Here is a 57671-nt window from a genome sequence, read left to right as displayed (position 1 = left end):
TCAACAAGGCGATCTATGCCCACATTGTGGTTTGATTATTGTGATGCCTACGGTTCTACAAGGCGAATGCCTAGGGTGTGGGGAAGAGATAAATCAAGACCCAGCAGACGAATACGACGAAGAAGAGTAGCTTTACCTACACTTAGATTAAACAAGGCTAGGATGGCCAAATTACTCCCTTTCAAAGGACGGAAAAAATGCAGAAAGTAATATTTAGAAATTGTGATGAAAGCTCACCTTATTGGAGTGTGTTAGAAGGCTTATTTCAAAGTGAATGGGCTGATTTTAATTTTAAAGACACCTATAAAGAAAACATACAACTCCCTCCTGTTATAACAGCACTTCGAGATAATGTGGTCATTGGTGGCTTGGCGTACTCCCACTTTCAGGAACCTCATCAAGTGAATGATGTGGTTTGGATTAATGCGGTTTATGTTGATGAGAAATGGCGTGGTCAAGGTATTGCCAGTGAATTGATTAAGCGAGCACTCGCACAAATGCCAGACTATTATCAATCTCAACCCGAGACTGACTCAACTTCTAAGTTGTACGCCTACACTAATACTGCACCGTTATATCTTTCACTCGACTGGTCAATTGTTGATATAGAATCGGACCCCGCGCACCATGTAGTAAGCGTCTTATTTTAGAATCTTTATAGCACAGCAGCTACTTGTCATGTGAGTAGTAGCAAAAGGTTAAAAAGGCTTTGTGCGATTCTAAGTACCAGTATTCGCAGCTTATTTCCTTCAATGCGCTATTTCTCAGATTAACGCTTTCACTTATCCCAAACTCCATTGCATTTTGGGTTATTTGCTTCAATTTCGCATCTTTAAAATTCAAATCTCGCGTAGAGAACTTAACGAGTGCTTTGTATATCGACTCTTTAGCTGAAAAGAGCAGTGTGATGGCTTGCTCTTTGGTTAACCCTGCACTCATTGCTAAATCGACTTCTTGTCCCTCTACAATCATGCTTCCAATTTCGTTGCAAACATCACTCGAAATGATCTTTTGCACATCGATACCAAGATTCTCTCGATCTGAATGATAGGAGGGGGTAACTGCAACGCATGCCAAGCTTTCGCAGTGCGAAATGGATCCAATAGTGCCAACAGGGAATTGAGGGCTACGGTCGATGTTCGGCTCAAGAGTGCAATGTTCGAAGCCTAATTCCTCTAGCTTGCTCGCCACTAAATAGCGACCAACAAAATACTCAGCTTTTCTCTTGTTAATGGAGAGGATGATAGCTTCAGGGCAATAAATATTGGTTTGTTCAAACATACTGTCGCAAAAGCGCGTGTAGTCGAACTGTGTTAGCTGGATGTCGACACCGTCGCTTCGCGCCGTTGTATTGTTCACCCCGGTGTTGGCGTATCCAAAAGGCCATAGCGCTGTTTCAGTATCAAGGGCTAGTTCATTGCTCATAAAGCCAAAATTTCCAGGAAGCGGACGAAAGGGGTTGTTCATCATTGAGTTTACCATTTTGCAACAAGGTGAATAATTGACTCTAAGCTTTATATTCTAAAGTTAAGCTTCTAACCCTTTAAATTATAGGGGAAAAGCTAGTATGGCATATAGTTTAATCTAAATGAAAATCGTTTGCATTTGAATTTTTGCAAGTGTATAAAAGCGTGTCTGTTAATGATTTTATGAATATGTTCATATTTCATTAATTTTTTAGTGAATGGTGTGTTTTAAGGTTGAAGATATGCTCGAAGCAAAAGGGCTCGGTTTTAGCGTCGGGGATAAACAGCTACTCAAGGCGTTCAATGTATCGTTTGAGCAAGGAAAAATTTACGCTTTGGTTGGGCACAATGGTTCGGGGAAATCGACGTTATTGAAGTTGTTGGCAAAGCAACAGAACGCCACATCTGGCGACATCATTCTAAAAGACAAATCGATCGCTAAGTGGTCGGATAAAGATTTCGCCAAGCAGATCGCATACTTACCACAACATTTACCAGCCACTGACAGCTTGTCTGGACAAGACTTAGTCAGCTTTGGTCGTTATCCATGGCATGGCTTATTAGGGCGCCTTTCGAGTAAAGACAAACAGTACGTTCAAGAGGCGATGCAACTAACTAATACGGCTAAGTACGCCGATCGTTTGGTTGACACTTTATCTGGTGGTGAACGCCAGCGTGTTTGGCTAGCTATGTTGTTAGCACAGCGAACCAAGTATCTATTACTTGATGAGCCATTGTCTGCACTCGATATCGGCCACCAGATTGAGATGCTGACCTTGATTAAACGCCTGAGTAGCACTTTGAATATTGGCGTGATCATCGTAATACACGACATCAACATGGCAGCACGTTTCTGCAACCATATCATTGCCTTACATAGTGGGGAGTTACTGATTGAAGGTGAGGTTGACGAGGTATTTAGAGAGCCGGTATTACAAGATATCTACGGCGTTCCGATGCACATTACCCAGCATGCAGCAGGCTACCCTGTCGCGATGCCAGGTGATTTGGAGCCAGCATGATGTGTCCGTTTAGCTCTCGTACATTCAACAATCACTGCTTATTAAGTTACGTCGGTCTGCGGAGATCAAGCCGCATTAAGACGGTGACACTTTTATCTATCTTGATGACGTTATCTCCCTTTTCAATGGCCGAGCAAGAATCGCTTAATGCCAATAATCACCATGCACCGCGGATGGTTTCGATTGATTGGACCCATACTGAAACGCTATTAGCGCTTGGTGTTACGCCTGTTGCTGTCGCGCAAATTCCAGACTATAACTCTTGGGTTAAATCGCCAGAAATCCCTCATGCTATTGCTGATGTTGGGCTAAGAACCCAACCAAATCTTGAGCGTATTCATGAGCTCAAGCCAGACAAAATATTACTCTCTCCGATGTTTTCAACATTGGAGCCCCAACTAAGCAAAATCGCACCTGTTACCACTATTGGTTTGTACCGAAGTGGAGATGTGGATTGGTCAGCGCTAGAGCGAGTGACTCGTCTATTGGCCCAGGTCACTGAGGTCAGTCAACAAGCTGAGATCCTAATCGAAAAAGCCAATCGCGAAATGGACCGCTTGGCTTCCTCATTGCCACAAGACGTACCTGCGTTATTAATGGTTCAGTTCATGGATACCAACCACGTTCGCGTTTTTGGTGACAACAGTTTGTATAAAGCGTCGATAAATAAGATTGGCCTTCAAGCGGCTTGGAAAGGGCAGACTAATGGGTGGGGCTATAGCTTAGTCGGTGTCGATCAACTGATTGGTGTTGAAGGGCAGATTGTAATTATTTCTCCTATGCCAGCGGGCACAAAAGCGCACCTTAAAAAGAATCAGTTTTGGCAATATATAGTGAAAGAGTCGGGTTATCCGGCACTGCAGATTCCTGCGGTATGGAGCTTTGGGTCTATCCCTTCAGCCACTCGCTTTGCAAGGTTCATTGTTTCTGAGCTGAATGACGGGAAGGTGTTATGAGAGTTCTCTCGTTCGGAGTCTTGACTCTGTTGATGGTTTCTACATTGATGCTCATTGGGTTGCATTTATCCGTACCTCAGTTCGGGTTAGATCGAATATCGAGTCTGTGGGTGGCCGATTTTGCTTCACCTGAGTCGGTTAAGTTGCATTTGGCTTGGTGGCCTAGGTTATTTACCACTTTATTGTCAGGAGCAGCTCTGGCAGTTGCTGGTGTGTTGATGCAACAAGTGCTCAGAAACCCATTAGCTTCGCCATCGACCTTAGGTGTTGCAAGCGGTTCAAGCTTTGCGTTGATGCTCGCAACACTTTATGCTCCTTGGCTTTTAGAGTGGTCATACTCCTTCGTGGCACTTATCGGTGGCGTTGCAACCATTGGCTTGGTGTTTGCGCTATCGTGGCGGCGTGCCTTGTCTCCAACTGTAGTGATTGTTTCTGGTTTAGTTGTCAATCTCTATTTTGGCGCAGTAAGCACAGTCCTTCTGATGATGAACCAGGACAAACTCAATGGTTTGATGATCTGGGGCGCAGGTTCCTTGGTCCAAACTGGGTGGGAGGATGTTCAATATCTTGCACCGCGTTTGGTTATCGCAACACTTATAGCGTTTCTGTTCGTAAAGCCTTTAAGTTTGCTCCAGTTATCAGAGCAGGGTGCTAAAAGCTTAGGTGTGTCACTGGCGAAGTTGAGAGTCGTCTGCTTAGGGCTGGCAGTATTGCTGACTGCTTGGGTTGTGAGCGCGGTTGGTGTGATTGGTTTTGTTGGCTTGGCGGCTCCGGCTTTGACACGTTTAATGGGCATTCACCGCTTAGTACCTAAATTGCTGGTGTCGATGGTGTTAGGCGGTTTGCTATTAAGCCTAACCGATCTCCTGATTCAACAACTGCCAGGCATTATGTCGATGTTTATTCCGACAGGGGCAGCGACAGCGGCTTTGGGCGCGCCGCTTCTGTTGTGGTTACTGCCGAAACTGTCGATGAAAAGCCAGTCACAAACACAAACAGTATTGACGCGTCATAATGAAATTGCTTCTCGCCTGAATAAAAGCTCTGTGTTGTTGGCGACAGTGTTGATTGTTCTTTCGCTCATCGTGTTCAGTCTGTTTTCAGTTCAGAGTGAAGGTTGGCGTTGGTTGTTTCAAACGCGCGATTGGGCATTGCTTGAGTTGCGTTTACCTCGATTAATTGCGGCTGCACTAGCTGGAGGAATGTTAGCGGTCGCAGGAACTATTGTTCAGCGTTTGAGTGGCAACCCAATGGCGAGCCCAGAAGTGATTGGTATAAGCTCTGGTACAGCTCTTGGTTTGATCATTACCATTTTTTCCGGTCTAGGAAGTAGCGTTGTTGGTCTTTACACCGGTGGTTTTATTGGTGCGGCCTGTACGTTAGGCATCATAGTTGTACTCAATCAAAAGTCGGGCTTTCAACCTGAAAGAGTGTTGCTTACCGGCGTCGCGATAACGGCTCTGATGAATGCAGTACAAAGCTTCGTGTTGGCAGGGGGCGATCCGAGAAGCTATCAAGTGTTGGCGTGGTTAGCTGGCTCTACTTATTACGTGACTGAAGTAACGTTAATGCCATTGCTTTTGTCTTCGGTTGTATTTATTTCGCTCGGTTTTGTGTGCGCTCGTTGGTTAGATGTTTTACCACTAGGGCAGGCTAGTGCGCAGTCACTTGGTGTGAACGTGTCTCGATCTCGAATCCTATTGTTGGTGCTGGTGGCATGTTTAACCGTGAGTGCGACATTGGTGGTTGGCCCGTTGAGCTTCGTTGGTTTAATGGCACCGCACATGGCGAGATTGTTTGGTTATAGCCGTGCTAAAGAGCACCTCATTTGTTCATCGTTGATCGGTATGGCACTGATGTTGTTTTCTGATTGGCTCGGTAGACAATGGCTTTATCCGCAAGAAATCCCAGCAGGGCTGGTGGCTTCTATCATCGGTGGCATGTACCTGATGTGGGGCTTAAGAAGGCTTTAGCAGCGCCATTAGAGCCGTGTCGCAATAGGCTCTATGGTTCAGTGTTTGCATGATTCAACGTAAACGAGGTTATCTTTCAATGTTGTTGATAATGATAATCACAATAATAATTAATTAACTGGTGTGTATGAAATGGGATTGATCCTACTGCTAGCGGAAAAACAGAAAAAATCACTGTGTCTGGTGATCTTGTTGAGTATCGCGAGTGCATTTCTGAGTGTGGGCGTTATCGCGTTTATCCAACACAAACTACTGGAAAACAGTGGTGTGCTTTCTGATACCTTGATTCAGTTTTCGTTGTTGCTGATTGGCCTTTTAGTTACGGCGACCGTCGCACAAGTGGCACTCCATAAGCTTGGACACCAATTCGTGTACAACAAGCGGTGTGAGTTGGTTTCTCAACTGTTAAATACCGATATTGAGCAAGTGGAGAAGGTAGGGAGTGCCGGCGTCCTAGCTTCGCTTAACACCGATATTCGAAATATCACGATCGCATTTGTCCATTTGCCTGAATTGATTTATGGCTTGGTGCTTACCTTTGTTGCTCTCACTTATTTAGCTTTCTTATCTATGCCCTTGTTTGGTATCAGCGTTTTAATGCTCTCTTTAACCGGTGTCATAGGTTACATGCTCGTGACGCGTATCACCAAACACGTTAAACAGGTCCGTGAGTACGACGATAAGTTGTATCACGACTATCAGTCTTTGATTGATGGTCGAAAAGAGCTGTCGTTGAACCCGTTCAGAGCCAAACGTTATTTCGACGAAACCTTTTCGATTAATGCTGAAGGCTATCGAAAGGAAGTGACGCAGGCCGATATCTTAAATGGTTTTGCGGCAAACATTGCGAACACGGTAGTGCTAGCTTTGATTGGCTTAAATTTTTACCTCGCAATTGGGCTAGGTTGGGCGACAGTCGAAGTCGCGTCGACCTTCGCTTTAGTCGTGCTGTTTATGAGAACTCCATTAATGTCGGCGGTCGGTTCAATTCCAACGCTAATCACCGCAAATATTTCAATGCGAAAGCTGTCGTCTTTGGATTTGAGTCCTAATCGAACGCTCAATCCTAAATCTGCACAAACGAAAGTCTTTAAGTCTTTGTCGTTGGTCGAAGCGAGCTATCGATACCGTTCAGATTCAGATGGTGACTCATTCGGAGTCGGTCCAATTAACTTCAAAATCGAACGTGGCGAACACATCTTCGTTATTGGTGGCAATGGTAGTGGTAAATCAACTTTTGCTCGCTTGCTGACCGGTCTTTACCGACCCCATGCCGGGCAAGTGTATGTTGATGGCAATGAGGTAACACAGCAGCATTGGCAGGATTACAGACAGCAATTCTCTGCTGTGTTCAGTGATTTTCATCTGTTTCATCAAATTGTCGATGGAGAAGGTCAAGACATTGATAGCAAGGACATAGACGAGTGGATGGTTAGGTTAGAAATGGCTCATAAAGTCGACCACAAGCAGGGCACCTTGAGTGATGTTCGTTACTCACAAGGGCAACGAAAGCGCCTAGCACTCATGATGTCTGTTCTAGAGAAACGCGGCTGTATTTTGCTTGATGAGTGGGCCGCTGATCAGGACCCACGTTTTAGAAAGCTCTTTTACCGCAAGTTGCTGCCTCTATTAAAAGAACGTGGCGTAACGGTTATCGCCATTACTCATGATGATGCTTATTTTGATGTCGCAGACCGTATTTTCAAAATGGATAGCGGCAATCTTATTGAGTTGAGTAAAGGGAATTTGGCTCAAGCACACCAAGCACTAGAAAGTGTTGTGGCTTGAGTATTTAAGAACCGGTTTAGGTTCAGAAAACACAATAAATAAAGTTAGTTGAGGAAAACATGAGTATTGATAGCCCAAATACAGAATTCACCGTTGTTATTAACGTGCAAGAACAATACAGCATTTGGCCAACGTACCACTTAGTACCAAATGGTTGGACTGAAGTAGGCGTAAAGGGCAATAAAGAACACTGCCTTGAACATATCCGCGAAGTCTGGACCGATATGCGTCCGAAAAGTCTGCGTGACGCGATAGATGCTCTAGAAAACTAAACCCGTTTAACCTTTAGTCAGTACCTGTACTTTTCGCCTGTAGCGGGCGAATTGTGGATTTCTGCAACCAAATTTCATGTTTAGGTAATAAAATGTCAGTGGATGATGAACAAATTTTGGACTCCGTAAGCCCTTGGAGCCCGCTCTCATACTCTCAACAACGTTTGTGGTTATTTCAACAATTGCAACCAATGAGTTTGGCTTACAACCTGGGGGGCTTACTTTGGTTTGAAGGTGAAGAGATTACCCTCGATAAGCTTCAGCACTCACTTAACGAAATGGTATCGGCGTTTCCTTCGTTACGCAGCCAGTTTGCAGAAGTTGAAGGTAAGGCCGTTCAGCGTGTCCTGCCGCTTCGTCGTATTGAATTTGATACAGTCGATCTGCGCAATGACACCAACTCGATTAAGATCATCAATCAAGATGCTCGTAGACGTTGGCAGCAGCCTTTCAATTTAATGGAAGGTCAGTTAGCACGATGCTGTATTTATCAAGTCACTGAGCATCGTTTTGGCGTGCTACTTTCGACTCACCATATTGTGACTGATGCTTGGTCATTCCAGCTCACGATTAAGATGCTAGTTAACTCGGTGGCAGGCAAAGCGTATCAAACTAGAGATGCTCAAAGTTACGTCGATTATGCCACAGAGCAAGTCAGTGAAGAAAAGTCAGAACGCTATTCAAAACAGAAGTCATTCTGGCAACAGCTTCAGTTCCTTAATGAAGAATCCGTTTCGATATCAAACCTAAACGCGCAATCGCAAGATACCTATGGGGCTAGACATGAGCTTGTTGAATTGCCAAGTGACATAGACGAATCAATAAAGCAGTTAGGTAAAGAATTAGGTGTAACCAAGTTTGAGATCTTTGCGTCTGCGATGATGCTCACGTTGCGCCAGTACTCGTCTAATGTGCATCCATCGATTTGTGTCCCTGCGTTAAACCGTAATGCAAAAAACCGTAGAACTGTCGGGTTTTATGTGAATAGTACGGTGATGGGTTATCGAATTGATGCAGAAATGACGCTGTCTCAGTTAGTCAGCCAAACACGTGACTCAATGAAAGCATCTCTCGCGTTTGAAAGTACACCGTTAGAAGCGCTCGTCGGCGATTTACCGTTACCCACAACGGCTCTGAATTTTAGAAACCACGGTGACAAACTATCAATTAACACCAATGGAGTGTCTGCACAATTTGAAGAGTTTCCAGTATTGGAAACCCCGTTTGAGTTAGTGTTGGATGTGATCAACAAGAGCAGTGCGCCACTTAGGTTTGTTTACGGGAAAGAGAAGTTCACTCGCCCTTTTATTACTAAATTTATCGAGAGCTATAAGGTGAATCTTGAGGCTATCGTGCAGTCACCATATACAGCTGTGGCGTCAGTGAATGCGATTTCTAGCAAGGATATGCGTTTAATCGACCAGTATGGTTCGGGCGAGCATGAATGGCATTACCGACCGTTTACAGATTTGGTTACTGAACAGGCGAAGAGTAGTCCAGACAGCATCGCGTTGAAACACCAAGACGAATCGATGAGCTATTTAGAGTTGGAAACTCGCTCTAATCAGTTGGCTCACTCCATTTTGTCTAAGCGCGTAACGTCACAATCACCTATTGGTGTGATGATGGAACGTGGTGTCGATATGATCGTGTCGATGATTGCCGTGCTCAAATCAGGTTCGCCATTCTTACCACTAGACCCTGATTATCCAACAGAAAGATTGAGTTTCATGCTTGAAGATAGTGGGGCTGAACTGTTATTAACGCATCCTAAATCTCAAGACCGATGTTCTGACATTCTTGAATCTAGTGACGGTGTCACTCCGTTCTGTGTTGAGAGGGCAGCGCTTGCAGACTTTCCATCTGATAACTCTTTTACACAACCGTTGGCTGAAGAACTGGCCTACATAATCTATACCTCTGGTTCAACGGGAAAACCCAAAGGGGTCACCATTTCGCATGAAGGTTTGAGTATGCATGTTCAAACCATTGGCCAGCGATATGGAATGACGGCACAAGATATTGAATTACATTTCGCTTCAATCAGCTTTGATGGTGCCGTTGAGCGCTGGACTGTTCCATTGGCATTCGGTTCACGCTTAGTTATTCGCGACCAAGAGTTGTGGACCGCAGAACAGACATGCGAAGCGTTACAGAAAGAAAAAATCACCATTGCTTGTTTTCCACCTAGCTACATTGGCCCATTGCTTGATTGGGTCGAACAAACCAAACCATCACTCTCTCTACGTTCTATCACCTTAGGCGGTGAAGCCTTTACTCGCGAGACTTTTGACCGTATTCAGGCAGTGTTGGCCCCCCCTAGAATCATTAATGGTTACGGGCCAACAGAAACGGTGATTACACCGATGATCTGGGAAGCGTATACCAATGACACTATGAATAGTGCTTATGCACCAATTGGAACTCGAGTTGGTGATAGGAAATTGTACGTATTGGATTCTGAGTTAAGTCCAGTACCTCTGGGTAGCAGCGGTGAGTTATATATAGGTTCTGAAGTCGGTTTAGCGCAAGGCTATTTGAGACAACCTAATCTAACCGCAGAGCGTTTTCTGCCTGATCCATTCTTAGCTAACGGCGAAAGAATGTACCGAACGGGTGACTTAGTTCGGTGGCGTGATGATGGCGTTATGGAGTATCTAGGTCGTGTCGATCAACAGGTTAAGATCCGTGGTTTCCGCGTTGAGCTAGGAGAAATTGAATCTCAGTTACAAACCCTGTCCGGCGCTGAATTCTGTTCTGTGGTCGCTCACGAATCGCAAACAGGTAAAAAACTTGTTGGTTATGTGCAGTTAAGGGACACATCATCACTCGATGATAAAAATATTCAAGAAACGCGTTGGCTAGATGAGTTAGCAAAGGCGCTTCCAGATTACATGGTACCTGTTTGCATTATTGTGCAAGATGAAATGCCACTGACGCCAGCCGGGAAAGTAGATAGAAAGCAGTTGCTTGCCCCTGACTGGTCAGAAAATCTGAGTAACCAAGGAACGCTTGAAACCAAACGTCAGCAAATACTTGCCACGGTATGGTGTGAATTGTTGAAGTTAGAGGGCGTTGGGGCTGATAGTCACTTTTTCGCTCTAGGTGGCGATTCGATTATGGCTCTTCAACTTGTAGGGAAGCTTCGCCAACAAGGTTTCATGCTATCGCCTAAACAAGTTTTCGATTTTCCAAAGCTTCAAGACATGGCGGAGCTCTTAGAAGAGAGTCAACGGGTTCTAGCCGATCAAAGTAAGCTACAAGGTCGTGTTGCATTGTTACCTATCCAGCAACGGTTTATTGAACAATTTGAGTTGAGTCGATGTAATCAATATATTCAGTTTACATGGCGTCACGCTCTTAATATTGAGCGTTTAAGTCATGCGTTAAACCAACTTGCTGATCATCATGATGCGCTTAGACTTAATTTCTCAAACTCGTTGAGCCATAACGCTTCGTTTGGAGTCAATGCTGAGTATCAAGAAGAGGCTCGGTTTGCGATTCACCCATTCGATGACGAAATAAACATCGAGCAGGTGCAATCAAGCATCGACCTTGAAAAGGCTATTACCGGCGCGGTTGGTATACGCAATTTGAAAGGCTCAACAGAAGGCAGTGAAGTTCTTATAGCGATTCATCACTTGGTGGTTGATGCGTTGTCATGGCCAATGATTATTGAAGACCTTAGTAAGCTTTATGAAGCGTTACCAGAAAACGATGAAGCTACCAATACGCTTTCACCAAAGACCCACAATCAAGGGAATTGGGTAAATAACTTAAATACTCTGCTAATAACCGAGCAACGACAAGCTTATTGGCTCGACCAAATGCAAGCACCTATCTATTCTACAGAGCGTGCTCTGCCAATCTCGACACAGTGGTTGACGCCACTGTCTAAAATAGAGTCGTTGACCAAAGCTGGGCAGAGCTTTGCCCGACTCACACAAGAACAAGTGGTCTTTATTGTCTGTGCGTTAACAGTCAGCACGCAGAACCAAGGTCAGGCGCTAACCATTCATCGTGAGTCTCATGGTCGTTTTACTGACAATATAGGCTTAGATCTAAGTCGTACCATCGGTTGGTACACCTCTCTTTATCCACAAGCTATACCAGAACTCGGAACGTTAATGGAGTGGGTCAAGTCTCTAAAAGATAGCTTCGATAGCGACCACGTAGGCGGTATCACTTTCCACGCGGGAGTGGCGCAAAACTTATGGCCACATGTTGGCAACATGGATGTATTGTTCAACTACCTTGGCAATGCTACACAGCAAATAAATGGAAAAGTCGATATAACGGGCTCGGGGCTATGGCGAGATAAATCCAACGTTGCAGACGCTGCTGTTGTTATCAATGCTTCCGTTGTTAATGATCATTTGCAGTGGGATGTCGAGTTCGACAGTGGTTGCTTCAATGAAACTGAAATTGAGGTGTTACACGCGGCACTTAACAACTCTATTGAACGCTTACACGATCTGTTTATTGAAGTGGATCCTATCTTAACGAAAACCGATGCGCCTTTGGTGGAGTTGACCCAATCTCAGTTGAATCAATTGTGTCAAGGGATAAAGCAACCAGAGTCGCTACCAAATACGATCCTACCATTATCTACCTTGCAGCAGGGGCTGTATTTCCACGCAAAACTCTCAGATAGTGACAGTACCTATGTAAACCAAATTACGTTGCCGTTAAATCACGTTGAACTGCCGAGAATGATTGAAGCTTGGCAAGGCGTAATGCAACGACATCAAATGTTGCGTTCGACATTGTTCTCGTTGGATGGCAACGCGTATTTAGCTGAATGGCAACAACTGGAGCTGAATTACGCTGTGTTAGATGTGCGTCTACGCAGCCAATTCGATATAGCTGAATATAAACAACAAATCATTGAACAAGGCTTCCAGCTTGAGCAGCGTTTAGAACGCTCGCAGGTCACCCCCTTATGGCGTGTTGACTTCGTGCAAACGGAAGAGCATCAAATTCAATGCGTATTTACGATTCATCATATTTTAATGGATGGATGGAGCACTGGGGTGCTGCTCAGTGACCTGTTTGCTATTTATCAAAGAGGCACGATTACACCGGTTAAAGGTCAGTTTTCAGATTACCTCGCTTGGGCGCGTGAACAAGACCACCAGCAGTCGAACGCATACTGGCAACGTTACTTGCAAAATATGGAATCTCCAACGCGTTTGGTGGAGTCTTTCGGCAGTTCGGATTCTCTGGAGTCTAAATATAATCGATTCAATGATGACTACTCACAAGAGACTGTCGGTGAATGGTTGCCAAAACTCAGCGCAGCGGGTGTGACGTTGAATACCTTGACGCAAGCGGCGTGGTTGCTGACATTACACCGATTCACGGGGCAACAGACACCTGTGTTTGGTAATACCGTAGCGGGGCGACCAACGGATCTAACCCACAGTGATTCTATGGTTGGCTTATTTATTAATACGCTGCCAATCGCACACCAAGTCGACCTTTCCAAATCAGTTTCGCAATGGTTGTTGGATATTCAAAACTCATCAAGTGAACAGCGTGAGTTCAGCTATTCATCTCTGTCTGATATCCAAGCGCAAACAGGTTGGACTGGCGATAACTTATTTGACACCTTGGTCGTATTTGAAAATTACCCACTGGACGAGGCGCTTCTTAAAAGTAATCGCGAAGGGGAACTGAGCATCGGGGAACCTGAAAGCTACGAGTTTACCCACTACCCACTGACGTTGGCGATTCTGCCGAGCGAATCACTTCGTATCGTTTTTGCCTACGATGAAAGCAAATTCTCTCAACAGCAAATTGAAACGCTGTGTGCGACAAATCGACAATACTTAAATAAGTTGGTTGAACACCTATCGAAAGAGTTAGGTTCTATCCCTGTGTTAGCGAAAGGTCAGCTTAATGAATTGGCGAAGTTCGACCGTGTACCAGAACCTTGGACGTTTGAACCTTTTACCGATTTAGTTTCTAAGCAGATGTTATTGCGTCCTGATAATGTGGCATTGGTTTCTAATGTTGAGCATGAACTTGGTGCTCATAAAGCGTCGCTAACGTTTAAGCAGTTGGTTGAACAAAGTGATGCCGTCGCTGCTCGATTGATTAGCGAAGGTATAACACGTGACGATATCGTCGGCGTGTTATTTGAACGTGATTGCAACATGTTGGTTACGATGATGGGGGTAATGAAAGCAGGAGGGGCATTCTTACCTTTGGATCCGGCTTATCCGCAAGAGCGTCTTGAGTTCATGGTTAAAGATAGTCGAGCACGGATACTGGTGCACGATGCACTTAGCGGGGTCCTAGCAAATGAGATTTGTAATCAAGCCAAGACTGTAAGCTTCAACACGTTGGATCTCAACGCCAAGTTAATCGATAAGCCTGCTATTTTATCTGACCAGCTGGCGTATATGATTTACACATCTGGTTCTACAGGTAAGCCCAAAGGCGTGTGTGTATCACAGCAAGGTTTGAGCATGCATGTTCAGACTATTGGTCAACGTTACGGAATGACGCCTGACGACGTCGAGCTTCATTTTGCTTCGATCAGCTTTGATGGTGCGATAGAGCGCTGGACTGTGCCGTTGGCATTTGGTTCTCGCCTCGTGATTCGAGACCAATCGCTATGGAGTGCTCAACAAACGTGTGATGTATTGGCACGGGAGCGAGTGACCATCGCATGTTTCCCTCCGAGTTACGTGCTCCCATTGCTAGAGTGGATTGAAGGAACTCAACCAGAGTTACCGGTTCGTTCATGGACATTAGGAGGTGAAGCCTTTACTCGAGATACTTATTTCAAACTGCAACAAGTATTGAAACCGCAAAGAATAATCAATGGTTACGGCCCGACCGAAACCGTTGTAACGCCAATGATTTGGGAAGCGTATCTCGATACCGGCTTAGACAGTGCGTATGCCCCGATAGGTAAAGCTGTCGGCTGTAGAACATTGTATGTATTGGATAGCGCGCTGAATAGGTTACCAGCAGGCGTTGCGGGTGAACTCTATGTTGGCGAAGAGGTAGGGTTAGCGAGAGGTTACTTTGAGCGACCTGACCTAACTTCAGAGCGTTTCTTACCAGATCCATTCGCGAGTAACGGGGAGCGAATGTATCGAACTGGCGATGTTGTGAAATGGCGCTCAGATGGTGTGATGGAGTACCTCGGGCGTAGTGATGAACAAGTTAAGATTCGTGGCTTCCGTGTAGAGCTTGGTGAAATTGAATCTAGACTTCAGAAGTTAACTGACTCAGAACTGTGTGCGGTTGTCGCTTGTGATAGCCCGAGTGGCAAACAGCTTGTCGCGTATCTACAGAGTGATAGTTCACTATCAATGTCAGATATGCGAAGTGATCTAGCAAAAGATCTTCCAGAATACATGGTCCCAAGCCAATTCATAAAGTTAGATAAAATACCACTTACGCCTGCGAGTAAAGTTGATAAGAAACGTTTACCCGCTCCGGATAGGTTAGCAACTAATAAAAGTGACTACATCGAACCAGTTGGCAAGATAGAGCAAGCGTTAGCTAAGCAATGGTGTGCGCTGTTTGAAAAAGACCAAATAGGCAGAGAGGACGATTTCTTTGCTTTAGGTGGTCAATCACTATTAGCGACTCAGTTAGTTGGCAGATTAAAGCAGCAAGACTGCATCAGGTTATCGCTACAAGCGGTGTTCGATACGCCTGTACTTAAAGATCTTGCGTCTCAATGTATCTCTGAACTTTCTTCGTCGTCGGCTCATGGAACGCAAGACCTCGCTGTTTTCGCTCGAGCTCCTCGATTACCGAATATGCCTACGTCAGCGGTACAGCAGCGGCTATGGTTTGTTCAACAACTACTACCAACCAGTGCTGCTTATCACATGCCACTGGGCTTGAAGTTTACTGGGCGTGTTAACGTTGCGGTACTTAAACAAGCTATTAATACCTTGGTTTCTCGCCACGAAATATTGAGAACCAATTTTGCGCAGGTCGACGGAGAATTGATGCAACAGGTGCGTCCTGAGCGTTACATTGAACTTGGCATCCATGAAGCTGCTGTTAATGATCAAGATCGCTTGTCTCATTACAAAGATTTAATAGCCAAACCGTTCAACTTCGCTGATGGGGCGCTTATTCGATTTGATTGGATGCCGCAAACTTCTGACCTCGATGAGTTTTGTAAGCTAGGCGAGCAAGACGAGAAGGCTGAATTGCTTATTGTAGTGCACCATATTATCTCTGATGGTATCTCTATGCAGTTGCTCCTAAAGGAGTTGTCGGGCTGTTATCAATCGCTAGTTGATCTAACTTATAAAGGAAGCGAAACGCCAAGCGAGCTCCAATATATCGATTACGCACAGTGGCAAAAACAGTGGCTTGAATCAGAAGATGCAAGTAGGCAAAAAGGCTGGTGGTTAGATGCGTTGAAATACGATATTGAACCATTAGTGCTACACAGCGATGTACCAAGAGAGCAAACCGAAACGAGCGGCAACCGTCTTCATTTTGAACTGTCTCGCGAGCAGATTGCGAGTATCAGCCAACTGGCAAAATCGCACAGCACTACGCCATTCAATGTGATGCTGACATTGTGGCATTTGTTGATGCACAAGTATTCTGGCCAAGAGCAAATACGCGTCGGTGTGCCAGTCGCAGGGCGGACTCAACCAGAAACACAAGTGATGCAGGGTTGTTTTATCAATAGCTTGGTGATCCCCGCACAATTTAGCGAATCACAAACGTTTTCTGATTTGCTAATGCAAGTGAAGTCCTTCAGCGAAAAAGCATTGGAAAGACAAGACTTCCCATTTGAAATGTTGGTCGAGTCATTGGGTATTAAAGGTAATTTACAGTATCACCCCGTGTTCCAAACCAGTTTCAACTTCCAACGTTTTGATGAGAACGCGATTTTCGATTGGAATGATATTGATGTCGAGCCCTTTGACCCCGGCGTAGTGAATGCTCAGCTCGAAATTGGGCTGGATATTCAGCAAATGTCGGAACATAAATGGCTTGGATTCATAAGCTATGCCTCACCTATATTTACCACAGACTTTGCTCAGGCACTTCTTGATCATTGGCAACTTCTTCTCGAGAAGGTTTCGCGAGATAATCGTTGCTCAATCAACCAGCTTCACTTAATAGACAACACCGCGAAGCAACAATGCATTGCGTTTAACAACACTGAACTTGATTGGGGCAGTTTAGTGACGCCGTCACAAAGAATTCAACAACAAGCTCAGACTGCACCTGACTCGATAGCGCTATCAATGCAAGATCAAGCCCTGACTTATCAAGAGTTTGACCTGCGTGTAAATCAAATGGCGAATTGGCTACGTGGAAAAGGAGTGAACTCTGAAACACGTGTCGGTTTAGGTCTTGAACGTTCATTCGATTTAGTGATTGGATTGCATGCTATCACTCGTGCTGGTGGCGCATACGTGCCATTAGATCCGAGTTATCCAGAGGATCGACTGCAGTATATTTTGCGATCAGCTAATATCGACTTGTTATTGACTGACTCCAATTCAATGCACTTGTGGCCAGAGACTGAGGGTTGTGAGTATATTGATTTGACTAAGCTTGATGTGTCCAACCAACCATTCCAAGCACCTCACGTCGATTGGCAGCCTGATCAGGCGTTGTATGTGATATTTACTTCTGGATCTACAGGTTTGCCGAAAGGCGTGGTGAATACTCAAGTTGCGTTGCAAAACCGTTTGAATTGGATGCAACAAGAATATGCGCTGAACGAGTCCGATTGTGTACTCCAGAAAACGCCTTTTAGTTTTGATGTCTCGGTATGGGAGTTCTTCTGGCCATTAATGACAGGAGCTCGCCTTGCTATTGCTCCTCCTGAAGCACACCGCCAGCCTCGTCTACTTTCTGAGGTTGTCCAAAAAGAGAAAGTGACAACCATTCACTTTGTTCCTTCGATGCTGAATGCCTTTTCAATAGAAACGACGATATCTGAATGTACTTCGCTAAGACGCATTATCTGTAGTGGTGAGGCGCTTCCTGCGGATCTTGTAGAACAAGTACTGAGTCATGCGCCTGTTGATCTACATAACCTCTACGGGCCAACAGAGGCTGCGATCGACGTAACGTACTGGCCTTGTGAATTACCTGTATCGAAACGAATCCCAATCGGCTATGCAATCAGCAATACGCAACTACATGTTCTGGATGATAACTGGAACCCAGTGCCTGTTGGTGTACCTGGCGAGTTGTATTTAGCTGGTGTCGGTTTAGCGCGTGAGTATTTGTCACGACCTGACCTGACTGCAGACCGTTTCGTGCCTAACCCGTTCGGAGGTCCGGGCTCTCGCATGTATCGGACGGGCGACCAAGTCGTTCAATATGCAGACGGACGTTTAGAGTATCTCGGTCGCTTGGATAACCAAGTGAAAATCCGTGGCTTGAGGATTGAACTAGAAGAAATTGAGAATGTGATTAACCAGCTCGATTGGGTTGAAGAGTCGGCGGTTGTTGCGTTTAAACATCAAACGGGTGACCAACTCATTGGTTATGTCGCCGACCCTATGTGGAATGAGCTCAAGCAAGACAACGAACTCAAGTTAGAAATAGTAAAACAACATCTGTCGGAACAACTGCCCGATTATATGGTGCCAACTATATTGCTAGGTTTGAGTGAAATGCCGCTTTCTCCAAACGGTAAACGAGACAGAAAGGCACTGCCTGCGCCTGAGTGGCAATCAATTGAGTATCGCGCTCCGGAAACGGAGTTGGAACGTTGGTTCGCTGCAAATTGGGCCGAAGTTTTAGAAATATCCCAAGTAGGCTTGGACGACAACTTCTTTGCCTTAGGTGGCCACTCTTTATTGGCGACTCGCGTAGTCGCAAAAGCGCACCAAGAGTTGGGGCTAGAAGTGGCTCTAAAAGATTTTTTCGAAGCCAAGAGCCTACAAGCTTTATCAGACAGCTTACAAGCTCAATATCAAACACAAAACCAACATGAACAAGACGAATTCGATGCCATGGCAGCATTGATGGACGAATTGGAGCTGCTATGAGTGATTTAAACGAGTTAAACCAACCAACATCTGCAGTCCAAGCAGAGGCGACTGCGAAATCGAATGTTGTTAGCAAGAAGAACGATACCGAGAAACAAAGTGCGAACAGTGCAGGAAAAATTGATAAGCATGCGTTAGCAAAACGGTTTCTTCAATTAGGTAAGCCGGAGCAGGTCAAGTTCATCGAGCTACTGAGTAATAAAGGATTAGATTTTGAAAAGCTACCGATTGTGTCCGTCGGTTCTGAACAGAAAGTGGGGCTCTCTCCAGCGCAGCAGCGACTGTGGGATATTTATTGTTTAGATAAAGGAAACAGTGCCTACCATATGTCAGGTACGTTCGATGTTAAAGGCAAGTTAGACACAACACAGCTAGGTAACCTAGTAAATAAAGTATTGGATCGGCATGAGATATTAAGAACGCGTTTTGTTCATGAGTCCGACAGTGCCGTAGTTCAGTTTGTCGACCGATCGGCAGTCATGTTTCCGGTGATTGTAGATGCTCAAGGTTGGAGTCAACAGCAAATTCAAGATACACAGCGAGATTTTATAGGAAACACATTTGATCTCGAAACTGAACTGCCGATTCGGATGCTATGCTTGAAGCTCAGCAATGGTTCATGGAAGTTGCAGCTCGTAATGCATCATATCGTATCAGATGGATGGTCGATTGGCGTGTTCGTGAGTGAGCTTGTTTCACTCTATCAGCAAGGTGATTTGCCGAAATTACCGATTCAGTATCGTGATTACTCCCAGTGGCAAACGGCTTTGCTTGACGCTGGTAAAGGTGCTCACCACATTGATTATTGGAAGCGAGAACTAAAAGATTCTAACTCGGAGCTATTATTCCCTTGGTGTTGCGAAATCGCACCAAATCAAAGGCGTGCTGCCGATTCGATCAGCTATGAGCTGAGTAAAACTCAATCTAACAAGATCAACCAAGTGGCTCGCCAATTATCGGTAACGAATTCGAGTTTGTGGTTAGGCGTTTGGCAAGCGGCTTTAGCCACGGTGACACATCGCTCTGACATATCAGTCGGCGTCCCTATGGCAAATAGAACCCGACACGAAGTGTCGAACCTGATTGGCTTCTTTGTTAATACCATGGTGATTCAACAAACTATTTCACCTAAATGTTCGATCGCGAAAGCAATTGCAGGTGCTCATGACAAAGTACTCGAAGCACAAGAACATCAACTGCTGCCATATGATCAGCTTGTCACAGCATTGTCCGATGAGCATAAGTTGATAGAAAGAAAGGCTGGGCAGACGCCCTTGTTTCAAGTGTTGTTTAATCATCAAAACACTTTGTCTGGGGATATCCACTTAGATAACGAACTGATTTTGTCTGCTCAAGACCAAAAGGGAGAGTTCGCACTATTCGACGTTGCATTAGATGTACGTGAAAGCCAGAGCAAAACACGTGTCGTATTAACTTATTCGAAAGACCGAATAGACGAAGACAAGATGGCCGAATTGAATGCAGTTCTTGAAAACCTAATACGAGACTTAGACGTTAATTTAGGTTGTAGCCTGGCTCAGATGAAGCATTTATCACCGCATGATGAAGCTGTCCTTAAAAATCTATCGCAACCAGAAGGCAATTGGCATTTTCAGTCAATTATCGAGTTACTGGAAAATCAAGCACGAGTAAGGCCCGATGCGATTGCCTTAAAGCATCAAGATCAACAGCTTACTTTTGCAGGGTTAGCGCATTCATCATCCGATCTTGCATCCAAACTCAAAGCTCAAGGTGTAAGACGTGACCAAGCGGTTGGTGTGCTCTTTGAGAGAGGGGTACAGATGATCGTCGCAATGGTAGCGGTCATGAAAGCGGGTGGGGCGTTCTTGCCGTTAGATCCTGATTATCCAACCGAGCGCTTGGCTTACATGATACAGGACTCTCAAGCTCGCTTTGTGGTTACACAGCATAGGTTGGGATCTCGTTGGCATATCATTCAATCAACATTTAAGGCTTCATTATCACAACCGAATCCTCTGTTTTATGGGGTAGGGGAGAGTGTTGATGAGTGTGAGCTACGATCTTCAAACGGAGAGTTGTTGCTTGTGAGATCAAAAAAGCAACAACGTGAAGAGGAACAAACAACAGCAGCAAAACTTCATCCTGAACAATTGGCCTATATTATCTATACATCGGGTTCGACAGGGAAACCAAAAGGAGTCGCGGTTAATCATGTTGGATTATCGATGCATGTTCAAACCATTGGTCATCAGTATGGCATGACGCCAGAGGACATAGAGCTGCATTTCGCATCGATTAGCTTTGATGGCGCCGTTGAACGTTGGACGGTACCTTTGGCATTTGGCAGTAAGTTGGTTATTCGAGATCAGGAATTATGGAGCGCTGAACAAACTTGCGATGTGCTCAGCAAAGAAAAAGTCACGATTGCGTGCTTCCCGCCGAGCTATGTTGGCCCATTATTGGATTGGATTGATTATCAAAAGCCTCCCCTCAGTGTCAGATCTTGGACACTAGGAGGTGAAGCATTTACCGCAGAAACCTATCAGCGTTTGCAAAAGGTTGTTAACCCGCCACGCATAATTAATGGTTATGGACCGACAGAAACCGTTGTTACCCCAATGATTTGGCGAGCATATCCACAAGATAAATTAACCAGTGCGTACGCTCCGATTGGGCAACCTGTCGGTGAGCGTCGCTTATACGTCTTAGATGCGCAATTGAATAAAGTCGCGTTTGGCAAAGTCGGCGAATTGTACATTGGCGCCGAGGTCGGGTTGGCTAGAGGCTATCTCGATCAACCAGACCTAACGTCCGAACGTTTTCTACCAGACCCGTTTCGCGAACATGTAGGTGAGCGAATGTATCGTACAGGGGACTTGGTGCGGTGGAACGATGATGGAGTGATGGAATACATAGGTCGGGTAGATCAGCAGATCAAGATTCGAGGCTTTCGTGTCGAGTTGGGAGAAATAGAAAGTCGACTTCAATCTATATCAAAAGTTGAACACTGTGTCGTCGCACTTCAAGAGGTTGGGGCACAGAAGCAATTGTTTGGTTACCTCCAAAGCAGTGAGCCTGAACGATTCGATCTTGATGACATTCTCGACCAATTATCCACAGTGCTGCCAGATTACATGGTACCAAGCCAATTATTAGTATTGGAAAAGCTTCCGCTCACCCCTGCAGGAAAAGTTGATAGAGCGTCTCTCCCTTTTCTTGGAAGTAAATTCGAATCTGAAGCAACGTTTGTTACACCTGAAACGGAACAAGAAGCCTTGTTGGTGGACACATGGCAGCAACTTCTTGGTGCTGAGCAGGTGAGTTGCTCCGATAACTTTTTCGCATTGGGCGGTGATTCCATCCTTTGTTTGCAAATGGTCAGCAAAGTCCGTGTTACGGGTTACAACTTAACACCACAACAAGTGTTTGAAGCCAAGACATTACGTGATTTGGCGAGTGTGCTTAGCATTCATAAAACAGCCAAAGAGCGTGAGCTTAGTGATTTACCTTTTGAATTAATGCCGATACAGGCGCATTTCTTTGCCCAAGAGTTTCCAGAGCCAAATCATTGGAACCAACATATTTGCGTTGAGCTAAAACAAGATATGGAAATTGGTTACTTAGAGTCGGCTATTCAAGCCTTGGTGAAACAGCATCCAAGCCTCAGGCTGTCATTCAGCCAGGAATCAGGTAAATGGAAGCAGCAATTTCAACTTTACCAAAAACGTCAATATCTTTGGGTCAGTAACGTCGATTCTGAACAGGCTTTTTCAACGTTCACGCAAGAAATCCAACAAAGCATGGATATTAGTTCTGGACGCTTGATTCAAGCGGGCATTGCCAAATTTTCCGACGCGCCTAACCGCTTGATGATCGCAATCCACCACTTGGCTGTAGATGGTGTGTCTTGGAGAATTCTATTAGATGATCTATGGAAAGCTTATCAGCAGTTAGTCGCGGGCCAAGATATCGACTTGATGCCGAACTCAAGTTCGTTAGATGAAGCGGTCAATGCTGTTGAGAGGTGGTCATCGAGCGAAAAAGGTAAATCGATGCAGGAGGTTTGGCATTTTGTGTCGGAAATAACCGATGACTTGGGGAGTAATGAACTAGGCCTCAAGTTGCCTCTTTACCGAGATAAGCAAAGTCAAAAAACCGAGTTATCTAATTATCTCACTCAAGCATTATTGCGAATCTCAGGCTCGGAGCTGGGTGCTAATATCCAAAGCGCTTTGATAACTGCGCTTGTATCAGCCTTAGCAAGTGAAGAGCATCCGAATGTACCTATCTATCTTGAGGGGCATGGACGCGAACCATCTGTTTTTGCAAATACCGACCTATCGCGAATGGTTGGGTGGACGACTAGCTTGTATCCAATTATTGGGCAATATCATCCAGACATTATTAGTATGGTTGATAAAACACATGATGCTCTCGAACGTATTAAGGAAGATGGTGGTATTGGTTACGGGCTGAGGTACCTAGAACAACGAGAACAAGGAACACTGGAGGAGCAAAGCATGGTCGCTACCTTTAACTATCTTGGTCAGTATTCTAGTAACGGATTCGCGCAGTGGTGTTCACCGATAGAAGAAGGTAGCTCACCTCAATCCGAATTAAACCAGATGTTGACCCCACTTGTTGTCAACGCCCAAATTGTATCAGGCAAGTTGAGCCTTGCGTGGGAGTATGCGACTACGCATTACTCGCACCAAAAGATAGAAGAAATCGCTACACGATATGTAGAGTGTTTAACTGAGTTTGTGTCTGTGATGCGAATCGTTAAAGAGAAACCAACGGTCAAGCCGGACAAACGACTTATCGAAAAACTTAACACTACATCTAATGAGCATGAGCCCGTTTTTTGTATTCATCCGGTTACTGGGCGTGTTACTGGTTATCAACGCTTGGCGCAATCATTGGAAGGGAAGCGATCAGTTTATGGGATAAAGTCGAAGAGCTTTGTTTTAGATAATGCTTTTGATACCTCACTAACCGATATGGCAGACACCTATTTTCAAACAATCAAGCAGTTACAACCACGTGGTCCATATCGCTTAGTTGGTTGGTCACTCGGTGGTGCACTTACTCAAGAAATCGCGAGTCGCCTCGAGAAAAATGGAGACGAAATTAGGTTTGCCGGCTTGCTAGATTGTTATGTCCCAGGTACAGAAATAGCGAGTGATCAGTGGGATTCCCCATCATCAAAAGCGAAATTATTAGAGCATATTTCCTTGTTGCTAGGGACGGTTACCGTACAGCAAGGGGCACGATGTATAGACTTACTCGATTCAGTATCTCCACCAATGTGGCCAGAGGTATTTAATACATGGCTAGCGGAAAATCACTTTGATCCACATATGGCAGATAACGCGAAACAAATGCTCTACAGCTGGTCTGTAGAACAACATATGCGTTCTTTATGCCGTGGATATCAATTACCAAGCATAAAAACCAAGTTGCATTGTTGGTGGGCAGGGCAACCAAATGGTCGCTCCGACCTGTTATCCAAAGGGTTGAATAAGCTCAACGCGCAGAGATATTCCGTCATTGTGGACACGGATCATTTAGGTATTGTTCAGAACAACACAGTAATCAAAGACTTATACAGACATTTGTATTGTGAATAATTTTATAAATATCCATTACTAAGATGTTTTATTTTGAAAATTACGTGGTACACTTTGCCTTATAATTAATCGCAATGATAACTATTATCGTTATCGTTATTGTTTGTGTTTTTATTGCAATTGGTTCATAGCCGTATTGAAGGAGAAATATATGAATCGGCACTTTATGCGCACCCCAACAGCACTTGCGGTCGCTTTAGTTATATCGTCAGGAATGGTTCAGGCCAACGAAGATGAAACCGTTGTTGTTCTTGGGCAGCAGCTTGAAGACAGCTCAGTAGGTCCAGATTTTAGCTACGTAGGATTAAGTAGTCGCACGGCAACAAAAACCGACGTTGCGATAGGTGAAACACCTCGTGCTATTTCCATTGTGACGCGTGAGCAAATGGACGACAGAGCGTCGATCAGTATTGCCGATGCATTGCAATACACACCGAGTATCCAAGCAAATTACTTCGGTGAAGATAACAAGCAAGATTGGTTTGTGATTCGTGGCTTTAAGCAAGCAAACAGCGGCTTGTATCAAGACGGAACGCGTTTGTACTCATCAGGCTTTTACAGCTGGCAAATCGACCCATTTGGGTTGGAGCGAGTAGAAATTTTACGTGGTCCTGGTTCTGCATTGTACGGCCAAACTCCTCCAGGTGGCGTCATAAATGTCGTGAGCAAGCGCCCTCAATTTGACGGTGGTTCTGGTCAGTTTGCTATTGAATACGGCACTGACGATCGTAAGCAAATTAGCTTAGATGTGAACTCTGAAGTTAACGAAAAAATGGCATTCCGCCTACAAGCGCTTGGTCGAAAAAATGGCAGCCGTGTTGATGGAGTAGAAGCTGAACGTATTTTCATCGCCCCTTCTCTGGCTTATAAATTCACAGACGACACCAAATTAACATTGTTAACCAGTTACCAAAAAGATGATTCCGACCCGTATCTGCAATTTTTGCCAATGGAAGGAACGTTAACATCGAATCCAAACGGGAAAATCAGTGATAGCACTGCGGTAGGCAATACCGATTGGGAAACGTTCGAGCGTGAACAACTGTCAGTAGGCTATGAATTTGAACATCATTTCAATGACAGTACTTACTTCATGCAGAATACGCGTTACAGCAAGATGGACATTAACCTCCGTCAAATGTATTCGCTTGGCTATGCGACAGATTATGGTTTAGGTGTTTATGACCCAACAAACAGCAAGGTTCTACGCGGGGCTTCCACAGAGGAAGGCACGTCTGACGCGTTTAATATAGACAACCGCGTTGTACACACCTTTAAAACTGGCGTTGTAGAACATACTTTGCTAGCTGGTATCGATTATCAAAGTATCGATATTGACAGTAAAGATTATGCTTCAGACCCATTTGTTGCCGATGGTAATAGCTCGATTATTGTTCCAGCTGGAGGGACTTTCGTTTCGATCGCAAACCCATTGTTTGATGTTTTCAACCCGTCCTATAGTAACAATGTCACTTTGCTGGATTCTAACTTTAGTGTTGTTGATGAATCTGACCGCCAAACCACTAAAACTAAAAACAATCAACTAGGCCTGTATTTACAAGACCAAATGATGATTGCGGACAAGTGGGCAGTGCAAATAGGTGTTCGTTACGACGATTCCCAAAATAAGACACATAACACGACAACGGGCGCAAAAACTAAGGTCGACAACGAAGAGTGGACAACTAACTTCGGTGTTGCTTATTTGATGGATAGCGGCTTTACACCTTATGCGAGCTACGCTCAGTCGTTTGACCCAATAATTCAACTTGACGCCAATGGTGACCCTGCGAAGCCAGAACGTGGCGAACAGTACGAACTTGGCTTGAAATACCAACCGCGTAGCTTTGACGGTTACTTCAACATTGCTGCGTTTGAAGTATCGAAAGAAAACTTAGCGCGTCAGGTCGCTGGCCAACTAACGCAAATTGGTGAGGTTCGTAACCGTGGTTTAGAGCTAGAAGCTGTTGCAAACGTGACTGAAGCATTAACCTTGATTGGTAACGTTTCATTCATTGATTCTGAAATAACAGCAGATTCGACAAGCAGTAATGTAGGCAACACGCCATCACAAATTGCTGACCAACTCGCTTCAGCTTGGGCAAATTACCGCTTCCTAAATGGTCCATTAGATGGCTTAACGATTGGTGCGGGTGCTCGTTACGTTGGTGATTCATATGCCGATAATACCGAAACAAACGTTGTTCCTTCATATACATTGTTTGACGCTACGTTAAGCTACCGTATTGAAGATTATAAGTTCCAAGTTGCAGCGAAAAACCTAGCAGATAAAGAGTACGTTGCTACATGTGATTACTACTGTTTCTACGGTGACCGTCGTAACGTGATTGCGAGCGTAACCTATGACTGGTAGCCACCAGCCTGCGAACACTCTGCCCGATGGGCAGAGTGTTTCTTTAACTGAAGGGCTAGATAGATATAGTGTTGAAGTGAGTAGCGGTTCTCTCGAAGTAGTACGAGAAACGGATCATTTTTGGCGACTTACAGAGATGACGGCTACCGAACAAGAAGCTCTCTCAGCGTTTGCGCTTTTGTTTTCCGCTAACTCAGATATTCGAACTATTGAACTCGGACAATTTAAAAGCGAAGTGTTGGATTCTTTGTCCTTTGAAACTGCCGAAGGCTTAAAAGTGCTATGGCGTGAAGCCGTTATGCAAACTCCGGAGTTATGGCTTAAGAATCGAAATCACGCCCTTTACCCACATAAGCAAGTTCTTGACGCTGCAGGGTATCATCCGGCAAGGCCAAAGCCTTTGTATGGGGAGCTATATCGTCGCTACATTCCAGAGCTAAACGCTGTACTTATATTAGAAGGGTTAGACGTTGATAAACATCTAACGTTGTTCAATAAATGGCAGAACACAAAGCGTGTTGCCAATTTCTGGGAACAGACTGGTTCGTTAGAAGAGCACAAGTTTTATTTAGAAGAATCCTGCAAAAACCATAAAAATCAACTGCTAATTGTATGTTTAGACAACCAGCCTTTTGCTTATATCGAAGTGTATTGGACAAAAGAAGATCGTATCGCGCCTTACTATGCAGCTGGCGACTACGATCGTGGGATACATATGTTGGTAGGCGAAGAGTCTCACCGCGGAGCACATAAAGTTGCTGCTTGGTTGCCTTCTGTTTGTCACTTCATCTATCTATCGGATCCTCGCACAGAAAAGATTGTTAGCGAGCCAAGAGCCGATAACAACAAAATGATTGGGTATCTACAAAAATACGGCTTTGCCAAAGTTAAAGAATTTGAATTTCCGCATAAGCGTGCGGCTTTAATGTGTCAGTTAAAAGACAGCTTTTTCAGTAACGAGTTCTAATCGAGAGCAGTTTGTACTGAAACAAGGAGTCGGAATAGGGCGCTTGTTTGCGCCTGCAAAATTTTCATGAGGTTATACATGACGAAACAAATTAAGGAATATGATGTTCTCGGAGTGGGCTTTGGTCCTGCTAATTTATCGATAGCTATTGCTTTGGAAGAGCAAGCTAAAGATAAAGGCTTAAGTTATTGCTTCTTGGAGCAAAAGCCTCATTTTGAATGGCACGGTGGTATGTTGTTAGATGGAACAAGAATGCAAATATCTTGTTTGAAAGATCTGGTGACATTACGAAATCCAACCAGTCCTTATTCATTCGTTAATTATTTGCACACCAAAGATAGGCTTAATGCGTTTATTAACTTAGGTAGTATGAACCCTTCTCGTGTTGAGTTTAACGACTATCTGACTTGGGTTGCTAATCAATTTTCAGAACGTGTAAATTACGGGCAGCGAGTCATTGATATTGAAGCGATTGATGAAAATGGTCAAAGCTCAAAAGTAAAAGTTACCTCTACCGATATACACGGCAACCAGACGGTTCGAATCGCTAAGAACCTTATTGTCGGTATGGGCGGGATGCCGAAACTTCCAAAACTGTTTGAAGGCCATGATAACGAACAAATCATCCACTCCTCGAAGTACAAAGCGTGGCGTGAAACCTTTAAGCCAAACTCAGAGCCAAAAATCGCGATCGTGGGTGCTGGGCAAAGTGCTGCTGAAATATTCGTTGATCTCACCAATCGTTATGCTGATGGTGAAGTTCACATGGTTAACCGCCGCTTTGCATTGCACCCGGCTGATGACAGTCCGTTTGTAAACGAGGTGTTTGATCCTGAGTTTACCGATCACATGTATGAAAGCACGCAAGAGCAGCGTGACCACATCCTTTCTCGATTTAGCGCGACTAACTATTCAGTTGTGGATACAGAAGAACTTAACGCCATTTACGAGCTGCTTTATTTGCAAAAAGTAACGGGTGAGGGTAACCATCAACATCTACGTTGTCATGACATCCAAGAAGTTGCTATGAAAGATGACAAAGTAGCGTTGCGTCTGAATGACACGATAAACAAAACACAGTTATGGAAGGAATACGATGCGATCATTCTTGCTACGGGCTATCGTTACGATGAGTTCAACCAAATGCTCAGCTCGATTGAACCCTTGATTGATAGTAAATCGGTAGCGCGTTCATACCAATTAGACATGAAGCCAAGTTGTGAAGTTAAGATCTTCCTGCAGGGGTGTTGTGAATCTTCTCATGGCCTGAGTGATACGCTTCTTTCTGTGTTGGCTGTTCGTTCTCAAGAGATCGTAGATGCGCTTCTCGAAAACTCACAGAACGAGCTAGAAAAAGCTTAGATTCTGTATGTGAACAATGTTGTGGTATTTGCTCGCAGCATATTTGTTTATCACGTGTTTCGAAGTACATATAGCCAAAACGCAAACGCCAAAATTATATTGGCGTTTTTTGTTCTTAAATATTAATTCAATCCATAGAGTCGCCAGTTGTGTGCTATACCATTTATCGGCCTAGCTGCCTAGGTTCGAGAATTATGGCTTGCCGCAAATTTGTTAATGTATCGATGAAATTTGTGTTGATATCGCCTTTAAATCAAACAACTAGCTGTTGATTAAAACGATCACTACGATTTATTGCAGCAGTTGTTGAGCACAAAGCCTATATTGACTAGAATGACGCACTTTTTTTATTTACGTACATACAGGTAATGAACATGAGCGATACTAATTCAAGACCAGCTTTACCAGATCATCTTGCAGGTAACCCACGCAGCCCACACCACGTTGCTGAGTGTTTCGAATACCCAATCGGCATTCGTCTAAATGGTAAAGAGCGTACTGATGTTGAAGAATACTGCATCAGCGAAGGTTGGGTTAAGATCCCTTCACCTAAAGCGCTAGATCGCTTTGGTCAACCAATGCTTATTACTCTAAAAGGCACTGTAGAAGCTTTTTACATCGAAGAATAATTGTTGGAGTAACTCGCTAATCCTTGGTGTCACTTGCCAATACTGAGTTACCAAGCGTTATTACTAGAAAAGGCCTAGAAAAATCTAGGCCTTTTTTGTTTTTCTGTGTTTACCATTATTCCAAAACCTTCGCTTACCATGCGATACCTGCACCAATTGAAAACTCCAAGTCTTCACCTTCTGCTTTGTCGAAACCGGCCGTTACCACAAAACCACTGTCCATAATGTAGGTTGCATCTAAGCCGCCAACTTGTTTGGTTGAACTGTCTGAGAACTTGTTCCTATCAAATGTGACATCAGTATGGGTGCGTTTAATGCCGTAGCCCGGTGTTATGTAAAGGTTTTCGGTTATACCAATAGGGACGTGAAACTGGTATTCATTGTCGCGTTGTTTGTATTCATAAGAAGAGGTGTCATCATTGTATGCAGAGCGTGTAAATTCAAAGCCATACCCCAGAGAACAACACCACGGTATTTGATGTAAGAAGCAGACCAATCACGCCAACCACGTTCAGCAGATAGACCAAATGTAATCGCGGTTTCATCTTGATTTTGCTCATAAGCGTGAACATTGGTAATAGATAACAACAATAAAGCGGTTAGAGCCAATAGAGGAAGGTTTTTGATGGTCATTTGATCACTCGCTTATGTTTACAGAATATTGGCGATCTCGGTATAAACCTAGACAACCATTAAATTGGTCACGTAATTCGAATCATCCTTGAAAGATTGAAGCATTTTACTGAAAGAGCTACGTAGAAATATTGGTAGGAAAAGAAGGGCACTCAAACGTACTGTTTGAATGCCCGGCAGTTCTGTTTTATTAAGAATGATTACTTCAGCGTACGAAGCTTATTTGCCTGTATCTTTGCTCGAACTTTGGTAACGGCTGCTTGCGAAGGTAAGTTATCTTTTACCTTGCTCTTTATCTCTGCTACTGGGATGAAGTTCCATTGGCCGTTGTGATACTTCACCACAAATGTTTCTCTGCTCATCTCCTCACGGAATACCCAAACACCGTCATCGAGACGTTTAAAGTCACCAACTACATTTCCACTTGTATCTCGCACAGTCCAGAAGGTGTAATCATTGTCGGCATAAGTGATGGAATCTTTTCTGCCTGAGATCATTTTGTCTCCAGAGCTAATCGTGACATAGTTATCACGAATGATGATTTCACCAACACGCTTGTCATCCACATAGATGCTATAGAGGGTTTCTTCTTCACTAGAGCGCTCTTTTACTGCCCCGATGTTCGCCTCATCAGTATCCGTATTAAAAAATGGAATATCACCCAACTCAGGGATATGTACGAAACCCAAATCAGCTTGTGCAATTTTGTCTTTTAGACCGGGTGCATCTACACCATATTCAGGGTCTACGTTCTCATAACCGCCATCGTTATCGGTATCATCTTGCCCGAAACCGGGATCGATATTTTCAAAACCGTAGTCACCATCAAATTCAGGTTGTGTCGGTTCAGATGTACCACCTGATGAACAGCCAGCTAAAACAGTAGCAAGTACAAGAGCGATAAGTGATTTGTTCATGATATTTCCTATCGTTTAATTAATTAGTAAGAAGCTGATGACTGCACACCATACCCAAAATATTGGGCGAACAAATAAAGTTGTTTTGGGCATTGCTGCATCACTTGAGGTTGTACGATACGTAATCACCAGCGTTCAATAAATAAACGGAAGCATAGGTTTGACATCACGATTGGTTATGTATTTAAGATTCAAAAGAAAGCCATAGAATATAAGTGCGATTGTAGGTTGGTGGGATGGTGGAGTTTCTACACCTTGATTTGTTTTTAATGAATAACTTGTTCGATATTTGCTCATTCGAACAAAATGTACCCACTTAATGTTTCCTGAAGTTAGATATACAAAAACGAAAATATGAAGCGCAGTCTAATTAAATGAAACTAATATGCTGTATTTAAAGTTATTTATTGTTAATAGATAGCTATATCACAGAAAATAATCCTGAAGCACATACAATTCCCCTGATTTCGAATGAGCGTTTAATTTTTTCGTTCGAGCATTTTCAATTTCTATCGCCCAATAATTATGAGGTTCCTATGTTTGGAATATTCAAACCTATGGCGCATATCGATCGTTTATCGTCAGATAAGATTGATAGCACCTACACACGTTTACGATGGCAGCTTTTTCTCGGCATCTTTGTTGGTTATGCAGGGTACTACTTAGTACGCAAAAACTTCAGTTTGGCGATGCCATACCTTATTGAACAAGGGTATAGCCGAGGCGAACTAGGGGTTGCTTTAGCCGCAGTATCCATCGCTTACGGTTTATCTAAGTTTTTAATGGGGAGCGTGTCGGACCGTTCTAACCCTCGTTATTTCCTCAGTGGCGGCTTGTTGATGTCGGCATTGGTGATGTTCTGCTTTGGTTTTATGCCATGGGCGACAGGTAGTATTACTGCGATGTTTATCCTGTTGTTTCTAAATGGTTGGTTTCAAGGTATGGGTTGGCCGGCCTGTGGGCGAACCATGGTTCACTGGTGGTCACGAAAAGAACGCGGCGAGATAGTCTCCGTATGGAACGTGGCACACAATGTCGGTGGCGGCTTGATCGGCCCAATGTTCCTATTGGGGCTTTGGGCTTTTAATGACGACTGGCGAACCGCTTTTTATGTTCCTGCATTTTTTGCCACTCTCGTTGCTATTTTTGTTTGGTTCACTGTAAGAGATACACCTCAGTCTTGTGGCTTACCACCAATTGAAGAACACAAAGACGATTACCCAGACGACTACGATAAATCCCATGAGAAAGAAATGACGGCGAAAGAGATTTTCTTTAAGTACGTTTTCTCTAACAAGTTGTTGTGGTCAATCGCGATTGCTAATGCGTTTGTTTACCTTATTCGTTATGGTGTACTTGATTGGGCTCCGGTCTACTTGAAAGAAGCAAAAGACTTCTCAGTAGATAAATCTTCTTGGGCTTACTTCTTGTATGAGTGGGCGGGTATACCTGGCACGCTACTGTGTGGTTGGATTTCAGATAAATTGTTTAAAGGCCGACGCGCACCTGCAGGTATCTTGTTCATGGTTTTGGTTACTATCGCTGTATTAGTTTATTGGCTAAACCCAGCAGGTAACCCAACAATTGACATGTTGGCGCTGATTGCAATTGGTTTCCTTATCTATGGTCCGGTAATGCTCATCGGCTTATACGCACTAGAGCTTGCTCCTAAAAAAGCTGCAGGTACAGCGGCAGGCTTAACAGGTCTGTTTGGTTACTTAGGTGGTGCGGTTGCTGCAAACGCAGTGCTTGGGTTTATGGTTGACCATTACGGTTGGGATGGTGGTTTCATTATTTTGGTGGGCGCTTGTATTGCATCATTAATTTGTTTGCTTTATGCCTTCATGGGTGAGCGAGCACATCATAAACAAAAAAATCTTGAAAAAGAGAAAGAAGCGTTAGCTTAACGGCTCTTTAACCTAATAAAACAACGTCAATAAATCAAAGAGGCAGGATATTCCTGCCTCTTTTCTATCAAAGGAATGGAAATAATGAAAACAACGTCAATGTGTATGACTCTTTTGGCATTGAGCTTATCAGCAAACGCATTTGCTGAACCTTTAGTGATTGCGCATCGCGGTGCATCAGGTTATTTACCTGAACATACGTTGCCTGCCAAAGCACTTGCCTATGCAATGAAACCTGACTATATCGAACAAGACGTGGTGATGACCAAAGACGATCAATTGGTGGTGTTACATGATCACTATTTAGATAGAGTCACCGATGTTGCTGACCGCTTTCCAACACGAGCACGCGCTGATGGCCGCTACTATGCCATTGATTTTACGCTTGCCGAGATCAAATCATTAAAAGTGACTGAAGGCTTTAACCTCGATGAACAAGGCAACAGAGTGGCAGGGTACCCAACACGTTTCCCTATGTGGCAGTCTGATTTCCGGGTCGCTACTTTTGCAGAAGAAATCGAATTGATCCAAGGCTTAAACAAGACGCTCGGTTATGACGTAGGCATTTATCCTGAAATCAAAGCACCTTGGTTCCACCGTCATGAAGGGAAAGATATCTCTAAAGCCGTGCTTGCTACGTTGAATCAATATGGTTATTTATCGCAAGACGACAAGGTCTATTTGCAGTGTTTTGACGCCAACGAATTGCAACGAATTAATGATGAGTTAATGCCAGCCATGGAAATGGATCTCAAACTTGTTCAGTTGATGGCTTACACCGATTGGAACGAAACCATGACTTACAAGGGCGACAAAGCCACACCATACAGTTACGACTGGATGTTTGAGAAAGGCGGCATGGAAAAAGTCGCTACCTACGCTGACGGCATTGGCCCTTGGAAACCTATGTTGGTAGACGATGCATCGACCAAAGATAACATCATTATTAAACCATTGATGAAGTCAGCAAAAGACGCGGGCTTAGACGTTCACCCGTATACGTTCCGTGCCGATCCAGGAAGAATCCCAGCCTATGCTGATAACTTTGATGGTATGTTGGATGTCTTTTACAACCAAGTTAAAGTCGATGGCGTGTTTACCGACTTCCCAGACAAAGCGGTAGAGTTCCTTAACCGTTAATTCCCTTCCAGTTACGAAGCACTAATAACGAGATACGAAGAGCTAAAAGTAAAACTTAAAAATGCTTTTAGTTCTTCCTTGTGAGCCTCGTTCTCACTGTAATTACCATTTTGAAATTCCTAGGTTTACACCAATCTCTCCCCTTGATAGCTTACCAACATTACAGTCTGTTATTTCTCACTGACTGAACCTTATATTCAAACTGGAAAAATCATGGAAGAAAGAAGCAAAGATTATCTCGATAGTTACCTCAATACATTGCCAACCGAAGTGGCTTCTCAATATACGTCTTTTAGTTCCGACTATTACTGCGCTGATGAATACAACGCCAATCTCTGCGCTCAGTTGATTCTCAAAGGCGAAAAACAGGCGTCTTGCAGCCTTGAATATTGGTACAGCCATGAAGGGGAAGCGATGCCTGTCGTAGGGCATTTGCAAGTCGTCACTGATTGGGATGGCAAGCCAGTTTGTATTGTAGAGATTACTTCAGTCTCACAGTGCAAATACAACGAAGTCACTGCTGAATTTGCTGCCGCGGAAGGTGAGGGTGATAAAACACTCGAATGGTGGAGAGAAGCGCACTGGAACTTCTTCTCGCGTGAATGTGAAGAGCTCAAAATATCGCCAGCTGAAGACATGTTACTCGTATTAGAGCGCTTCAAAGTGGTTTATCAATAAAGGGTATTTTGTTGATTCACAATACGTGAAATTTTGTGTTTAGGAGATCGTGCTCAATAAACAGCAACAAGGTTGACCACAATGAGCTTAACTGTTCGAGAAGTTCTTATAAGCTCGCTTGAGGGCTAGATAATTCATCGCATGCAGGAGGCAAGATGAACAATATTACAAAGCAAATCGATCTAACAAAAATCGTGTTATTCGACTGGGGCAATACGCTGATGGTCGATTTCCCAGATGTACAAGGGAAGATGTGTGACTGGGAGAGAGTTAAAGTGGTCGAGTGTGCTCGGGAAATACTTTGTGAACTATCTAAAACCCACCAGCTTTATGTTGCGACTAACGCATTAGACTCAAGCGAGCAAGACATTTACCCAGCACTTGAAGCGGGTTTGCAAGCGGTGTGGTTGAACACTAGTCGAGTTGATTTTAAGTCAGAGCCCCCCCGTATCGTGCAAATTAAAAACCTAAGCGAACTGTTGGAGAAGCGCGATTAACTCTCTGAAATTCAGCCTAGATAAAGCACTTGTCTGTTTTGACGTCAATCTCCCATCTCTTTGTTGTTTAATCCTTTAAGCTAACTCTAGTTTCCACTATGAGGGCTAGATTATGAGTATCGAACGTCACGGAATATCGGTTGGAATTGAACGTGTTAACGGTGAAACCATTGTTGTGTTTAAAGCGAAAGGAAAACTCACACACAATGATTACCAAGCAATGATACCAATTCTAAATACAACATTAGAAGAACTCGATTCATCTGAACTTAAGATGCTGGTCGATATATCATCTTTAACAGGTTGGGAGTTGCGGGCTGCTTGGGACGATTTCAAATTGGGATTAGAGCTCAATTCGAAGATAGACAAAATTGCTATTTACGGCGATAAAAGTTGGCAAGAAATGGCATCAAAAGTCGGCAGTTGGTTTGTGTCGGGTGAGATTAAGTCATTTGAAGATCACGACTCTGCACTTAAGTGGCTAGTCGATTGATCCTATTCGCAGACAGTTATAGATCAATCTGTAAACAACACTAATGACAGTTGACGCTCATTGTCTCGAAAGCTGTCATTTTTCATTTTGGCTATGATAATTCCTATTCGACTCCATAGAGTATATTCATTCCAGCGTGTAACATACCCAGGCTTTGTTTGGTCGAGAGTAATAGTGTGACCAGATTCAGTAAAACGATAACTAAAACAAAAATAAGGTCTAACGACATGCATAAGGTAATTGATAAGCTGGCTTGGATATTCATCAAAGACGGCAAGTTGTTGATGGTGAGATCAAAAGGCAAAGAACTGTTCTACCTACCGGGTGGTAAGCGTGAAGTTGGCGAAAGTGACGAACAAGCACTAGTTCGCGAAATCAAAGAAGAGATCTCTGTCGATTTAGTGTCAGACTCCATTAAATACGTTGAGACCTTTACAGGCCAAGCTGATGGCAAAGCGGAAGGCGTATCAGTGCAATTGACTTGTTATCTTGCTGATTATACTGGCGAACTGTCTCCAGATGCCGAAATCGAAGAGCTTAAGTTTGTTGATGGCAACGACAGAGCGGTATGTTCATTGGCGGCACTGGTTGCGCTTGATTGGTTAGAAGCGAACCAGTATTTGGCTTAAGGTTTTAGCTGATATTAGCTCATGCTGAAGATTGATCTTCAAAAGATCATCGCTTACGAATAGCTTGAAGGGCGGCTGTCTTTCATCAACAGGTCGAGTTTCCTTTGAGCTTTCTTCGCGTCTTGTAAATCCACCACCTCAATCATTTCACACTCATCTCGTACCATCTCATTAATCAGGCTTGGATAGTGTCTGCAATCTTCTGGTCGGTCTAAGTAAATGCTGCATGTGTACTTGGCTTTAGCCTTGGTGTCTTTCGTCGGAACTAGCTCTAGAAAAGGGCAGCGAGTTAAACGTTCGCCTGATTCAGGGTCGAACCAGATCTCGCTTCCTCGAACATATTCAAAGATGTCTGGATTGAACAACTCCCACAAATCAATCTCTTCTTGCGTTGCGGCAAGGTCACCATCTCCGTATTTGATACAGCATTTCCCGCATTGATTACAATTTTTCATTAGTGACTTCATTGGTTGGTGAGCTTTTGTCATTTTACCACTGATAGGCGTGGCACGTTGCCTTAGTTGTTCATGCTTATACCGTTAAGGGGCGCGAACTTGGAATAGCGACACTTAAAATTAATTTATCTATGCACGACCACTCCAATCAAAGCTGTAAACAGTGATACAATTTGTGCCTCTCACGTTATTCAAGCAAAGGCATCAAAATGAGAACGGTATACACCACCGAAGGCAACATCAACGCAAAGAAACAAAAAGACGCTTACCCAAAGCTCGCTTTATGTGACAAGTGCATAGGTGATTATGTGGTTATCGAGCAAGGTGAACGAACTTATAAGCCTTGTGCTAAATGTGGTGCCGACGATTAATGCGCCTTGATAAATACCTATGTAAAAGCACTGACCTAACCAAGCCTGAAGCGATTGAACGCATCCGTAATAGCGAGGTGAATGTAAACAGTGAGACTGTCATCGATGAATCGACTCAGGTTCACGAAAGCAACACCATCTTGTTAAACAGCACGCCGCTTCATTTACGTGAATTTCGTTACCTCTTAATGCACAAGCCTGCGGGTACTATTTGCTCCAATATCGACGAAGTCTATCCCTCGCTGTTCAACTACATCGAGATAGGCAAAGTATCAGAATTGCACATAGCAGGGCGCTTAGATGCTGACACCACAGGCTTAGTTTTGATTACCGATGATGGGCGATGGTCATTCAATATTACGCTGCCAACCAAGTCATGTAAGAAGGTATACCGCGTGACATTGTCACGAGATATCAAAGATGATGTCGCTGATAAGTTCAAAGCGGGCATTCAATTGCAAGGCGAACAAAAACCGACGCGTCCGGCAGAGCTTGAAGTGATTACCAGTAAAGAAGTGCTGTTGACTATTACAGAAGGTAAGTTTCATCAAGTAAAACGAATGTTTGCTGCGGTAGGGAATCGAGTTGTTGGTCTTCACCGTGAACAGATTGGTGATGTTCGTTTAGATGTTGAAGTAGGTCAGTGGCGTTATCTAACCAAAGCCGAAGTCGACTCATTTCAGCAGGGCTCGGAATAAATGTTTTAATCTCTTAAAGCGAGTTAGCATCAGAATATCAATACTATAAGGATGTAGGGTGTAGGATGGAAAACCTCAAAGTCTCAGAAATTAAGTCTTTCGTACCCGCGAAAGACTTAATTTATCTAAGCGTTTTTACCAGTCAATCGGCTTTGAAGTTATGTCTGAATTTCACGATATTTCATATCTACGACACGGCAGTTGTGCCTTCCTTCTGCAAAACTTTTATGAACCTGCGCATTGTCACAATTACATGATGCACTTGCTGGTTGAAGACGTAAAAAGTTGGTATCAACACATCCAAAACTCTAATGTAGCGTCGGAATTTGAAGTTACCGTTTCCGAGGTTGTTGAGCAGCCTTGGGGAATGCTTGAGTTTTGTATCACTGACCCAAGTAGTGTCCCATTTATTTGTTTATAACGACAGTATCAACGCTCAACAGTTTTCATTTAATAGTTCTAGTAACAGCAACGTTTAACATTATGAATATATTTAACTGATTCAATATGCGTGGCATTTTTGGCCCAATTCAGTGTTCGTTCATGGCCTAATGAGTTAGGCTAGGTCACAACGTTACCCATATATTACACGGGTGAATTAGGGACTTTCAGTTAAGGAGATCAAATGTACCAGGGAAGTTGTTTGTGCGGTTCAATACAGTTGTCACTAAAAGGTAGTGTCTCCAACATTATTCATTGCCATTGCTCTCTCTGTCGCAAAGCGAGCGGCAGTGCTTACGCCACTAATGGTTTTATCGAAGCTGAAAACCTAATTCTCACTGATGCAGACAACACTCTCACTTATTACGAAAGTAGTGAGGGTAAGCGTAAGTACTTTTGTAATACATGTGGCAGTCCAATTTATAGTTCAAATGACCAATCACCAAAAAGACTTCGTCTTCGATTAGGCATATTAGACACCGATATTTCAGAGCGTCCTATTTCACATAATTTTGTTACTTCAAAAGCCAATTGGGAAGATTTAGACGCGCAGCTTCCACGTAGTGAAAAGCACGAAGTTGGGAGAACCTAGTGTAAATTTAACCCTAATTAATTTTCAATTGTAAAAAGAAATGCTGTATCAAAAATCTAGCTATGTTTGGTGGTTAGAGAAGGCAAAGTTCTCGTCCAAAAACGTTATAGACGTGGTCAAGGTATAGGCCATTCCTCTTGATGATTTTATGCCGCTGATACTGATTTTATTAGTAACCATTTAAGCCAGTACTTGTATCTGTTGACTAAAGGTAGTCTTGTTTCATATGATGATAAATATAATATAACTTTATTATATTTATCAAGAGCATGGAGTTCGCCTTTGAATGGTGCTATTGGATTGGACTTCGGGTTTTTGTTTGTGATGCTATTCGCGACTTCGTTATATAAACTCGACCATGTTTTTTATCACCTGCTTTTGGGCCATCAAGTTTAACGTTATTTTTCACCCTAATTCCGAGCGCGTTCGAGTTTAAAGGACACAAGTAATGAAGACGTTTTTAGCGACATTTCTCGCCATGTTTTGTTTGGTGTCTGTTTATGTGAAAGCGAATGATCGCTTATTAAAACAGGCGTATGAAAATAATCAAAGTGATATTCAAGTTCGCGGATCAGGCACGGTTTATCGAATCCTGCCTGATGATAATAAAGGCTCTCGACATCAAAAATTCATTCTACGTCTCGCCAGTAAACAGACCTTATTGGTTGCTCATAATATCGATTTGGCACCACGTATACCAAATCTAAAACGTGGAGACAGAGTCGAATTTTACGGAGAGTATGAATGGAACAATAAAGGTGGGGTGATGCATTGGACCCATCGAGACCCTCGTAACAATCATGCTCATGGTTGGTTAAAACACCAAGGTGAAGTGTACGAATAAGGGTTACCTCACTAATGATGGTAAGTGATTCTCGAGTCGCTAGTTACTATTTCAGATGTAATGAGGCGTCCTGGTTTATTGGTTATCAAGATAAGGATTATTTATGCAGAAAATGGAGTTTGTAAGAGTCCTACTGGTAGAAAAGGGCGTGAAACCTCAATTAACGAATCCATACTTTTACCTATGGTGGAAGTTACTTCGTATTGAAGCGAAGCCTCGGGTATTTGAAAGCCCGTTTAAGTTGTTTTTTCTTCAAGCTATATTTGGCTCTGTTTTTTGGGGTGGATTTATGTGGTTGTTATTTTGGCAGTTTGAAGGTTTCACAACATTCCAAGTGTATTGCTCTTTGTTCTTCGGTTTATTTACCGGGTTATGCTCTGCTCTTGAGGTGGCTAGAGCACGACGGAAGTATGGGCTCAGCACACTAGAACGGTGGCTTGAACAGAATAAACTCACAGAGAACTAACAATACACTGAGGTATAAAATTTTGAAGAAGTTAATAGCGTTTATTGCCTGTTCCAATCTTGTCACGTTTGGATCGATTTATGTGCTTGAGTGGCAGTTTGGTTATCTCTCTATTCACTTTTTAAGTGACTACGCATTTTATACGATGCTGGTTCTCCTTGGGTTAGGAACGTTGTTTTCATTTACTGGACATACCGTTGGATATAGTGATCCAAGTAATGTGGCAGGAGTGACTGCGAGTAGTCTGATCGATAATGATTCAGCCAAAACGACGGTAGTGAATAAGTTGGAAAACACGAACTTAGGAAGCCGTTTCTTGATCGCCAGCTTAGTACCTCTGGTTTTTTGTGTGTTTGCATAACTTTATTGTTCCGCTGCTTATTAACGGGTGTTGAGCTGATAATATCGCTAGGCTCATTCTGTATTTTTTAAATGAATCCAATTGACATGTTACTTCCAATATATGAAAGTGACTGTATGAAAACTAGTCAAAAGCACGTTAATTACCGAATTATCATCATTCCATAGAATGGTGGGATTCGATACGCTCTAGACTAATCAACCCACCCGTAAAGGTGGGTTTTGTGTATCTATCTTTCGGGGAAATAGACTCTTGGAGAAGTTTACATGAAAAAAGTAGCCGTTTTTGGTAAGCCAGGCAGTGGAAAATCGACAGTAAGCAAAGTACTTGCTTCTGTTACCAATTTGCCACTTCATCAATTAGATTCCTTGGTATACAAACCAAGTGGTGAATTAGTCGATAAAGAAGTATTTAAAGACATTCACGATAAGATAATCAATTCAGAAACTTGGATCATGGATGGGTTAGGGCCGATCAGTTTGTTCTATCAACGTTTAGAAGAGGCCGACACGCTTGTGTATATCGACCTGCCGTATTCAGTCAGTTATTGGTTCGTCACCAAGCGTTTACTAAAAGGGTTATTCGTCAAACCAGAAGGTTGGCCTGATGGAAACTCTATTTTTAAAGGCACATTACAAAGCTACAAAATACTAAAATTGTGTCCAAAATTTTGGAACGATGACTTTATGTTAAAGCTACTTGGAAAGTCGCCTGAGAAAGAAGTTCATGTAATCAAAACTGTTGCGGAGTTAAATGATTTTGTATTGAAGTGCATGATGAAGGAACATCGATGAGAGCGCCGTTTCAAGTATCTAGTGAACCTCGGCCATCGAATGAGCATACAGAACTTCGTTGGTTCTGTTACCAAGAGGCTTGCCAGCTCTTAAAGTATGATTCTAATCGCATCGCCTTATGGGAAGCTTATGAAAGGATTAAAAACGAAGTCAACTAAGTAATTATCGGTTTTGAGTCCGAATCAGCACATTTTTGCTATGCATCACTATTCGTTCTTAATTATTTATAAGATGTTAGGGGTAGGATTCATAAGTTGATAATATAAAATCTACACTATATTGTTGATTGACTTATATAAATGCTTGATAACAAATACATTAAACACCCGTACAACTGCGAGAAGTGCAACGCTTTGACGCCTCACCTCCCAATAACCAAACCTGACGATTCTGCATCAGAAATGAAGCAATTTAAGTTTGGCATGTTGATCGAGTTCTTGATGACGACACTGTTTAAATCAGACTCTCATTCTAGCAGTTTCTTTGTTGAAGAAGAGCAACAATACGAATGTGAAAAATGCAACACAACATCGTGGCATTAATGTGTCGATGAGGCTTGTGGTTTTTATGATTGAAGGGTTTAGACGGGGCTGAGTGATGAACAAGAAAGGTGAGCCTCTGGGCAAATTGAGTATTGAAACGTGTCTATACTGGTATTGGTTGTGCTACTTACCTTAAAGTGGCGTTAGAAATGATGTGTTTAACTAGGCTAACTCTCAGAGGTAACAATGAAAAAATTACTATCACTAGGCGCCGTTTTACTTGCGGCATCATTTTCAGTCGCCGCTTCTGACGGTTTGATTAAGTACCAAAGTAATTACTCGGTAAAAGAAACCGCTGACCGTTTTGAAAGTATCGCTAAAAGCAAAGGCTTAACGTTGTTCGCAAGAATCGACCATCAGAAAAACGCGAGCAGTGTTGATCTTGAATTGAGACCAACCGAAGTTATTATTTTTGGAAACCCTAAGGTTGGTACGCCATTGATGCAGTGCCAGCAAGATGTGGCGATTGATTTACCACAGAAAGTGCTTGTAACCGAAGATTCGAATAAGAAAGTCTGGTTGTCTTACAACGATCCTAATTACTTGATGGAACGTCATGCTATTAACGGCTGTGATGAGGTGATTAAGAAAATATCAGGTGTGCTGAGTAAATTATCGGAAGCGACAATCGCTAAGTAATGATGATTTCGAGCCTGAAACCTTGTTTAACGCCATTCAGTTAAACTGCTTAGACAAGAAGTGAACGATGAAGCCCACCCAATATGGTGGGTTTCTTATAGAGTGTAGGTTTTACTTTGCACGTCATCAGGAATAACGAAATAGGGACATCATGACATTACGAGTAGTACCTGAACTTTATTGTTTAGATATAGAGGTGAGTAAGTCATTCTTTGTGGAAGTGTTGGGTTTTTCGGTTAAATACGAACGTCCAGAAGAAGCCTTTGCTTATCTGACTCTGGATGGTGTCGATGTCATGCTCGAAGGGCTTAATGGCGATAGTCGTAAGTGGATTACAGATAAGCTAGAAGTACCGTTTGGGCGAGGGGTAAACTTTCAATGGGATGTGTCGGACATCGATACCTTGTATCAACAAGTTAGTGACCAGTCTAAAGCGTCTATTTACTTAACATTAGAGTCTAAATCGTACTCATGCGATGACCGTGTCGCGATTCAAAAGCAATTCATTGTTCAAACGCCAGATGGCTACTTATTTCGATTTTGTCAGGACCGCCATTGAATTGATGCCTTTGGCATAGATCTTCGGCCAACATTCACAATGCGATTAAAACAACATAAGTAAACGATTAAACGAATACTCCGACATGTACGGGAGTGAAGAAACCAGAGCATTTTGCTGTAATTGCAAAGTACTGACTCGTCATAAATACACCATGTTTAGTAACCAAGTTCAAAAAGCACCTCAAGAAGCAAAGAAACCTGGATTGCTTGGACTGATTTTATCGTCGTTAGCCTCAAGTGGTGGAACTGGTGACTACAAATGCACAAAGTGTGGTACTAATTTACGTACTCCCGATAACCTTGATTAACGTCTTTTGATGGCTAGTTTCTTGGTTACTCAGTTTAGAGTTCTAGACAAATGTTGTGCCAAAGTCGAACAATAAACAAAGTGTTTATTATAAAAAGGACATAAAAAAACAGGCAGATCTTGTGATCTACCCGTCTTTTAATCGCTAATCTCAATCATAGTCTTGGTTATTGAAATTCAGAACGCTTAAGCACAGCACTTCTTGTATTTCTTGCCGCTACCACATGAACATGGATCGTTACGATTAGGTGTTTTTTCAAACGTCATCGTTTTTGGCTTGTTTAATAGCGTATCTAGTTCAAGCGTGTTTTCTTCTTTGTTTGCATCTACTGTAATGTTTACAAAGATAGCGCTGTTTGCTGCTAGAGCTTCAACTTCTGCTTTACGAGCTTCAGTTTGAACCATTACTGCGATTGGTGACTCTTCAGTACCCGCTTTAACATCGCGGTTTACGTTGTAGCCAGCAAGAACGTGATTTTGTCTTGTCTCGATACGGCCTTTGAAAAATAGTTTCGACATTGGGTACTCATTACAAATTGGGATGACGCTATTCCAACGGGAGAGCGTTATAGAGCGGGGGATTATACTGATATATTGAAATTGATAAAGCAGTGATGTGAATGTTCTTTTAGCGGTCAGAGCGGAAGTGCGTGTAATCATCATATTGAGATACTTCGCTACATTGAGCTAATTAAGGAAGAGCAATGAAACCAAAACAAGTGGTACTTGGTTTTTGGGACGCAATGAGGACCAATGATTTTGCAAAGGCGAGTGAATGGTTGGCAGACGATTTTCAAGGACATTGGCCTCAGTCGTCTGAGTTGACGACTGGTCGAAGCAACTTTACAGCAATCAATTCTGAATACCCAGCTAACGGAGTTTGGGAGTTCGAGCTCAACTCGATTGTCTGTGAAGGTGATACGGTGGTGACGGATGTCTCGGTCACTGACAGCGTATTGAAAGATCGCGTGATTACTTTTCACACGGTTGTCGATGGCTTGATTCAAAAGCAAACGGAGTTTTGGCCAGATCCATTTGAAGCGCCAGCGTGGCGATCACAGTGGGTTCAGATTGTGACGAACAATCAGGCTATATCGAACAATCAGCTTGCATCGAATAATAAAGTTGCGTTGAATAATAAAGGCGCGTCGAATAAGTAAGCATTAGGAGATTTCATTGAACAAGGTAGTAATAGTAACGGGCGGGAGCCGAGGCATTGGCGCAGCGACGTCGAAACTGTTGGCCAGTAAAGGCTATGCGGTATGTGTTAACTTTATTCACAACGAAACAAGAGCCGAAGATCTGGTTAATGAAATTCGTGAACAGGGTGGAACTGCTATCAGCGTACGTGCGGATGTGTCTGTTGAATCAGACGTCAAATCCTTGTTTGAGATCGCTCGTAATAAACTAGGCCCTGTAACTCATTTGGTTAATAACGCCGGGATTTTATTTACCCAATCAGCATTGGTTGATATCGAATTAGACCGCTTTGAAAAGGTCATGAAGTCGAATGTATCGAGCTGCTTTTTATGTAGTAAAGCCTTTATCAAACAAGCTGGAGACGCAGGTTCGATTGTGAATGTATCCTCTGCAGCATCTCGAACCGGTGCACCATTTGAATATGTCGATTATGCTGCTTCGAAAGGTGCGATGGATTCATTGACCAAAGGTCTGTCGCTTGAGCTAGCGTCCCGTAATATCCGAGTTAATGGTGTAAGGCCGGGGTGTATTTATACCGAAATGCATGCAGACGGTGGAGAACCTGATCGCGTTGACCGATTAGCGGCACAATTGCCATTACAACGTGGTGGTACGCCAGAAGAAGTTGCGAACTCAATAGCGTGGTTATTATCAGACGAAGCTTCCTATGTGACAGGTTCGTTTATAGATATTGCAGGTGGGCGATAGAGGCCAGCGTCCATAACATTCAGAGAACTCAGTTAACCATCAACAGGCCATTAAAAGTACCAAACTAAAAGAATGAAACTAAGAGTACAAACATGAAAAACTATTTTGAAAGTCCGTTTGTTGGTAAATCACTGAAAGAGCAAGTGACCAACCCGAATATCATCGTCGGTGAGCACAGTTACTATTCAGGCTATTACCATAATCACAGTTTTGATGACTGTGCACGTTACTTGTTGCCTGATAGAACTGATATCGACAAGCTAATTATTGGTCGTTACTGTTCAATTGGCTCTGGTGCTGTATTTATGATGGCGGGCAACCAAGGCCACCAAAATCAATGGGTGAGTACCTTCCCATTCTTCTATCAAGACGATGAAAAGTTCGAACGTGCGGTTGATGGTTTTGAACGTTCTGGCGACACCGTGATAGGTAATGACGTTTGGATTGGCACAGAAGCTATGATCATGAGTGGCATTAAAGTCGGTGACGGTGCCATTATCGCAAGTAGAGCTGTTGTTACGAAAGACGTAGCACCTTATTCCATTGTCGGTTCAAACCCAGCACGTCATATTCGCTATCGTTTCAATGAGACTGAAATGGCTCATTTGTTAGAAATGAAATGGTGGGAATGGAGCGAAGAACAAATCAAAGGCGCAATGTCGCTAATGTGTTCTTCAGACATTGGTGGTTTGTACCATTATTGGAAAGGATTCTTGAAGCCTTAAATTGTCGTTCACAGATGAAAGGTGAATGGTGAGAACGAGATTAAATTTAACAAATTACTCAATAATCTGATGATGGCAATGCGATTGTGATACGAGTAACTTATTGATTGTAAAGATATTGAATAGTATGGCATGTCGCATTAGCGTGGTGGATGAATTGGAAGGGTATTATGATTAGTTGCAACGATTACGATTATATTGAGATTGTGTGTATGCACCGATACCCAATCAAATTAACGCTGAAATCTGGCGAGCAGATTGAATGTGTCGGATTAGATACTCAACGCAATGATAGGCGTGAAGAGTGCATTAAGGTCAGTATTCAAGGTGTAGAACAACTTGTCGTACTCACAGACCTTTCCACACTAGAAGTTTGTGTCGACAACCCTCATTTTCAGCAGATTTCATTCAAAACGTCATAGGCTTTCAAATGAATAACACCATAGAACAATGCTATTGCACCGCATGCCGAGAAGATACACAGCACGTTGTGGTGTTGGTCAGAAAGACGAGTGCGTTTGCAGAGAAACCTAACCAAAAGCGAAGCGAGTTTTGGGCAGGCATGATAAAAGGTTGGTTTCTTGGCCCATTTATCGCATCTATGGACGAATTTTCTCGTCATATAGTGTGTGAGAAGTGTGGTCACAAAGAGATTGAAGATTAGGTATCGATTCAATATGCTCAAACCATCGTTGGCTTAGGAATAAAACGAATGAAAGTAGAAACGATTGAAGCCGTAAAGGCGTATGGGTTTTCAGTAAGAACCACTAATCAGGATGAGGTTGACCCAACTAAAGCGAAGATAGGTCAATTGTGGCAGGGCTTTTTTGATCAGGCTTTTCCCAAACTGACGCCGGATTCAAAAGTGTACGGTGTCTACACTAATTACGAGTCTGATTTTACGGGGGAGTTTGATGTTATCGCGTGTGCTAATGCGTTAACGGATCAAGACTTAAATAATCTTATTGAAACCAAGATTGAAGCAGGCAAATATCTGACGTTTTCTGCTGAAGGTGAACTTCCTCAAGCGGTCATCGATCTATGGGGAGAAGTGTGGACGTATTTCAATTCACCTGATTGTTCACATGTTCGAACTTACACGACAGATTTTGAATGTTACAAAGGCGAAACTGAAGTCGAGATTTCGATAGCGATTCAGTGATCAGTTTAAAATAAACAAAAGGCTTAACTTAGACTCTAACATCCGGTTAAAGGATTGCAGTATCCAGTTAAGAGACAGTAGTTACCGGTAAAGAGCCAGCTAAGCCTTTGAATATCTGTTCATTACAAAGAAGGTACAGTGTCACGTAATTATCTTAATACTTACGCTTTATCTAACCCTGAATTCCCCTAGAGCACCCCAAATCCCCTTAAGTCACCCAAAAACACAATCTTGCTTGGTTTCATTCCACAAAGGGTATTGCTTCATGACTTGGGTGTAGAGCTTACTTTCCAAGTGCGCTCTTAACCAACGTCCTACGTTTTTGTATTCAGATTGTACAAACCACTTCTTTTCGACCCGCACAAACTGGCTGACAAAAGGCATTACCGCAAAATCGGCCAAGCTTGGGGTTACTCCAAAAAAGTAGGGCTGATCGGTGAGTAGCACTTCTAATTGATTAATGAACGCTTCGCAGGCTTGTCGGCGTTGTTCAACATCGATGTTTCGATAACGAACCGACGCGCGATACTTTTCTAAGTGGCCAATAAAATCTTCATCGTTGGTTTTGATGAGCTGGTGGACTTGTTCGCTCAGTGTTGGATTACTTGAACGAAGAAGATCTTGAGGATCGTTTTGTTGAAGAGCCCAGTTCATGACATCTATGCTTTGTTCAATGATGTGTCCATTTGGCAACACCAAGACCGGAACGGTACCTTTTGGCGAACTGGTTAATAGTTCGCTAGGCTTGTCTTTGGTAATGATTTCCCTGAGTAACACTTTTTGCTGTGATAGTGCGATGCCCATTCGTCCGCGCATTGCGTAAGGGCAGCGACGTAAAGAATAAAGGATAGGTAAATCGGATTCGTTTGGCATTATTGAGGTCATTTAGTTTGAAAAGTGTTGTTAGGTGGTAAAGAGATCGTGATGTAGGTAGAATACGCGGCTTAAAAATTATAAGTAAGTGAGCGACTTCAAAAATGAGCAGAAAGATTGAGTTATTAGCCCCAGGTGGCGATGTAGAGGCGATTAAAGCAGCTATCGTGGCCGGTGCCAATGCAGTTTATTGCGGTTTAGACACCTTCAACGCTCGTAACAGAGCCTCTAACCTGTCGTTAGATGAGTTGAATGGTGTGATTCGCCTTGCTCATGAATATGGCTGTGAAGTGTTTCTGACTCTTAACGTTGTGCTGCTGGAACATGAAATTAAGAGCATCACTAAACTGCTAAATCAATTAGTGAACACCAAACTAGACGGCATCATCGTTCAAGATCTTGGTTTGTTCGATTTGGTGAAAAAGCATTACCCATCATTAGATGTTCACGCGTCGACTCAGTTAACAACGCACAACGAAGGCCAGATTAAGTTTTTGTCTAAAATTGGCGCAACACGCGTTAACTTGTCTCGAGAGTTGAACCTACCTGAAATCAAGATGCTGACAGAAGTAGCACACGATCACGATGTACTAACCGAAGTGTTCGTACACGGTGCTTTGTGTATCGCATTCTCTGGTCAATGTTACTCAAGCTCTGTAAGTGTGGGTAACTCAGGTAACCGTGGCCGTTGTAGCCAAGCGTGTCGTGATGAATACGAAATCACCAATGCGGGCAACAAGTTCCCACTTAACTTGAAAGATAACTCCGCTTACTACGACCTACCTGAACTGGTTGACGCAAAAGTTGACTCGTTGAAAGTAGAAGGCCGTATTAAAGGTGCACACTACGTATACACAGTAGTAGATACGTGGCGCAAACAGATTGATAGCTTTGTAGAAAGTGGTTTGTTGATCGAAGATGATTCGAACCTGCACAAAGTATTCAACCGTGATTTCACCAACTCTTTCCTTAAGGGGAACCTAACGAAAGACATGTTCATCGATAACCCGCGTGACAACAGCATGAACTACGCCGTTGATAAAGCGACGAAAGAGAACAATGAAATCTCTGTTGTGCAAATTCAAGAAGTGACCAGCGATCTTTACGAAGCTAAGAATGCGCTAGGCAGCGAAATGCGCGACAAGATCGAGTTCCTTGATATTCGTAAAACACCCGTGTCATTGTCGTTTAGCGCGAAGCTTGGTCAACCATTCACGGTGACAGTGAACACATCAAAAGAGAACTTTACGGTTCAATCTAAATCGTTATTGATAGCGGCAAGTGAGAAGGCGATCGATCAAGAGCTACTTGAGAAGCGTTTTAAAACTGTGAAGAGTGCGGTTCATACACTAGAAAGCTACAACTTCGATAACCTTGATGCTGGCCTGATTGTTCCTTTGAAAGAAGTGTCCAATCTTAAAGATGAAATCGACTTCATTCTGAACGGTTCTGTAGAAGTAATTAAGCACGTTGAAGTGCCAGCACTGCCTCAGCACCCTAAAGTGAATGAGAAGCCGACTATGTCGATGCTTATCGCGGATGTGGAAGACTTGCACCTATGTGATGTGACTGACGCAGATGTTTACTTCAAACTGCCGGAAAGCTTCAAGAAGCGTTGCAACAAGTACATCGATATCTTGGCCGAAAACCCACGTTTGATCCCTTGGTTCCCTGCAGTATTGATCGGTAAAGACTACGACGAAGCTGTTCGTATTCTTGTAGAGATCAAGCCAGCTCGCATCGTGACCAACAACACGGGTATTGCTTACAAAGCTTACGAGATGGGTATTGAGTGGGTTGCCGGCCCGTTCATGAACACAACCAACTCTCACGCACTGGTTACTCTGAAAGAAGAGCTTAACTGTGCAGGCGCATTCATTTCGAACGAGATCAACAAAGGTCAGATTCGTCATATTCGCCGCCCAGAGAACTTCAAACTGTTCTACAGCATCTACCACCCAATCTTGATGATGACTAGCCGTCAGTGTTTCTTCCAAAGAACCGTCGGTTGTAACAAGCCAAGCATCGAAGCGGGTTGCATGTTGAAATGTGAGAAAGCGACCACGATTACTAACGTTAAAGGCATCTCTTTCGCGGTTGATAAGCAGAAGGGTGGCTACCCAAGCATTTACAACCACGAGCAGTTCTTAAACCATGACGCTGTAACGGATTTCTCGGGCCTGTTCGACGAGTTCTTCATCGACCTAACCAACATCGGTGCAGGTTCTAAAGAAGTACAAGACAAAGTAGAGCTGATTAAACACTTCCAAGGTTTGATTGATGGCGTTGATGGTTCACAACAGAACCTAGAGCAGCTAGTCGAAATTCGTACTAACGCTCAATACGTTCAAGGTTTATAGGATTAAAGGTCTATAAGCTCCAACGTTTATAGCTAAAAGCTTATAAGTCCAGAAGACCAAACAAAAAGCCACTCAATCGAGTGGCTTTTTTGTATCTGAGTATTCTTAATCGGCGAATGCGTTATTCCGTCACCGCTTCCTGTTTAAAGCATGGACTCTTTAATGTGTTCATCTTCTCGATTTCATTGGTTAAGCGCAACGAGAGCAGGGCTTTTTGGTTTGAAGCAAAATCAAACATCACGATGGTCGCAGTACCAACTGTCGTCAGTTTCTGTTGAGCCTTACTGACAATCGCGTATTCCATGGTGAATCGGTCGTCTTGAATGTCTGTAACACGAGAACCAATCATCAGCGTGTCTGGATAAGTGACCGGGCGGAAATATTTACAATAAGTGTCGCCAAGAACAGGGCCAACTTTGGTAATCGCCATCTCTTCCATCAGCTCGACGTGCTTGAAAAAGTCTAAGCGAGCGGTTTCGAAATAGCGAAAATATACGGCGTTATTAACGTGATTGAGTGCGTCCATTTCTCCCCAAGCGACAGGGATTTCTGTTACTACCGGGTAGTCAGATAATAGTGCTTCCATGCGAACTCTCTTATTGTTATTTACTTACCCTTCATCGGGATAAGTTGTTATTGGAATAAAAACCCTACCGTTAAATTAACAAAACTGCAACACGTGTGATTTAAGTTTTTGAAGCTTGAAACCACATAATGTCAGGGACTTAGTCTTCCATGACTTAATGACTAGCCCCTAGTTTACTTAATGATTTAAGCGTCTTTGATCTATAACTTATCGACTAAGGTGTTTGAATTGCAGCTCAACCAAGCGTTGGTACAATTCGCAGCTATTGATGAGCGACTGGTGGTCGCCGATGTCTACTAGCTGTCCTTTATCGAGTACTGCAATTTGGTCGGCGTGTTTAATTGTTGATAAACGGTGCGCGATAATGATGGTCGTTCTGCCACGCATTAATTCTTCCAAAGCTTGTTGAACATGATGTTCACTTTCGCTGTCTAGCGCACTGGTTGCTTCATCCAATAATAGAATATTCGGATCTTTTAAGATGGCTCGTGCGATGGCAATACGCTGACGCTGACCGCCAGACAATCTCACGCCACGTTCACCAAGAAAGCTGTGATAGCCTTCAGGTAAGTTCTGAATGAACTCGTGCGCATGCGCTTTTTTCGCCGCCTCGATAACTTGCTCGTCCGTTGCTTCTGGGTTTCCGTATCGGATGTTATGGAACACATCGTTACTGAACAGGGCGGGTTGCTGAGGAACTAACGCCATCTGCTTTCTTAATTCGTTCGGATCAAACTGATTCAGTTCAATACCGCCTAACGTCACTTTACCTACTTGTGGGTCGTAGAAACGTTGCAACAGTTCGAATAGGGTGGTTTTACCTGCGCCAGACGGGCCAACCAATGCCAATACTCTGCCTTCATGGGCAGTAAGCGTGAGGTTGCTTGTTGCGGGCTGGTCCGGCCTTGATGGGTAACAGAAGGTCACATCATCAAAAGCGACTTCTGGTGTCACGTTATCCAGTGACGTTGGGTTTTCTACAGGCGCAACAATGTGGCTTTCAACTTGTAGAATCTCGATCAAACGCTCTGTTGCGCCTGCCGCACGTTGCAATTCACCCATCACTTCAGAAATCGTACCTAGCGATGAAGCAACCATGATCGCATAGAAGACAAATGCAGCCAGATCACCCGCCGACATAGTGCCGTTAATAACATCACTGCCGCCAACCCAAAGCATGCCTGCAATCGCACTGAACACGATAACAATCACACCAGAGATAAGAATCGCACGCTGCTTTACGCGTTGGCGACCAATTTCGTAAGCCTTTTCTACTTCAATTGCGAATGATGCTTTCTCCTGTGCTTCTCGGCTGTAGCTTTGCACTGTTTTGATGTGTTCAATCGCTTCGCCAGCATAAGAGCCCACGTCAGACATCGAATCCTGGCTTTGGCGCGAGAGAGCTCTCACACGTCGTCCGTATACCAAAATCGGGATCAAGATAAACGGAACAGAGGCCAACACGATCAGCGTTAGCTTAATGTTGGTCGCAAACAACATGATGATTGCGCCAATACACATTAGCGCGCTTCGCATCGCCATAGAAAATGACGAACCAATGATGCTTTGAAGCAGAGTTGTGTCGGTTGTGATACGCGACATGATGTCTCCACTGCCATTGGTTTCGAAGTAACTCGGGTGCAGCGTCACAACGTGGTTGAAAACCGATAGGCGAATATCCGCACTCACACGCTCCCCAACAGAAGAGACCAAATAAAAGCGGAAAAAGGTACCAATCGAGATTAATACCACGACCACCATGATGAACTGAATTGCGCTGCCTAAATCTGAGAGTGATTGTTGGCTAAAACCTTGGTCGATAAGAAGACGAATACCGTGTCCGACCGAAAGGGTTAAGCTCGCAGTGAAGATCAACGCGATCAACGCTGCAATAACACGACCTTTATAAGGCTGAATGAATTTACTCAGTTCAAACAAAATACTGAGGCTTTTTTTCTCAGGTTTGGGTTCTGGTGCTTGTCGAGTCGATCGCTGAGTCTGTTGTTGGTTTGAGTCGAACGTAGAAGAGACATCGTTTTGCATATGACGGCCTTAGTGTGTTGTCGCTTTAAGAATGATGACTTGTCGCTGGTGCTTATCTGTTGCTAACAAATACTCGTTATTCGTTAGTACTTGTTCTGGGCAAATATCTTTTGTAGATAACGATTCGTTGTTGGTAAGTACGAGCCATTAAAGCATTTATTGCCGCGTGGCGCTCCCTAGGAAACTCAATTTCCAATATTTCATATACGTAAAGTGAATAGGAGCGAGGAAACTAAAAGAAAAATTAAGCATTACCTAGTACTTAGGTTAGGCATCCCAACTGGTTATTTATCCCTGATTTTTATGCAGGCAAATTGACGCGAATATAAGAGTGTATTCATTGAGTTGATACTGAACTGTGATTTATAGAACATGAGTAAAACGTTTGCTATTTGTCCCGTTCTTCACCTTAATCAACGAGTTGCGATTTATAGATGTATGACCAGTCATTGAGACTGTTTTTTGCGAAATATTTGTTACATAAATTCAACAAAATAGTTTTTTATACATTTATCTTGCATAAAACTTCAGTTTGAATAGAATAACCAACAAATGACAATTAATGCAGTATTGTGGCATGAGTATTCAAGTAAAGAGCATCAACAAATCATACGGTGATACCCAAGTTCTTCACGACATCAGTTTTAACTGTGAAAGCGGCGAAACCTTGGTACTGCTTGGCCCAAGTGGTGCAGGCAAGAGTTCACTACTGCGTGTTTTGAACCTACTGGAAATCGCGGACAACGGCGAATTAGACATTGCGAACGAGCAATTCGATTTTGCAGGTCAGATCCAAGAAAAACAGGGTCTAAAATTACGTCGTAAAGTCGGCATGGTGTTCCAGCAATACAACTTATGGCCACACATGACGGTAATGGAGAACTTAATTGAAGCCCCGACCAAGGTTGCAGGCTTAGACAAACAAGAAGCCATTAAACAAGCGAAAACGGTATTAACCACGTTACAGCTTGCAGACAAAGCAGACGCTTGGCCACTTCAACTCTCTGGCGGCCAACAACAGCGTGTCGCGATTGCACGTGCATTGATGATGAAGCCAGACGTGCTGCTGTTTGATGAACCAACGGCAGCGCTTGATCCTGAGATTACTAACCAAGTCGTGAGCATTATTAAAGAATTGAGTGGAACTGGCATTACCCAAGTGGTCGTGACGCATGAAGTCGATTTCGCGAAGAAGATTGCTAGCCACGTTCTGTACCTAGAGAAAGGGTACATCGTCGAACACGGCACCAGCGATTCATTCGTTAATCCGCAGACACCTGAGTTTGCCGAGTATTTAACTCATTAGATTCAGCTAAAACAAGATGATTTCGTTCAAAAATAACATTTAGAAAAAACAATCAAATTATAAGAATGGCCACAGGCCACTATCTAACAGTATTCGGAGTAACAAAATGAAAAAGATTCTACTAGCTTCACTTATCGGCCTTGCTTCTTTCAACGCAGCGGCGCAAGAAGAAATCAAATTCGCAATGGAAGCAACTTACGCACCATTCGAGTACATGGATGAGAACAACCAAATTCAAGGTTTTGACGTAGACCTAGCAAACGCACTTTGTGAAGAATTGAAAGCAACCTGTACTTTCCACAACCAAGCATTCGATAGCTTGATCCCGGCTCTTAAGTTCAAACGTTACGATGCAGCTATCTCAGCAATGGACATCACTGAAGCGCGTCTTCAACAAGTGAACTTCTCTGATGCGTACTACGACAACTCTGCAGCGTTCATCTCTATCGAAGGCAAAGTAGCAGACCAAGCGGCATTAGAAGGTAAGCGTGTTGGTGTTCAAAACGGTTCTACTCACCAGAGCTTCCTACTTGAGCAAATGACGGGTGTAACAGCGGTACCTTACTCAAGCTACCAAGATGCATTCATTGACATGAAAAACGGTCGTATCGATTCTGTATTCGGTGACACAGCCGTTGTAGCAGAATGGTTCAAGAAGCAAGACAACCTAACGTACGTTGGCGACCAAGTAACAAACCAAGAGTACTTCGGTAACGGCTTTGGTATCGCAGTAAACAAGAGCAATCAAGAACTTGTAGACCAGCTGAACACAGCACTTGCAGCCGTGAAAGCGAACGGCGAATACGACAAGATTTTCAACAAGTACTTCGGTAAGTAATATGCAGTTAACGGGTTACTCTTTAGGGCTCGTCGAAGCAAGCTGGATGACAGTTCAGCTTGCGTTCGTAAGTCTATTGGTCGGATTAGTTTTAGCGGTACTGTTTGCTGGCGGTGAAATGTCTCGTCGTATTGCAATCAAATGGCCGACAACCGCGTTCGTGACTATCGTACGTGGTCTACCAGAAATTTTGGTGGTTCTGTTTATCTACTTTGGCTCAACACAAGTGCTTTTTATGATCACTGGTGATTTTGTTGAAGTTAGCCCGTTCTTATCTGGAGTTGTTGCACTGTCACTTATCTTCGCTTCTTACGCTTCACAAACCATTCGTGGTGCATTGAAAGCAGTAAGTAAAGGGCAGAGAGAAGCGGCGAGTGCATTGGGTATTCCTCAATCTCGCGCCTTCTTCAGAGTTGTATTGCCACAAGCAGTAAGACACGCACTACCAGGTTTAACGAACCAATGGTTGGTTCTATTAAAAGACACCGCATTGGTTTCACTGATTGGCGTAACCGATCTATTGAAACAAGCACAATTAACATCTGCAGCAACGCACGAAGCATTCACTTGGTACGCGACAGCAGCAGCAATCTACTTGGTCATCACTTTAATCACACAAAGATTAGTAAAAGTGATTGATGGTAAGTTCTCTATTCAAGGTTTGGGTAGCAAAGGGGCAATGGCATGAATCAACAATACCTCTCTCAAATGCTTGAAGGCTTGGCGACCAGTCTTCAACTGACAGGTGCTTCATTGCTTGTTGGTTGTATTTTGTCATTGCTGATGACAGTAACGTTAATCTTAAGAATACCTGCGATTCACTGGTTAACTCGTGGCATCATTACGCTGTTCACCGGCACACCATTATTGGTTCAAATCTTCTTGGTGTATTACGGCCCGGGTCAATTCGATTGGATTCGTGAAAGCTTCCTGTGGACATGGTTAAGCCAACCTTGGTTCTGCGCGATGTTAGCATTAGCTTTGAACACCGCAGCGTACAGCACGCTACTATTCAGAGGCGCATTCAACGCGATTCCTGCTGGGCAATGGGAAGCATGTCGTGCGCTAGGTATGGACAAAATCGCAACGCTTAAAGTGTTACTGCCATACGCACTGCGCCGCGCGGTTCCTGCTTATTCAAACGAAGTGATTTTAGTCTTCAAAGGCACCTCACTGGCAAGCACCATCACCATCATGGATTTGATGGGCTACGCTCAGCGTATCAACGGCCAAACCTACGACACGCTCACCGTGTTCGGTATTGCTGGCGCATTCTACTTAGCCGTGAACGGTGTATTAACGCTGATCTTTCGCCAAGTAGAGAAGAAAGCCCTCGCATTCGAAGCCGCGTAAGCTAGCTACTCACAACCTTAACTAACGCTAAAAGCCTGCCATTTATGTTCACATAGATGGCAGGCTTTTTTTTGTTTGGGGCATGTAAGATAACTGTGATTATATACAGGTTTCTGTAAGTTTTACGAAATTCATACTATATAGAAATATTCTGCATTTTATCATTCAATGAGTTTATCTATGTTTTAAGTCACTGAAATGCGGTGATTAATCATGGTAGAGTTCTGACCATATGAAACTAGATAGAATGATTCTGTATTTAAATGCAGAATTTTTCTGTCTAATATAGCTGTTATGTTTTTCGGAGAAATATTAAGCAGTTATGAGTCCAGAAATTAAGTTTCATTCTTTAGTTACGTCGGCAACAACGCTGATAGTGTTTTCCGTATGGAGTCTTTCTTTACAAATAGTATCGAAATATCCAGTTGCATCCGTAGCTGTTGCAGGTGTCTTTACGTTGGGTATTTATAGGGTAGTAAATACGATATTTTTGACTATATTTCGTAAGGTTAAGCTCATCAAAAAATTCATTCTTGGTGCTAGCTATATGGAAGGCACTTGGGTAGGGTTCTTTGTTGGTCACAATAAAAATATTCGTTATCTTGTTGAAACTTTTGAGCAAGATCTATCACTTCTAAAAGTTAGAGGTCGTGTTTATAGAGACGACTTTTCATACCATAGTTCTCATGTTTCTACAGACGCAACACTCGATACAATTAATGGTAAGTTGAGCTACTCATACGACGCTGATGCTATTTTGAATACTCATATAAATGCTGGTCTCGCTCGTTTTGAGCTTGTACGAAACGCTCGTGAAGAACCTGCTCATCATATAGTTGGTTATTCGTCTGATTTGTTTCACTCAAGCAAGCTAACTGCATTTGAAGACAAAATATCTGACTCGACATCGGTAGAGTTAAGTAAAGCTCTTGAAGAAGCGGAAAAGGTATACAATAAGTACCGTTGTGTATCAGGAGAACAAACATAACAAACTGTTTAAGAGTGATTCTGTAGTTGACCCGATCTAATGGACACCTTCAATTGTAATTGGAGGTGATTATGCCAGCTTATAAATCAGGTAAAAAAACTCAACAATATCTTACGGAATTTAAGGTAACTGCT

50 protein-coding genes and 2 pseudogenes (1 of these 52 running past the window's edge) are annotated in these 57671 nt (G+C 43.3%); 44 read left to right on the top strand and 8 right to left on the bottom strand.

Translation table 11 applies throughout. The annotated features are described in order from the left end of the window. Together L8S15_RS16120 and L8S15_RS16115 are read left to right on the top strand one after the other, a co-directional pair. Positions 1–130, top strand: partial view of a hypothetical protein gene (locus L8S15_RS16120; RefSeq protein ID WP_016798573.1) — the 3' portion only. The gene continues 5 nt to the left of window position 1, outside the view; 130 of the gene's 135 nt are visible here — the last part of the coding sequence; its start codon lies off the left edge, out of view; its stop codon occupies positions 128–130. A gap of 67 nt (positions 131–197) precedes the next feature. Beyond that, positions 198–650 (top strand): GNAT family N-acetyltransferase, encoded by a 453-nt coding sequence (locus L8S15_RS16115; RefSeq protein ID WP_016784476.1) that lies wholly within the window; start codon positions 198–200, stop codon positions 648–650. Positions 651–669: 19 nt separating this feature from the next. Here L8S15_RS16115 and L8S15_RS16110 read toward each other — a convergent pair whose 3' ends face one another. Next, complete coding sequence (locus L8S15_RS16110) at positions 670–1470, bottom strand: 4'-phosphopantetheinyl transferase superfamily protein (protein WP_016784475.1); 801 nt, start codon at positions 1468–1470, stop codon at positions 670–672. Between the two features lie 238 nt (positions 1471–1708). Between L8S15_RS16110 and L8S15_RS16105 the strand changes: the two genes are divergently transcribed. The 11 genes from L8S15_RS16105 to L8S15_RS16055 all read left to right on the top strand — a co-directional run bounded on the left by L8S15_RS16105 (position 1709) and on the right by L8S15_RS16055 (position 29430). Beyond that, positions 1709–2488, top strand: a complete 780-nt coding sequence (locus L8S15_RS16105; RefSeq protein WP_016794007.1) for an ATP-binding cassette domain-containing protein — start codon at positions 1709–1711, stop codon at positions 2486–2488. After that, positions 2485–3444, top strand: a complete 960-nt coding sequence (locus L8S15_RS16100) for an ABC transporter substrate-binding protein (protein WP_029203106.1) — start codon at positions 2485–2487, stop codon at positions 3442–3444. Before L8S15_RS16105 ends, L8S15_RS16100 begins: the two co-directional genes overlap by 4 nt. Continuing rightward, entirely contained in the window at positions 3441–5417 is a 1977-nt protein-coding gene (fhuB, locus tag L8S15_RS16095) for a Fe(3+)-hydroxamate ABC transporter permease FhuB (RefSeq protein WP_280574167.1), read from the top strand. The genes L8S15_RS16100 and fhuB overlap by 4 nt, the downstream gene beginning before the upstream one ends. 132 nt (positions 5418–5549) lie before the next feature. Then, positions 5550–7205: a multidrug ABC transporter permease/ATP-binding protein gene (locus L8S15_RS16090; RefSeq protein WP_016797029.1), complete on the top strand. Its 1656-nt coding sequence runs from the start codon at positions 5550–5552 to the stop codon at positions 7203–7205. Positions 7206–7264: 59 nt separating this feature from the next. Continuing rightward, positions 7265–7477 carry an MbtH family NRPS accessory protein gene (locus L8S15_RS16085; protein ID WP_016797030.1) on the top strand — a complete coding sequence of 71 codons (213 nt, stop codon included), beginning with the start codon at positions 7265–7267 and terminating at the stop codon, positions 7475–7477. Positions 7478–7569: 92 nt separating this feature from the next. Next, positions 7570–18486 carry a non-ribosomal peptide synthetase gene (locus tag L8S15_RS16080; protein WP_280574163.1) on the top strand — a complete coding sequence of 3639 codons (10917 nt, stop codon included), beginning with the start codon at positions 7570–7572 and terminating at the stop codon, positions 18484–18486. Continuing rightward, positions 18483–24098 carry a non-ribosomal peptide synthetase gene (locus tag L8S15_RS16075; protein ID WP_280574161.1) on the top strand — a complete coding sequence of 1872 codons (5616 nt, stop codon included), beginning with the start codon at positions 18483–18485 and terminating at the stop codon, positions 24096–24098. Before L8S15_RS16080 ends, L8S15_RS16075 begins: the two co-directional genes overlap by 4 nt. Before the next feature lie 166 nt (positions 24099–24264). Continuing rightward, on the top strand, positions 24265–26472 hold the full coding sequence (locus tag L8S15_RS16070; protein WP_010441111.1) for a TonB-dependent receptor: 2208 nt from the start codon (positions 24265–24267) through the stop codon (positions 26470–26472). Further along, entirely contained in the window at positions 26462–27439 is a 978-nt protein-coding gene (locus L8S15_RS16065) for a GNAT family N-acetyltransferase (protein WP_280574159.1), read from the top strand. The genes L8S15_RS16070 and L8S15_RS16065 overlap by 11 nt, the downstream gene beginning before the upstream one ends. Positions 27440–27517: 78 nt before the next feature. After that, positions 27518–28801 (top strand): lysine N(6)-hydroxylase/L-ornithine N(5)-oxygenase family protein, encoded by a 1284-nt coding sequence (locus L8S15_RS16060; RefSeq protein WP_016769245.1) that lies wholly within the window; start codon positions 27518–27520, stop codon positions 28799–28801. Between the two features lie 374 nt (positions 28802–29175). Then, positions 29176–29430, top strand: a complete 255-nt coding sequence (locus L8S15_RS16055; protein ID WP_010441105.1) for a DUF3297 family protein — start codon at positions 29176–29178, stop codon at positions 29428–29430. 133 nt (positions 29431–29563) lie between these two features. Here the strand turns inward: L8S15_RS16055 and L8S15_RS16050 are convergent. Together L8S15_RS16050 and L8S15_RS16045 are read right to left on the bottom strand one after the other, a co-directional pair. Then, positions 29564–30063 (bottom strand): annotated as a pseudogene (locus L8S15_RS16050) (hypothetical protein). A gap of 200 nt (positions 30064–30263) precedes the next feature. Further along, a complete protein-coding gene (locus L8S15_RS16045) occupies positions 30264–30980 on the bottom strand; it encodes a lipoprotein (RefSeq protein WP_102313176.1) in 717 nt (238 codons plus the stop codon). 536 nt (positions 30981–31516) lie between these two features. Here L8S15_RS16045 and glpT point away from each other — a divergent pair. The 6 genes from glpT (at position 31517) to L8S15_RS16015 (ending at position 36324) form a co-directional block, all read left to right on the top strand. Beyond that, positions 31517–32887, top strand: coding sequence for a glycerol-3-phosphate transporter (gene glpT / locus L8S15_RS16040; protein ID WP_016769248.1), 1371 nt, complete (start codon positions 31517–31519; stop codon positions 32885–32887). Positions 32888–32971: 84 nt separating this feature from the next. Then, positions 32972–34027: a glycerophosphodiester phosphodiesterase gene (gene glpQ / locus L8S15_RS16035; RefSeq protein ID WP_016798570.1), complete on the top strand. Its 1056-nt coding sequence runs from the start codon at positions 32972–32974 to the stop codon at positions 34025–34027. A 213-nt stretch (positions 34028–34240) separates the two neighbouring features. Further along, positions 34241–34705, top strand: a complete 465-nt coding sequence (locus L8S15_RS16030; RefSeq protein ID WP_010441096.1) for an ASCH domain-containing protein — start codon at positions 34241–34243, stop codon at positions 34703–34705. A gap of 155 nt (positions 34706–34860) precedes the next feature. Then, a complete protein-coding gene (locus L8S15_RS16025) occupies positions 34861–35202 on the top strand; it encodes a hypothetical protein (RefSeq protein ID WP_280574149.1) in 342 nt (113 codons plus the stop codon). Positions 35203–35314: 112 nt separating this feature from the next. Further along, positions 35315–35695, top strand: a complete 381-nt coding sequence (locus L8S15_RS16020) for an STAS/SEC14 domain-containing protein (protein WP_010441092.1) — start codon at positions 35315–35317, stop codon at positions 35693–35695. A 227-nt stretch (positions 35696–35922) separates the two neighbouring features. Beyond that, a complete protein-coding gene (locus L8S15_RS16015; RefSeq protein WP_016797038.1) occupies positions 35923–36324 on the top strand; it encodes an NUDIX domain-containing protein in 402 nt (133 codons plus the stop codon). A gap of 53 nt (positions 36325–36377) precedes the next feature. On the opposite strand, the gene L8S15_RS16010 is transcribed toward L8S15_RS16015, so the two are convergent. Beyond that, complete coding sequence (locus tag L8S15_RS16010; protein ID WP_032545446.1) at positions 36378–36779, bottom strand: YkgJ family cysteine cluster protein; 402 nt, start codon at positions 36777–36779, stop codon at positions 36378–36380. A gap of 209 nt (positions 36780–36988) precedes the next feature. On the opposite strand from L8S15_RS16010, the gene L8S15_RS16005 reads away from it, so the two are divergent. The 13 genes and pseudogenes from L8S15_RS16005 to L8S15_RS15950 all read left to right on the top strand — a co-directional run bounded on the left by L8S15_RS16005 (position 36989) and on the right by L8S15_RS15950 (position 43396). Then, entirely contained in the window at positions 36989–37150 is a 162-nt protein-coding gene (locus tag L8S15_RS16005) for a hypothetical protein (RefSeq protein WP_010441083.1), read from the top strand. Continuing rightward, positions 37150–37848 (top strand): pseudouridine synthase, encoded by a 699-nt coding sequence (locus L8S15_RS16000; RefSeq protein WP_016797040.1) that lies wholly within the window; start codon positions 37150–37152, stop codon positions 37846–37848. The genes L8S15_RS16005 and L8S15_RS16000 overlap by 1 nt, the downstream gene beginning before the upstream one ends. Positions 37849–37913: 65 nt before the next feature. Further along, positions 37914–38269, top strand: a pseudogene (locus L8S15_RS15995) (glyoxalase). Between the two features lie 204 nt (positions 38270–38473). After that, positions 38474–38881 (top strand): GFA family protein, encoded by a 408-nt coding sequence (locus L8S15_RS15990; RefSeq protein WP_016788698.1) that lies wholly within the window; start codon positions 38474–38476, stop codon positions 38879–38881. 448 nt (positions 38882–39329) lie between these two features. Further along, positions 39330–39725, top strand: a complete 396-nt coding sequence (locus L8S15_RS15985) for a DUF3465 domain-containing protein (RefSeq protein WP_016788697.1) — start codon at positions 39330–39332, stop codon at positions 39723–39725. A 103-nt stretch (positions 39726–39828) separates the two neighbouring features. Continuing rightward, a complete protein-coding gene (locus tag L8S15_RS15980) occupies positions 39829–40191 on the top strand; it encodes a DUF6404 family protein (RefSeq protein WP_016797043.1) in 363 nt (120 codons plus the stop codon). A gap of 82 nt (positions 40192–40273) precedes the next feature. Continuing rightward, positions 40274–40552 (top strand): hypothetical protein, encoded by a 279-nt coding sequence (locus L8S15_RS15975; RefSeq protein WP_016769253.1) that lies wholly within the window; start codon positions 40274–40276, stop codon positions 40550–40552. Between the two features lie 266 nt (positions 40553–40818). Then, entirely contained in the window at positions 40819–41346 is a 528-nt protein-coding gene (locus L8S15_RS15970) for an adenylate kinase (RefSeq protein ID WP_280574139.1), read from the top strand. Continuing rightward, positions 41343–41504, top strand: coding sequence for an NUDIX hydrolase (locus tag L8S15_RS21865; protein ID WP_065101241.1), 162 nt, complete (start codon positions 41343–41345; stop codon positions 41502–41504). The genes L8S15_RS15970 and L8S15_RS21865 overlap by 4 nt, the downstream gene beginning before the upstream one ends. 141 nt (positions 41505–41645) lie before the next feature. Beyond that, a complete protein-coding gene (locus L8S15_RS15965) occupies positions 41646–41888 on the top strand; it encodes a hypothetical protein (RefSeq protein ID WP_016769255.1) in 243 nt (80 codons plus the stop codon). A 186-nt stretch (positions 41889–42074) separates the two neighbouring features. Continuing rightward, complete coding sequence (locus L8S15_RS15960; protein ID WP_010441067.1) at positions 42075–42527, top strand: DUF302 domain-containing protein; 453 nt, start codon at positions 42075–42077, stop codon at positions 42525–42527. Between the two features lie 151 nt (positions 42528–42678). Further along, positions 42679–43086 (top strand): VOC family protein, encoded by a 408-nt coding sequence (locus L8S15_RS15955; RefSeq protein WP_016793989.1) that lies wholly within the window; start codon positions 42679–42681, stop codon positions 43084–43086. 85 nt (positions 43087–43171) lie between these two features. Then, positions 43172–43396 carry a hypothetical protein gene (locus L8S15_RS15950; RefSeq protein WP_016769256.1) on the top strand — a complete coding sequence of 75 codons (225 nt, stop codon included), beginning with the start codon at positions 43172–43174 and terminating at the stop codon, positions 43394–43396. Positions 43397–43581: 185 nt separating this feature from the next. Here L8S15_RS15950 and L8S15_RS15945 read toward each other — a convergent pair whose 3' ends face one another. Beyond that, positions 43582–43914 (bottom strand): PBPRA1643 family SWIM/SEC-C metal-binding motif protein, encoded by a 333-nt coding sequence (locus L8S15_RS15945; protein WP_010441062.1) that lies wholly within the window; start codon positions 43912–43914, stop codon positions 43582–43584. Between the two features lie 185 nt (positions 43915–44099). Here L8S15_RS15945 and L8S15_RS15940 point away from each other — a divergent pair, with 185 nt between their 5' ends. The 6 genes from L8S15_RS15940 to L8S15_RS15915 all read left to right on the top strand — a co-directional run bounded on the left by L8S15_RS15940 (position 44100) and on the right by L8S15_RS15915 (position 47190). Beyond that, a complete protein-coding gene (locus tag L8S15_RS15940; RefSeq protein ID WP_016793988.1) occupies positions 44100–44555 on the top strand; it encodes a nuclear transport factor 2 family protein in 456 nt (151 codons plus the stop codon). A 16-nt stretch (positions 44556–44571) separates the two neighbouring features. Continuing rightward, positions 44572–45303, top strand: a complete 732-nt coding sequence (locus tag L8S15_RS15935) for an SDR family oxidoreductase (RefSeq protein WP_016769258.1) — start codon at positions 44572–44574, stop codon at positions 45301–45303. 92 nt (positions 45304–45395) lie between these two features. Continuing rightward, positions 45396–46028, top strand: a complete 633-nt coding sequence (gene catB / locus L8S15_RS15930; protein WP_102336973.1) for a type B chloramphenicol O-acetyltransferase — start codon at positions 45396–45398, stop codon at positions 46026–46028. Between the two features lie 170 nt (positions 46029–46198). Further along, the gene (locus L8S15_RS15925; protein ID WP_280574127.1) at positions 46199–46450 is read left to right on the top strand and encodes a Rho-binding antiterminator; all 252 of its coding nucleotides are present in this window, start codon (positions 46199–46201) and stop codon (positions 46448–46450) included. A gap of 8 nt (positions 46451–46458) precedes the next feature. Next, the gene (locus tag L8S15_RS15920) at positions 46459–46692 is read left to right on the top strand and encodes a hypothetical protein (RefSeq protein WP_010441052.1); all 234 of its coding nucleotides are present in this window, start codon (positions 46459–46461) and stop codon (positions 46690–46692) included. Positions 46693–46740: 48 nt separating this feature from the next. Beyond that, complete coding sequence (locus L8S15_RS15915) at positions 46741–47190, top strand: GyrI-like domain-containing protein (RefSeq protein WP_010441050.1); 450 nt, start codon at positions 46741–46743, stop codon at positions 47188–47190. A gap of 213 nt (positions 47191–47403) precedes the next feature. Here the strand turns inward: L8S15_RS15915 and L8S15_RS15910 are convergent, their stop codons facing one another. Continuing rightward, complete coding sequence (locus L8S15_RS15910; protein WP_010441048.1) at positions 47404–47994, bottom strand: glutathione S-transferase; 591 nt, start codon at positions 47992–47994, stop codon at positions 47404–47406. Positions 47995–48167: 173 nt separating this feature from the next. Between L8S15_RS15910 and L8S15_RS15905 the strand changes: the two genes are divergently transcribed. Continuing rightward, the gene (locus L8S15_RS15905) at positions 48168–50423 is read left to right on the top strand and encodes a peptidase U32 family protein (protein WP_280574122.1); all 2256 of its coding nucleotides are present in this window, start codon (positions 48168–48170) and stop codon (positions 50421–50423) included. A 121-nt stretch (positions 50424–50544) separates the two neighbouring features. Here L8S15_RS15905 and L8S15_RS15900 read toward each other — a convergent pair whose 3' ends face one another. Together L8S15_RS15900 and L8S15_RS15895 are read right to left on the bottom strand one after the other, a co-directional pair. After that, entirely contained in the window at positions 50545–51009 is a 465-nt protein-coding gene (locus L8S15_RS15900; protein WP_010441044.1) for an acyl-CoA thioesterase, read from the bottom strand. A gap of 207 nt (positions 51010–51216) precedes the next feature. Next, positions 51217–53052, bottom strand: a complete 1836-nt coding sequence (locus L8S15_RS15895) for an ABC transporter ATP-binding protein/permease (RefSeq protein WP_280574120.1) — start codon at positions 53050–53052, stop codon at positions 51217–51219. 577 nt (positions 53053–53629) lie between these two features. On the opposite strand from L8S15_RS15895, the gene artP reads away from it, so the two are divergent. From artP to L8S15_RS15870, 5 genes are all read left to right on the top strand, one after another. Beyond that, positions 53630–54358, top strand: a complete 729-nt coding sequence (gene artP, locus L8S15_RS15890) for an arginine ABC transporter ATP-binding protein ArtP (RefSeq protein WP_010441040.1) — start codon at positions 53630–53632, stop codon at positions 54356–54358. Positions 54359–54464: 106 nt separating this feature from the next. Then, entirely contained in the window at positions 54465–55196 is a 732-nt protein-coding gene (locus L8S15_RS15885) for a lysine/arginine/ornithine ABC transporter substrate-binding protein (RefSeq protein ID WP_016769264.1), read from the top strand. Between the two features lies 1 nt (position 55197). Next, positions 55198–55884: an arginine ABC transporter permease ArtQ gene (artQ, locus tag L8S15_RS15880; protein ID WP_010441036.1), complete on the top strand. Its 687-nt coding sequence runs from the start codon at positions 55198–55200 to the stop codon at positions 55882–55884. Next, a complete protein-coding gene (gene artM, locus L8S15_RS15875; RefSeq protein ID WP_010441034.1) occupies positions 55881–56549 on the top strand; it encodes an arginine ABC transporter permease ArtM in 669 nt (222 codons plus the stop codon). The genes artQ and artM overlap by 4 nt, the downstream gene beginning before the upstream one ends. Positions 56550–56871: 322 nt before the next feature. Then, positions 56872–57537: a hypothetical protein gene (locus L8S15_RS15870; protein ID WP_139151099.1), complete on the top strand. Its 666-nt coding sequence runs from the start codon at positions 56872–56874 to the stop codon at positions 57535–57537. Positions 57538–57671: the final 134 nt, after the last annotated feature.

The sequence above is a fragment of the Vibrio sp. S/42/10 genome, assembly GCF_029890535.1.
GTDB classification, from domain to species: domain Bacteria; phylum Pseudomonadota; class Gammaproteobacteria; order Enterobacterales; family Vibrionaceae; genus Vibrio; species Vibrio cyclitrophicus.
This window is presented reverse-complemented; position numbering and strand designations above follow the sequence as displayed.

What these genes read in the sequence shown, in the direction of transcription:
- L8S15_RS16115 (WP_016784476.1), top strand. Translation starts at nt 198, where the DNA reads ATGCAGAAAGTAATATTTAGAAATTGTGATGAAAGCTCACCTTATTGG.
- L8S15_RS16110 (WP_016784475.1), bottom strand. Translation starts at nt 1,470, where the DNA reads ATGATGAACAACCCCTTTCGTCCGCTTCCTGGAAATTTTGGCTTTATG.
- L8S15_RS16105 (WP_016794007.1), top strand. Translation starts at nt 1,709, where the DNA reads ATGCTCGAAGCAAAAGGGCTCGGTTTTAGCGTCGGGGATAAACAGCTA.
- L8S15_RS16100 (WP_029203106.1), top strand. Translation starts at nt 2,485, where the DNA reads ATGATGTGTCCGTTTAGCTCTCGTACATTCAACAATCACTGCTTATTA.
- fhuB (WP_280574167.1), top strand. Translation starts at nt 3,441, where the DNA reads ATGAGAGTTCTCTCGTTCGGAGTCTTGACTCTGTTGATGGTTTCTACA.
- L8S15_RS16090 (WP_016797029.1), top strand. Translation starts at nt 5,550, where the DNA reads ATGGGATTGATCCTACTGCTAGCGGAAAAACAGAAAAAATCACTGTGT.
- L8S15_RS16085 (WP_016797030.1), top strand. Translation starts at nt 7,265, where the DNA reads ATGAGTATTGATAGCCCAAATACAGAATTCACCGTTGTTATTAACGTG.
- L8S15_RS16080 (WP_280574163.1), top strand. Translation starts at nt 7,570, where the DNA reads ATGTCAGTGGATGATGAACAAATTTTGGACTCCGTAAGCCCTTGGAGC.
- L8S15_RS16075 (WP_280574161.1), top strand. Translation starts at nt 18,483, where the DNA reads ATGAGTGATTTAAACGAGTTAAACCAACCAACATCTGCAGTCCAAGCA.
- L8S15_RS16070 (WP_010441111.1), top strand. Translation starts at nt 24,265, where the DNA reads ATGCGCACCCCAACAGCACTTGCGGTCGCTTTAGTTATATCGTCAGGA.
- L8S15_RS16065 (WP_280574159.1), top strand. Translation starts at nt 26,462, where the DNA reads ATGACTGGTAGCCACCAGCCTGCGAACACTCTGCCCGATGGGCAGAGT.
- L8S15_RS16060 (WP_016769245.1), top strand. Translation starts at nt 27,518, where the DNA reads ATGACGAAACAAATTAAGGAATATGATGTTCTCGGAGTGGGCTTTGGT.
- L8S15_RS16055 (WP_010441105.1), top strand. Translation starts at nt 29,176, where the DNA reads ATGAGCGATACTAATTCAAGACCAGCTTTACCAGATCATCTTGCAGGT.
- L8S15_RS16045 (WP_102313176.1), bottom strand. Translation starts at nt 30,980, where the DNA reads ATGAACAAATCACTTATCGCTCTTGTACTTGCTACTGTTTTAGCTGGC.
- glpT (WP_016769248.1), top strand. Translation starts at nt 31,517, where the DNA reads ATGTTTGGAATATTCAAACCTATGGCGCATATCGATCGTTTATCGTCA.
- glpQ (WP_016798570.1), top strand. Translation starts at nt 32,972, where the DNA reads ATGAAAACAACGTCAATGTGTATGACTCTTTTGGCATTGAGCTTATCA.
- L8S15_RS16030 (WP_010441096.1), top strand. Translation starts at nt 34,241, where the DNA reads ATGGAAGAAAGAAGCAAAGATTATCTCGATAGTTACCTCAATACATTG.
- L8S15_RS16025 (WP_280574149.1), top strand. Translation starts at nt 34,861, where the DNA reads ATGAACAATATTACAAAGCAAATCGATCTAACAAAAATCGTGTTATTC.
- L8S15_RS16020 (WP_010441092.1), top strand. Translation starts at nt 35,315, where the DNA reads ATGAGTATCGAACGTCACGGAATATCGGTTGGAATTGAACGTGTTAAC.
- L8S15_RS16015 (WP_016797038.1), top strand. Translation starts at nt 35,923, where the DNA reads ATGCATAAGGTAATTGATAAGCTGGCTTGGATATTCATCAAAGACGGC.
- L8S15_RS16010 (WP_032545446.1), bottom strand. Translation starts at nt 36,779, where the DNA reads ATGAAAAATTGTAATCAATGCGGGAAATGCTGTATCAAATACGGAGAT.
- L8S15_RS16005 (WP_010441083.1), top strand. Translation starts at nt 36,989, where the DNA reads ATGAGAACGGTATACACCACCGAAGGCAACATCAACGCAAAGAAACAA.
- L8S15_RS16000 (WP_016797040.1), top strand. Translation starts at nt 37,150, where the DNA reads ATGCGCCTTGATAAATACCTATGTAAAAGCACTGACCTAACCAAGCCT.
- L8S15_RS15990 (WP_016788698.1), top strand. Translation starts at nt 38,474, where the DNA reads ATGTACCAGGGAAGTTGTTTGTGCGGTTCAATACAGTTGTCACTAAAA.
- L8S15_RS15985 (WP_016788697.1), top strand. Translation starts at nt 39,330, where the DNA reads ATGAAGACGTTTTTAGCGACATTTCTCGCCATGTTTTGTTTGGTGTCT.
- L8S15_RS15980 (WP_016797043.1), top strand. Translation starts at nt 39,829, where the DNA reads ATGCAGAAAATGGAGTTTGTAAGAGTCCTACTGGTAGAAAAGGGCGTG.
- L8S15_RS15970 (WP_280574139.1), top strand. Translation starts at nt 40,819, where the DNA reads ATGAAAAAAGTAGCCGTTTTTGGTAAGCCAGGCAGTGGAAAATCGACA.
- L8S15_RS21865 (WP_065101241.1), top strand. Translation starts at nt 41,343, where the DNA reads ATGAGAGCGCCGTTTCAAGTATCTAGTGAACCTCGGCCATCGAATGAG.
- L8S15_RS15965 (WP_016769255.1), top strand. Translation starts at nt 41,646, where the DNA reads ATGCTTGATAACAAATACATTAAACACCCGTACAACTGCGAGAAGTGC.
- L8S15_RS15960 (WP_010441067.1), top strand. Translation starts at nt 42,075, where the DNA reads ATGAAAAAATTACTATCACTAGGCGCCGTTTTACTTGCGGCATCATTT.
- L8S15_RS15955 (WP_016793989.1), top strand. Translation starts at nt 42,679, where the DNA reads ATGACATTACGAGTAGTACCTGAACTTTATTGTTTAGATATAGAGGTG.
- L8S15_RS15950 (WP_016769256.1), top strand. Translation starts at nt 43,172, where the DNA reads ATGTACGGGAGTGAAGAAACCAGAGCATTTTGCTGTAATTGCAAAGTA.
- L8S15_RS15945 (WP_010441062.1), bottom strand. Translation starts at nt 43,914, where the DNA reads ATGTCGAAACTATTTTTCAAAGGCCGTATCGAGACAAGACAAAATCAC.
- L8S15_RS15940 (WP_016793988.1), top strand. Translation starts at nt 44,100, where the DNA reads ATGAAACCAAAACAAGTGGTACTTGGTTTTTGGGACGCAATGAGGACC.
- catB (WP_102336973.1), top strand. Translation starts at nt 45,396, where the DNA reads ATGAAAAACTATTTTGAAAGTCCGTTTGTTGGTAAATCACTGAAAGAG.
- L8S15_RS15925 (WP_280574127.1), top strand. Translation starts at nt 46,199, where the DNA reads ATGATTAGTTGCAACGATTACGATTATATTGAGATTGTGTGTATGCAC.
- L8S15_RS15920 (WP_010441052.1), top strand. Translation starts at nt 46,459, where the DNA reads ATGAATAACACCATAGAACAATGCTATTGCACCGCATGCCGAGAAGAT.
- L8S15_RS15915 (WP_010441050.1), top strand. Translation starts at nt 46,741, where the DNA reads ATGAAAGTAGAAACGATTGAAGCCGTAAAGGCGTATGGGTTTTCAGTA.
- L8S15_RS15910 (WP_010441048.1), bottom strand. Translation starts at nt 47,994, where the DNA reads ATGGGCATCGCACTATCACAGCAAAAAGTGTTACTCAGGGAAATCATT.
- L8S15_RS15905 (WP_280574122.1), top strand. Translation starts at nt 48,168, where the DNA reads ATGAGCAGAAAGATTGAGTTATTAGCCCCAGGTGGCGATGTAGAGGCG.
- L8S15_RS15900 (WP_010441044.1), bottom strand. Translation starts at nt 51,009, where the DNA reads ATGGAAGCACTATTATCTGACTACCCGGTAGTAACAGAAATCCCTGTC.
- L8S15_RS15895 (WP_280574120.1), bottom strand. Translation starts at nt 53,052, where the DNA reads ATGCAAAACGATGTCTCTTCTACGTTCGACTCAAACCAACAACAGACT.
- artP (WP_010441040.1), top strand. Translation starts at nt 53,630, where the DNA reads ATGAGTATTCAAGTAAAGAGCATCAACAAATCATACGGTGATACCCAA.
- L8S15_RS15885 (WP_016769264.1), top strand. Translation starts at nt 54,465, where the DNA reads ATGAAAAAGATTCTACTAGCTTCACTTATCGGCCTTGCTTCTTTCAAC.
- artQ (WP_010441036.1), top strand. Translation starts at nt 55,198, where the DNA reads ATGCAGTTAACGGGTTACTCTTTAGGGCTCGTCGAAGCAAGCTGGATG.
- artM (WP_010441034.1), top strand. Translation starts at nt 55,881, where the DNA reads ATGAATCAACAATACCTCTCTCAAATGCTTGAAGGCTTGGCGACCAGT.
- L8S15_RS15870 (WP_139151099.1), top strand. Translation starts at nt 56,872, where the DNA reads ATGAGTCCAGAAATTAAGTTTCATTCTTTAGTTACGTCGGCAACAACG.